Here is a 51,834-nt window from a genome sequence, read left to right as displayed (position 1 = left end):
CCTCAGCGGGGCTTGGTGACTAAGCGCTTGCTTAGCCGCGGGAGGGTCGGGCATGCTGTCCGCGTGACCCCGCCCCCGCCATCGAGCGCCTCGAGGGCGTCGGGCGCATCGGCCGGGACGGGCACCCAGACGGCCGAGCGGCTGCTCCTTGCCGCGGCGGGAGCGTTCGCGGACAACGGGTTCCACGCCACGACCACCCGTGACATCGCCTCGCGGGCGGGGCTCTCCCCGGCCGGGGTCTATGTCCACTTCGCCTCGAAGGAGGACCTCCTCCACGCGCTGAGCCGCGACGGCCACGGGACGGCACTGGCCCTCGTGCGGTCTGCAGCCAATGCGCCCGGCAGCCCCGGCGAGCGACTCGCCGCGGTCATGGGATCGTTCGCGATCTGGCACGCGGAGCATCACCAGGTGGCCCGGGTCGTCCAGTACGAGTTCCCCCACCTCACCCCGGAGCACCGCGACGAGGTGCTCGCCCTGCGCAAGGAGATCGACGCCATCGTCCGCGACCTCCTGCACGAGGGCGTGGAGGCGGGTGAGTTCGTCGTGGACGACGTGCACGACACCGCCCTCGCACTGATGTCGCTCTGCATCGACGTCGCCCGCTGGTACTCCCCCGCGATCAGCCGCACGCCGGGCCAGATCGGTGGGACGTATGCCGCGCTCGGCCTGCGCCTCGTCGGGCACACCGGCTCGGCCGCACCCGTCCGCGCGTCCGACTGATCACGCCAGCCGGAGCGGGACCGCACGTCAGTCCGGCTGGTCGAGACCCAGGGCGACGACTGCCACCCGCCCCTCGTGCCACCGGAGGTCCAGCCGGGTCGTCGCGTCCACCCGGCTGAAACCCTCGAGCCAGACCGAGCTGGCGTGGATACCCCAGGCGATCCGGACGAAGTCGCCTGGCACCACGCCTCGGGCGAGGACGATCGTGCCGTCGGCGAAACAGACTCGCGCGGCGGAGGTGCCGGGGGCCTCGCGGATCGCCCGCACCGGGACCCGACGATCCACCAGCCGCTGGAGCCGGGAGGCGAGCAGGATGCCGAGCTCACGCGAGTGCGACTCGAGGACCCGGTCGAAGACCGCGTCCAGGTCGTCGACGTCGGCGGACCCCGCGAGGAGGTCGTCGGCTGGGACCACGGGGAGGGTCGGCTTCTTCCCCGACCTCTTGAGCGGGGGGGCCTTCACAGCCGCTGCCGGTAGGTCGACGAGCTTGCCACCGGCCGGTCCGATCGCCCCGCCGCGACGGCGCCATCGGATGGCGCCCAGACCTCCGATGAGGAGGGCGACCACGATCAGAGCGGTTGCCACCCCGTCAGTGTGCGGCACGCGATGGCCATTTGCCACGGCCCCAACGGTCGGAGCCGGGTCAGGAGGTCAACGTCACACGTGTCAGTCGCGAGTGAGCCGCCGGTGGGTGACCCGGTGCGGACGGGTCGACTCGATGCCCAGCCGCTCGACCTTGTTCTCCTCGTAGGCCTCGTAGTTCCCCTCGAACCAGTACCACTCGGCAGGTTTCTCCTCGGTGCCCTCGTAGGCGAGGATGTGCGTCGCCACCCGGTCGAGGAACCACCGGTCGTGGCTGATGACCACGGCGCAGCCCGAGAAGTCCAGCAAGGCGTTCTCGAGCGACCCGAGCGTCTCGACGTCGAGGTCGTTCGTCGGCTCGTCGAGGAGCAGGAGGTTGCCGCCCTGCTTGAGGGTGAGCGCGAGGTTGAGCCGGTTGCGCTCCCCTCCCGACAGGACCCCGGTCGGCTTCTGCTGGTCGGGGCCCTTGAAGCCGAACTGCGAGACGTAGGCCCGGGACGGGATCTCGACGTGGCCGACCTTCATGTAGTCGAGCCCGTCGGACACGACCTCCCAGAGGTTCTTCTTGGGGTCGAGACCCTCGCGGCCCTGGTCCACGTAGGAGATCGAGACGGTCTCGCCGATCTTGACCGTGCCCGAGTCCGGCTCCTCGAGGCCCACGATGGTCTTGAACAGCGTGGTCTTGCCGACCCCGTTGGGGCCGATGACACCGACGATGCCGTTGCGGGGCAGCGAGAACGACAGGCCCTCGATGAGGACCCGGTCGCCGAAGCCCTTCTTGAGGTCCTTGACCTCGATGACGGTCGAGCCGAGGCGCGGGCCCGGTGGGATCGCGAGCTCCTCGAAGTCGAGCTTGCGGGTCCGGTCGGCCTCGGCCGCCATCTCCTCGTAGCGGGCGAGGCGCGCCTTCGACTTGACCTGGCGCCCCTTGGCGTTCGAGCGCACCCACTCCAGCTCGTCCTTCAACCGCTTCTGGAGCTTCTGGTCCTTGCGGCCCTGCACCTGCAGGCGCTCGGCCTTCTTCTCGAGGTAGGTCGAGTAGTTGCCCTCGTAGGGGTAGAGGCGACCGCGGTCGACCTCGGCGATCCACTGGGCGACGTTGTCGAGGAAGTACCGGTCGTGGGTGACGGCGAGGACGGCGCCGGCATATCCCGCGAGGTGCTGCTCGAGCCACTGGACGGACTCGGCATCGAGGTGGTTGGTGGGCTCGTCGAGCAGCAGCAGGTCGGGCTTCTGCAGCAACAGCTTGCACAGGGCGACGCGTCGCCGCTCACCCCCGGACAGGACGGTCACGTCGGCATCGCCCGGCGGGCAGCGCAGTGCGTCCATGGCCTGCTCGAGCTGGGCGTCGAGGTCCCAGGCGTCGGCGTGGTCGATGTCCTCCTGCAGCGTGCCCATCTCGGCGAGCAGCGCGTCGTAGTCGGCGTCCGCCTCCCCCATCTCGACGGCGATCTGGTTGTAGCGGTCGAGCTTGGCCTTGATCTCGCCGGCGCCCTCCTCGACGTTGCCGAGGACCGTCTTCTCCTCGTTGAGCGGAGGCTCCTGGAGCAGGATGCCCACGCTGGCGCCGGCCGCGAGCCGCGCCTCGCCGTTGGAGGGGTAGTCGAGCCCGGCCATGATCCTGAGGATCGTCGACTTGCCCGCACCGTTGGGACCGACGACACCGATCTTGGCGCCGGGGTAGAACGACATCGACACGTCGTCGAGGATGACCTTCTCGTTGTGCGCCTTGCGCGCCTTGGTCATGACGTAGATGAACTCGGGCATGGGGGAAGGATATCCGCGCCCACGGGCGCCGACCCAATCGCGCCGACGCGGCGCCTGTGACACGGTGACCCGCATGACGATGCAGATCATCGGGGCCGGCCTACCCCGCACGGGGACGGCATCGCTCCAGGTCGCGCTGGAGCTCCTGCTCGACGCTCCGTGCTACCACATGCTCGAGGTGTTCGAGCGCCCCGCCGACGTGGCCGTCTGGATCAGGGCGCTGCAGGGTGACCTGCCCGACTGGGACGACTTCCTCGGCGAGTATGCCGCGGGCGTCGACGTGCCGCTGTCCGCCCTCTGGCGCGAGCTGGCGGCCGCCTACCCCACGGCCCCCGTCCTCCTGTCCCGTCGGGAGAGTGCCGAGGTCTGGTATCGCAGCATGGACAGGACCGTCCTCGAGCAGACCCGCCGGATGCAGCGAGGCGAGGGACGGACCCCTCCTACCGCCCCACCGGAGCTGCCCCACATGTTCCAGCTGATGGGCCGAGGGGTCTTCACGGACGTCGACGACCCCGGACAGATGATGCTCGCCTACGAGCAGCGCCTCTCCGACGTCCGCCGCGAGATCCCGGCGGACCGGCTCCTCGAGTGGCAGCCCGGCGACGGTTGGGAGCCGCTCTGCCGGGCCCTCGGCAAGCCGGTGCCCGACCTGCCGTTTCCGCACGAGAACACCACCGCCGTCTTCCGGGCCCGGGCCGCCGGCCCCCCGCCTCACCCCGTCGTCACGACATAGGGGTCGGTGTCGGCATCCTCGACGGTCCGGTCGAAACCGCCCCCGACCTCGAGACCGTCCAGCTCCCGCAGGTCCTGCGGCTCGTCCCGGTCGCGCTCCTCCTCGCTCATGGCCGCCTGGATGTTGGGGTCGGCGAGCCGGTCGGTGACGTCGTACTGGGACCGCTCGGGCCGGCTGAAGAGGCTCTGCCCGCGGGTGAGGTCGTGCCCGACGCCATGGGCGTCGACCTCCACGGACGTCATGTTCTTCCCGTCGGCCGCGACATACTGGTTGACCCGGAGCCGCCCGTAGACCACGACCGGGTCGCCCTTGTGCAGGCTCGCCATGATGTTGCCGCCGAGGGCGTTGAACCCCACGACGTTGACGAAGTTGGTGCTGCCGTCGACGAACCGGCGCTGCTCGGAGTCCCACCGCCGCACCGTCGAGGCCACCCGGAAGGACGCGAACGGCTTCCCTGCCTTGGTCGAACGCCCCTGCGGGTCGCCCACCACGTTGCCCATGATCGTCACGAAGCTCTCGTTCATCGTCCCCAACTCCTCCACGTGTCGCCGGTCCCCCGGCTCCCGTCGGGTCGACGGGTCAGGGCACCAGCCTCGCCACGACGGGCCGGGAGCGATAGGCCCCGCTCGAGGCCTGTGGATCGTGGGACGACGGGGACAGGGGGTGTGGACAACCGGGCCGGTCAGCCCGGAGACCGCCTCAGGCCCGAACCGCCTGCTCCAGGCTCGTCCGGACGTCCCGGTGCCGCTCGAGCACCGCGCGGACGGGAGCGACGAGCCGCTCGTCGGCGACGACGCCGATCGCCTCGTCCAGGCGACCGGCGATGAGGTTCCGTCGACGGACCGCCCCGCGCCTCGTCGCGGCGCGCGACAACGCGGCCAGCCCGACCCCGAGCAGGAGCCCGGCAACGAGCAGGAGGAAGGGAACAGCGAACGGACCCAGGGAAGGGGTGTCGACCCGCGGCAGCTGCAACCACCCGAGGACCCCGAGGACGACGAGCCAGACCAGCCCGAGGACGGCCGCCACCCCGAGCGCCCACTGCAGCACCCCCAGGACCGGCCACCACCTCGGGCTGCGCGCGCGCAGCGAGGTGCCGACCACCGCCCGGTCGAGAGCCTGGTCGAGCCGGTCCTCCTCGGGCTCCGCCACGTCGGCGACAGCGAGCGCCCAGGGGACCGGCAGCCCGGCGGAGGCCCGGTCGGTCAGCTCGCGCGTCGCCAGGCGCACCGCCGACCGGGCCGCCGGCGACGGAGCCGGGATCGACGAGCGGCCGAGGACCGCCCGCACGTCGGAGACGTCGACCTCGGTCAGCACCGAGCTCTTGTCGAGCCGCAACCGGCCGAGGGGGTCGGGCTTGATCTTGCGTCCCCATCTCGTGAAGATCCAGCCGGTGCGCGCGAGGGACTCGCGGCGGTAGTCGTCCTCGACGGCCTGGAGGACGACGGGCACTCCGGCCGCCCGGGCGAGCGCCGCCTCGAGCCGGCCGTCTGCGGCGGGGTCGAGCAGGGGCTCGGTGTCCGCGACCCCCTCGCGCAGCTTGCGGGCCGCGGCGGTGAGGTCGGCCGACAGCCGCTGCCGGCCGGCGGCGTGGCCCGCCACCGCGTTGGCCAACCGTTGCCGGAGCACCGGCAGCCCGGCGCCGCTGCGGGCCGACGTCGCCAGCACCTGCGCGATCGGCACCCCGTCGTCCTCGAGCAGCCTGCGCAGGTCCGCGAGGCACGCGGCGACCCCGTCGTCGTCCAGGAGGTCGACCTGGTTGAGGACCGCGAGCATCACGCCCTCGTAGCCGGCCAGCTTGCGGACGTAGTGGTCGTGCAGCGTGGCGTCGGCATACTTCTGCGGGTCGGTGACCCACACGAAGACGTCGCAGAGACCGAGCACCCGCTCGGCCTCGGCCCGGTGACGGTCCACGCGGGAGTCGACGTCGGGCAGGTCGAGGAGCACCAGACCGTCGAGCGCGCCCACGACCGCCTCGTCACCTGACGCACCCGCCACCACGTGCCGCTGGCTCACCTCCAGCCAGTCGAGGAGCCCGCCCGCGGGGTCGGGCCCCCACACGGCGGCGCTGGGTGTCGCGGTCGTGGGACGGCGGGCGCCGATGGTCGCGAGGTCGGCCCCGGCGAGCGCGTTGAAGAGCGACGACTTGCCGCTGCCCGTGGCCCCCGCGAGCGCGACCACGGTGTGGTCACCCGAGAGGGCGACCCGGGCGCCGGTCTTGGCGACGATCTCGCGCGCTGCGGTCGCCGCCCGGACGTCGAGCTGGGGTCCACCGAGGTCGAGTGCGGTGGCCAGCGCGTGCGACTGCGCGACCACGGCCTCGTAGGTGGGCGCCACGATCCGTTTCGCGCCCATCCGCAACGGGCTCATCGCGCCGCTCGGACCGCGAGCGCGGCGGAGGCGAGGAGTCGACCCTGCTCGCGCCGGATCTCCACCGAGGCGACCGCGGCCTCGTAGCGCCGCTGCTCCACGGCATACAGCTCGAGGACCCGCTCGACGAGTGCCGTCCGTGCCTTGACCGCGAGGGTGCGCACCGCCTGGTCACCGAAGATCGCCTCGAGGAGCTTCTGGCCGAGCACCGCCGTGCCACCGGCGATGCCGGCCTCGGCGCCGGTGAGGCCACCCGTCGAGGCGAGGGTCACGAGGATCAGGACGGTGCCCACCGCGTTGACGCCGTACGCCGCGACGCGGGCGGTGGTGCGCCGGTCCCGACCCTCGGTGCGCACCAGGGTGAGCACGTCCTCCTGCCAGTCGCCGACGAGGGTCGCGACCTCGGCGGCGAACCCGCTGGAGGACGTGGTCAGATCGGGGTGCCGCTCGAGCAGCGACGCACCGCCCACGAGCCCGCGCCACGCGCGCGCGGTCGTCGAGACGGCGCCCTGGCCCTCCGCGCGCACGAGTTCGGCCACCCCGCTCTGGAGTGCCTCGCCGAGGTGGACCGACGGTGTCGGGTCGCCCTTGACCATCGCGACGAGCCGGTCGCGAAGGCGTGCGACCGTCGACTCGACCTGCCGGAAGAACTCCCCGGTGCCGACGAACTCCTGCCACCGAGCGAGCACCTCGCCGCGCAGCAGGGTCCCGTCGCTCATGCCCTTGGCGACGCCCTCGGCGGCCTGCGTGAACGCGTCGTCGGCCGCCCCGAGCAGGGCCGCCGTCGCGCTGAGCTGGCCGCGGGAGGCCTGGGCGAGGACCTGGGTGCGGTCGTCGAGCGAGTCGAGCGCACCACCCAGCGTCTGCCGGACCACGGACGACCGCGCGCGCTGGTCCCGGGCGAGGGCCGTCAACCACGACCGCAGCCTGACGAACTGACCCTCGGGCAGCAGGCCGTCCCGGTCGAGGGTGCACTCCGCGACCGTGAAGATCGGGGTCGTGAGCAGGCCCTCCTCGCGGAGCATCTCGGTGAGGTGGTCCCGGATCTCGTCGGTCGCCTGTGGGGGCACCCGGTCGAGGATGACGGCCACCGAGGTGCCGCGCTCGGCGGCCTGGCGCAGCAGGGCCCACGGGACGGCATCGGCATACCGAGCGGCCGTCGTGACGAAGATCCACAGGTCGGCGGCCGAGAGCAGCTGGCGGGAGAGCTCGCGGTTCTCCTCGACGACGGAGTCGATGTCGGGAGCGTCCAGCAGGGCCAGGCCGGGCCGGAGGGTCTCGGACGGGACGAGCCGCACGGAGTGCGAGGTGCCCTGGCTCGAGGCGGTGGACGCCCCGCTGATGCGCGTGAGCCCGGGCAGCACCCGGGCGCCGCTGAACCAGTGGCCGTCCTCCGGCGAGTGGACCAGCACGGGCGAGCGCGTCGTGGGTCGCAGGACCCCGGGCTGCGTGACGGTCCTGCCGACGAGCGAGTTGACGAGCGTCGACTTGCCGGCTCCCGTCGAGCCGCCGACGACCGCGAGCAGCGGGGCATCGATCGACTCGAGGCGCGGGATGACGTAGTCGTCGAGCTGCCGCAGGAGCTCGCCGCGGGTGACCCGGGCGTCGGCTGCCTCGGGCAGTGGCACCGGGAAGGCCGATGCAGAGACCTGCTCGCGCAGCACCCGGACGACCGGGAGCAGCGTGTCGCCCTCCGTCGTCGCGATCGTCGTCTCCCTCACCTGCGCATTGTCCCCACAGCTGGGGGTCGGGCTCAACACGCGCCCCGGCGCGTCGGTGGATCGGCTTGGGCGGCAAGGCTGATCCGCATTCGTCCCGGTTCGTCCCGTGCCATTCGTCATGGGGCCTCGCGGGCCTCCCGTGATCCACTGATGGACCGGGGCGGACACCACACAAAAGGTGCGGATCGCCCCTCTTCCAGGAGGTCAGATTGAAGCGAAGCACTAGGCGCGCGGCCGTTGTCGCTGCCGCCGCACTCACCGCCACCCTCGCCGCCAGCCTGTCCGGCGCGGGGTCGGTCTCCCCGTCCGCAGCGCCTGCGGTCGCGCGGTCGGGGGCCCGTCCGGCCGTGTCGGCCAACCCGCCCCACCTCGTCACGGAGCGGGCTCCGGTCAGCGCCAAGGCCGCCGGGGCGCTGTTCGGCTGCCAGGTCCCGGGCGCCTCGGTCGTCTGCTACGGACCGCAGCAGATCCGCAAGGCCTACGGCATCGACACGCTCATCAACGCGGGGTACGGCGGCCAGGGCAAGACGGTCGTCATCGTCGACGCCTACCAGAGCCCGACGATCGTCGCTGACCTCGCGGCCTTCGACCAGGTCTTCGGCCTCCCGGACCCGAACCTCCAGATCGTGGCTCCGGACGGCCTCACCCCGTTCGACCCGGCCGACGCCAACATGGCCGGCTGGGCGCAGGAGATCAGCCTCGACGTCCAGTGGGCCCACGCGACCGCCCCGGGCGCGAAGATCGTCCTCGCGCTGGCCAAGTCCAACAACGACAGCGACCTGCAGAGCGCCCTCTCCTACGTCGTCGACCACCGGCTCGGTGACGTCGTGAGCCAGAGCTTCGGCGAGGCGGAGAAGTGCTACGGCAAGAACGCTGACGGCACGACCCAGCCGGGCACCACCCTGGCCGCGCAGCACCGGATCTTCGCCCGGGCCGCGGCGCAGGGGATGACGGTCTTCGCGAGCGCCGGCGACAGCGGCTCGACCGAGCTCAGCTGCGACGGCACCCACAGCATCCTCTCCGCGTCCACCCCCGCGAGCGACCCGCTCGTCACGAGCGTCGGCGGCACGCAGCTCTTCGCCAACCCGACGACCGGGACCTACCAACGTGAGGTGGTCTGGAACGAGGAGAAGACCTTCGGCGCCCGTGCCGTCGGTGGTGGTGGCTTCAGCTCGGTGTATGCCGTGCCCGCCTTCCAGAAGTCCCTCGGCTCGCTGCCGAGCCGCGGCGTCCCCGACGTCTCCTACAACGCGGCGATCAACGGCGGCGTGCTCGTCGCCTACAGCGCGACGGCCCCGGCCGGCTCGTTCTACCTCTTCGGGGGGACGAGCTCCGGCTCGCCGCAGTGGGCGGGCATCACCGCCGACATCGCCCAGCTCAACCAGGGCTCGCTCGGCGACATCAACCCCGCGCTCTACCAGATCGCCCGGAAGACCCCCGGGGCCTTCCACGACATCACCAAGGGGCAGAACGGCTCCGGCGGGATCGGCGGCTTCACCGCCGGCACCGGGTGGGACGCCGCGTCCGGACTGGGCACGCCGCAGGTGGGCGCGCTCGCGCTCGCCCTGGCGGGAGCCCGCTGACCGGGTCCCGCTGAGCGGCCTGGCCAGCCTGCAGCCAGGGTGAGCGGCCGACCCCCCTCGGGTCGGCCGCTGCGGCCGGTCCCGTCCTTCGCGGGCGGGGCCGGCTATCGCCGTGCCCGGCACCCGGCGGACGGGAGTCGTCGTGGCCGGTTCCTCGCCCGCGCGAGTGGGTCGGGCGGGTCGGGCGGTCGGGCGGTCGCCCTAGACTTGCGCGGCGGCGCTGGCCGCCATGCCCTCGTAGCACAACGGATAGTGCAGCGGCCTTCTAATCCGCAGGTTGCAGGTTCGAGTCCTGCCGAGGGCACGAGCGGGGCGGGCGATCCACGGTCCCGGGCCTGATCGGCCAGCGCCTGCCCCTCGACCCAGCAGCGCGAGGAGGCCCTCAGGCCCGCACGCCTGGCCCGTATGCCGCGGTGCCGAGGAAGCCCGCCCGGTGGGCGACGACGGCGTCGAGGAGCTCCCGCTCGCGGGCCGCGACCTCGGGCTCGGCCACCCCGCGGGTCATCCGCGAGCGCAGCAGGGCGAGGTCGGCGGCGGCGTCCTGGAAGCTGCGCATCGAGGACAGGGCGCCGGGCCCCCCGCTCTGCTTCGCCCAGGCACGGGCCTGCCGTCGCGCCGACAACGACCCGAGCATCGCGACCTCCTGGTGGTTCAGCCACCCGGCGTCGGCGTACTGGCTGAGGTAGGTGCGGATGGTCCGCCCCTCGCGGACCCGGAGCCAGATCAACAGGCCGAGGAAGCAGAGGAAGAGGGGCACCTGGAAGGCGAAGTAGCCGAGGAAGATGTTGCCGGTCGACGCGGTGAGGTTCCAGATGAAGTGCAGGGTGATCGCGCCCATGTAGCCTGCGAGACCGGCGAGGATCTGCGTCGTGCGGGTGCGCATCAGCGACACGGCGACGCCGAGCCCGATGCCGGTCATCGCGGTGAAGAGCGGGTGGGCGAAGGGGCCCATGACGCAGCGCAGGAAGAAGAGCTGGGTGAGGCCCGCGTTGCCGTACTCGTTGTAGATGCGTCCGAGGTAGAGGATGTTCTCGCTGAAGGCGAAGCCCGCGCCGATCATCCCGGCGTAGACGATGCCGTCGATGATGCCGTCGAACTGCTTGCGACGCAGCAGCACGATGAGCAGGATGCCGAGGCCCTTGAGCCCCTCCTCGACGATGGGGGCGCTGACGACAGCGCCGAGGGTGTCGGCGTCCTGGTTGCCGGCGAGCTGCAGGGCGATGCTGAAGAACGTGTTGATGAACAGGGCACCGACGGCCGCGCACAGGGCGCCCCAGGCGAAGCCGAAGGCCAGCAGCCGCACCGGCTCGGCCTCGTAGCGGTCGACCCAGAGATAGGTCGGGACGACGACGAGCAGGGGGATCGCCGCGAACAGCGCGACCGTGACGGTCGTCCGGAGGCCCAGCCCGCTGCCGAACTCGAAGCTCAGCACGGACCACGCCAGCAGGAACCCGACGATCATGATCCCGTAGAACGTGAGCGTGCGCTGGTTGGGGCGCTGCGTGGGGTTGGGGACGGAACTGTACTGCCCACCCCCGGCGACACCGACGGCCGCAGCGCCCTCGGTGCCCGGGCCCTGCCGCGGCGCCGGGGCGACGGTCCCCGGCGGCCCGGCATACACCTGGCCCGGACGATGTGGATCGGGCGCGCCGGTGGTGTGAGGGTCCCCTGCAGACATGGGCAGAGAATAGTCCAGATGAGGCCCTAGGGTGAGTGCGTGAGTGTGCCCACCGACCGCGCCGTCAACGACCGCATCGTCTGGATCGACTGCGAGATGACGGGGTTGTCCCTCGAGCACGACGCGCTCATCGAGGTCGCCGCCCTGATCACCGACTTCGAGCTCAACCAGCTCGACGACGGCATCGACGTCGTCATCCGTCCGCCGGCGGAGGCCCTGGAGCAGATGGACGAGTTCGTCCGCACCATGCACACGACATCGGGCCTGCTCGAGGAGCTCGACGGCGGGACGACGATGGAGGACGCGCAGGCGCAGGTGCTCGCCCACATCCGGCAGTGGGTGCCGGACCCCGGCAAGGCCCCACTGGGCGGCAACACCGTCGGCACCGACCGGGGGTTCCTCGCCCGCGACATGCCGGAGCTCGAGGCCCACCTGCACTACCGGATCGTCGACGTCAGCTCGATCAAGGAGCTGTCCCGCCGGTGGTATCCCCGGGTCTACTTCGCTGCGCCGAAGAAGTCCGGTGGGCACCGTGCTCTCGCCGACATCCGGGAGTCGATCGCCGAGCTGCGCTACTACCGTGCGGCCGTGTTCGTGCCCCAGCCCGGTCTCGACTCGGCCACCGCCAAGCGGCTCGCCGCCCAGCACGTCCTGCCACCGGGCGAGCCGTCGGCGCCGACGACCTGATCGGTCCCTTCGGTCCTCGCCGGTCACGATCGGCCGGGGAGACTCTTGGAGCTTTCTGAGCGGCTCATCCACGCGTCACAAGAAGGGCACAGGGACCGCACAACGGCGGTCGGCACTGTTGTCGGTGAAGCCCCCGCCGCCGCCGCCGTTGCCGGACGGACCCTCCTCCTTCGCTCCTGGAGCCCGCCATGACCGCACGTCACACCAACCCCGCACTGCGGGCCACCCGTCGCTGGACCGCCGGCGCCCTGCTGACCGCCACCATCGCGGTCGGCGGACTGGGCCTGCACCTCGCCGACTCGTATGCCGCGACGTCCAGCACGACCGTCGCGTCCAGCGCCGCGACCACGGCGTCGACCCCGACGGCCACGAGCACGACGACCGCGACCACCCCCACCACCTCGAGCAGCTCGACCTCGACCAGCTCGGGGTTCACCAGCACCGGGTCGGTCACCACCTCGAGCGCTGCCGCCGGCGCGACGACGACGTCGGCGTCGTGACACCGTGAACGAGCTGCTCTGGTTCGTCTCGCGCGCCACGGGAGTCGCGAGCATCACCCTGTTGACCGCCGTCCTCGTGCTCGGTCTGGTCACCGCCTCCCGGCGCCCGCCGCAGGGCATCCGGTCCGCGGTCGTGATGGGCCTCCACCGCTCCCTCGCGCTGGGCTCGGTCGCCTTCCTCCTCGTCCACATCGCCACGGCCATCGGCGAGACCTACGTCTCGATCGACCTCGTGTCGGCCGTCGTGCCGTTCACCTCGGGCTACGAGCGGGCCTGGGTCGGCCTCGGGACCGTGGCGATCGACCTCGTCGTCGCCGTCGTCGCGACGTCGCTGCTGCGCCACCGCCTGCCCGAGCGCGTCTGGCGGGCGGTCCACCTCCTCGCCTTCGCCTTCTGGCCCATCGCCCTCGTCCACGGGATCGCCCTGGGCACCACCGACGAGACGCTCCTGCGGGCCATCACCATCCTCTGCGGCGTCGTCGGCGTCGCTGCCATCGGCTGGCGCCTCTTCGCCACGAGCCCCGACGCCGAGCGTCGCGAGGCCGTCCTCGTCCAGGAGTGGTCATGACCGTCACGTCCACCCGCGCCGATAGGTCGACGACCCCCAGCAGCGCCGGCCCCCTCGCCGACCTCCTCGAGAGCGCCGGCCTCACCGGTCGCGGCGGTGCCGCGTTCAGCACCGCGACCAAGCTCCGCAGCGCCCTCGCCCACGACGCCGACGTCATCGTCAACGCCTGCGACGGCGAGGTGGGCGCGGCCAAGGACGCCTGGGTCGTCGAGCACCACCTCGACGAGCTGCGTCGAGGGGCCGAGCTGCTCGGCCGCCGCGTGACGGTCGCCGCCCACCGCGGCACCCCCACCGCGCGCCGGATCACCGCCGCCGGGCTCGCGCTGCTCGAGGTCCCCCACCGCTACGTGTCCTCCGAGGAGAGCTCGCTCGTCTCGCTGGCCCACGGCGGCCTCGCCCGCCCGCTCACCAAGAGCGTCCCGATCTCGTTGGGCAGCAAGGACGCTCGCGGTCGGCGGATGCGACCCACCCTCGTCCTCAATGCCGAGACCGTGTGGCGGGTCGCCCAGATCGAGGCCCTCGGGCCGGACTGGTTCCGGTCCCAGGGCACCCTGGACGAGCCCGGGCCCCGGCTCGTCGCCGTCAGCGGCGCCGTCGCCCGACCCGGCGTCGTCCAGACCTCCGCCGGTGTGTCGTTCGGGGACCTCGTCGCGGCCGCCGGAGGCTTCTCGGGCCGGCCGACGGCCTTCGGCATCGGCGGCCTCGGCGGCGGGTGGCTGACCGCGGCCGAGGCCCGTGGGGCGACCTGGTCGGGCGGCGACCTCGCAGCATACGGGCTGCGGGTCGGGCCGGGCATCGTCTCCGTCCTCGACGACACGCGGTGCCCGCTCGCCCACGTCGCGAGGACCCTCACGTATGCCGCGGGCGAGTCCGCCGGCCAGTGCGGCCCCTGCATGTTCGGCGTCCCCGCGGTCGCCGAGGACATGGGGCGTCTCGCCGCCGGCACCGCCGACCGCGCGACCCTCCAGCGCCTGCGGGGACGGATCGGTCTGCTGCCGGGCCGGGGAGCGTGCCGCTTCCCGGACGGCGTGGCGGGGTATGCCGCGAGCGCCCTGCGCGCCTTCGCCCCCGAGGTCGCCGCCCACCTCGCCGGCCGGTGCGACGTCGAGGGGAGGGGCCGACGTGTCCGCTGACCGCAGCCCGGCCGGCTCACGGGTCGGTCGAGGCGTCCCCACGACCACCACCCGCCCGATCGTCGTCGACCGCGTCGCCTGCACCGGCCGGGGCATCTGCGCCAGCATCCTGACCGAGCAGGTGAGCCTCGACGAATGGGGCTACCCGGTCGTGCGCACGCCTCAGGTCGACCCCGAGCTGGGCGAGATCGCCGTCCGGCTGTGCCCGGCCCGCGCCCTCAGCCTGGGGGTGCCGTCGTGACGAGCGACATCGCCACGGCGTCGATCTCGGCCTTGACCTCGGCGAGGTTCCGTGCCATCGGGTGCGACCACGAGATCCTCACGACCGTCGCGGGGTCGTCCGCCGAGGCGGTGCGGATCGTGCGTGAGCTCCTGGACGAGCTCGACCTCGTGGCCAGCCGTTTTCGGGCCGACTCGCAGGTCTCCCGGATCGCCGAAGCCGCCACGCACGCTCGGGTGGTGACCACCATCGGTCCCCTCCTCACGAGCTGCCTCGTCGCGGCGCTGCACGCGGCCCGGATCACCGACGGCCTCGTCGACCCCACCGTCGGGCGGTCCGTCGCCGCCTCGGGCTACGACGCGGACCTCGACGTCGTCCGCGCCCGGGCCGGCTACGCGCCGGACGAGCCCGCCTTCGTCCCGTCCCACGGACCCGGTCACCGCGTGACGTGGCGCGACGTCCACCTCGAGGCACGTGATGAGGCCGGTGGGCGGCTCGAGGTCCCGGCGGGCACGCTCCTGGACCTGGGCGCGACGGCCAAGGCGCACGCGGCCGACCTCCTGGCCACACGACTGGCCGCAGCCCTGCCCGGCGGCTTCCTCGTCAACCTCGGCGGCGACATCGCGGTCGGGGGCGACCTCCCGGACGGGGGCTGGGAGATCGGTGTCGAGGCGGCAGAGGGCTCCACGCTGCAGGTCATCGTCAGCACGGGCCAGGCCGTCACCACCTCGTCGACCCGGGTCCGCACCTGGCGCCGCGACGGGGAGGAGCGTCACCACATCGTCGACCCCCGCACCGGCAGGACCGCTCCGGTGACCTGGGCCCAGGTGACCTGTGTCGGTGCCACCTGCCTCGAGGCCAACGCCGCGAGCACCGCCGCGATCGTCCTCGGTGCGGACGCCCCGGCGTGGCTGACGGCACACGGCATACCGGCCAGGCTCGATGGGCTGGACGGGTCGGTGGTCCTGACCTCTGGCTGGCCCGCACCGGCTCCCCACGCCGGCTGATGGCCGGGCCACCCGGCCAGGACATCGGGACGATCTGCGCCTCGAGGACGGCCGGTGGACGAGCCGTGGCCTGCAGGGATGTCCCTGCAGGCCACCGTGGGGTGAGTGACGGGACTTGAACCCGCGACCTATGCGACCACAACGCAGCGCTCTACCAGCTGAGCTACACCCACCATGTCGCCGTGAGCACGCGGTGCGCGTTCTCGGCGGCGCCCATCGTACCTGTTTCCGGTGGGTGCTCACGACCGCGTTTCCGCCACCGGACGGGCGCCGCCCACGCTGCGGCGCAGCTGCGGTGACGCTCGGGCGCGCGCCCGCTGGGCATCATGGGGGACAATCTCTGTATGTACCTCGGGAAGGAGCGCCGCAACCGGTTCGTCGCGCTCGGGCTGGCCGCCGTGCTCCTCGCCGGCGTCGTCCTCGCCCTCCTCGCGACCGTAGCCGCCGCCGCGCCGGTCGTCAGGCCGCCGGACAGGCCAGCAGCCGTAACGGATTTCGTGAGCGGAGTCGCGCTGTAGTAGCCTCGATCCTCGTTGCGCCGCTAGCTCAATGGCAGAGCAAGTGACTCTTAATCACTGGGTTCGGGGTTCGAATCCCTGGCGGCGCACTCCTCCTCGAACGGCGGTCCTCGCGGGCCGCCGTTCGGCGTCTGCCGGCCCGGTCGTGGTCAGGGGGAGAGCCCGGTCGTGGTCAGAGGTAGAGCCCGGTCTTGTCGTCCTCGACTCGCGTAGCCGCGACCGCGTGGAGGTCGCGCTCGCGAAGCAGGAGGTAGTCCTGTGCGCAGCTCGACCTCGAAGCGGTCCTCCGGGTCGAAGAGCACGCGGTCGCCGATCTGCACCTGACGGACCGTGCCGCCCGTCGCGACGACCTGCGCCCAGGCCAGGCGCTTGCCGACCGAAGCGGTCGCGGGGATGAGGATGCCGCCACCGGAGCGCCGGTCGCCACCCTCGCGCTCGAGCGAGACGAGCACCCGGTCGTGCAGCATCCGGATCGGGAGCCGAGACCCGTCCCCGCTGACGCTGGTGGCCTCAGCCACGACGGCGGCGAAGCAGCCCGATCAACACCACCACGGCGACGAGAGCCCCCACCACGCTGGCGATCCGCTCGACGCGCAGCGTCCCGTACTGCGTGTGGGTCGCGTCGATGAAGGCCAGGCGGGCGTTCTCTCCCTGCCGCCGGGCGATCTCCTTGGGCTGGGCCCGGGTGACCAGCTCGTCGACGGTCGTCGCGAGCCGGGCGCGGGTCACGGCGATCTCCGCCTCGAGCTGCGCCACGGTCGGCTTGGGCGTCGACGGCACCACGTCCTTGCTGCGGTCTGACGAGTCGCTCATCGGGTCTTCTCCCTTGCTGCTTGCTCGACGGTCACAGACCGAGGTCCTTGCGGAGCTTGGCGACGTGTCCGGTCGCCTTCACGTTGTAGCGGGCGTCCGCGATCTTGCCCTGCTCGTCCACGACGAAGGTCGAGCGGATGACGCCCTCGACGGTCTTGCCGTAGAGCTTCTTCTCGCCGAACGCGCCGTAGGCTCCGAGCACGGAGCGGTCGGGGTCGGACAGCAGGGTGATGGTGAGGCCGTCGCGCTCGCGGAACTTTGCCAGCTTCTCCGGCGTGTCGGGGCTGATGCCGAGCACGTCGTAGCCGGAGGCGTGCAGGGCATCCATCGAGTCGCTGAAGTCGCACGCCTGCGTGGTGCAGCCGGGCGTCATGGCGGCCGGGTAGAAGTAGACGATGACCTGTCTGCCCCGGTGGTCCGCCAGCGACACCTGCTCGCCCTTGTCGTTGGTGAGGACGAATGCGGGGGCGGTGTCGCCCGACTCGAGCCTGACACTCACGTGCGCTCCTGCCTACTGGTGCCGACGGGTTCGGTATGCCGCGGGCCCACCTGCGCGGCCCGGGCCACCAACCTAGCCGACGCGGCATACGGGACGACGCAGCCATCCACAGCCCTCGGTGCGGAAGGCGGGACTCGAACCCGCACGCCGAAGCACAGGATCCTAAATCCTGCGTGTCTACCAGTTCCACCACTCCCGCAACGGCACGGAGTCTACCGACGGGAGGTCAGGCGACCCGGACGGTGATCGTGTGGTAGCCCTGCGCGCCGTTGGGGTCGGGCGGGGCGGGGTCGGAGATCTGGACCGCGCCCGAGGGGTCCGTGGCCCGGACCGTGATCGTGTGGGAGCCCGTGGTCGCCTCCCAGGTCAAGACCCACTGGCGCCAGGAGTCGATGGTCGGCTCGGCTGCGAGCGTGGCCACCTGCCAGGCGCCGTTGTCGATCTGGACCTCGACCTTGTCGATCCCGCGGTGCTGCGCCCACGCGACTCCGGCCACTGCCGTCGTGCCGGCCTTGATCTGGGTTCCGTCGGTCGGGACGTCGACGCGGGAGGAGGTCTTCACCGGCCCCAGGGCCGACCAGCCGCGGGGGGTCCAGTAGCCCTGGTCGACGGCGAACCGGGTGACCTTGAGCTCGGTGACCCACTTGGTCGCCGAGACGTAGCCGTAGAGACCTGGCACGACCAGCCGCACCGGGAAGCCGTGCTCGAAGGGCAGCGGCTCACCGTTCATCGCGACGGCGAGGAGCGCGTCACGGTCGTCGGTCATCGCCGTGAGGGGCGTACCGGCCGTGAAGCCGTCGGAGCTCCTCGACAGCACCATGTCGGCGCCGGCCTTGGGCCGAGCCATCGCCAGCAGCTCGCGGACCGGCCAGCCGGTCCACAGGGCGTTGCCGATGAGGTTGCCCCCGACCTCGTTGGAGACGCAGGTCAGCGTCACGAGCTTCTGCATGAGCGGCTTGCTCAGGAGGGTCGCCCAGTCGAGGGTGATCTCCTGCTCGACCTCTCCGACGACCTTCAGCTTCCACGTCGTGGCGTCGAGGTGCGGGACGACGAAGGCGGTGTCGATGCGGTAGAAGGCGTCGTTCTTGACGACGTAGGGCGAGATGCCCGCCACGTCGAGCTGGGCCCCCGCGGTGGAGGGCGCCGGGCCCGTCGGCTTCGGCAGCTGGGTCGCCGCACGCGACGCCGTGGCCTGCCCGGCACCGGAGTCGAAGCGAGTGCCGAAGAACCCGACCACGAGCGCCCCTGCCCCGGCGATCACCCGGCGACGGCTGAGGCCGTCGCCCCCACGATCACGGGCCTGGTCCACGGTCTGCAGGAGCTTGATGCCGGCGAGGGCGCCGAGGGCCGTCGGGAGGATGTCGAGGGCGCCCGCGTTGGGCCGGCTGACCACGGCCAGCGCCCCGATGGCGCCGATGAGGGCGAGCCCGACGAGGGCGGAGGTGAGGCTGCGCCGGGCCAGGAGACCGATGCCCGCACACAGGAGGACGAGGACGACCCCCATCCCGGTGAGCAGGGCGGTCTTGTCGTTGGTGCCGAAGGTCGAGATGGCGAAGGTCTTCAGCCACGCCGGTGTCCGGTCGATGAACGCCCCACCGATCGCCGCGATCGGCGCCGGCGTCCCCGTGCTGATCCCGAGGAACGACATCGCCCCGCCGAGGAACGTGGCGACGGCGATGGCGAGTCCCCCCGCGAGCAGCCCGTCGAGCGCGGCCAGCGGCCACGCGCGTCCGGACGCGCCCGACGGACCGGTCGGGCCCGCGGGTGCGGGCGGGACCGGCTCTCCCGAGGAAGCGGCCGGGTCGCGCAGGGGGGACGTCGAGGTGGTCATGGTGTGAGTGCTCTCCTCAGGATCGGGATCATCGTGCGGAACGCCGTGCCACGGTGCGAGATCACGTTCTTCTCGACGTCGGTGTATTCCGCGAAGGTCCGGGTGTCGCCGACGTCGGAGTCGGGCCGGAAGATGGGGTCGTAGCCAAAACCGTTACTGCCACGGGGTTCTCGCACGAGGCGCCCGGTGACGCGCCCCTCGGTCGCCTCGGTCGTGCCGTCCGGCATCGCGAGGACGGCGGCGCAGACGAAAGCCGCGCCCAGGTGCTCCTCGGGCACGTCGGCGACCTGCTCGAGGAGCAGGGCGACGTTGGCCCGGTCACGATCGGCACGGGACAGGCCCGCTCCGCCGAAGGACCCGGACCACCGGGCGCTGAAGACCCCGGGCGACCCGCCGAGGACGTCGACCGCGAGCCCCGAGTCGTCGGCGACGGACGGCAGGCCGGTGGCCTGCGCGAGGGCGACCGCCTTGAGCCGGGCGTTGCCCTCGAAGGTCACCTCGGTCTCGGCCACGTCGGGGGCGCCGGGCACGTCGCCGGCACCGACGACGTCGAGCGACAGCTCACCGACGAGGTCTCCGAGGATCTGGCGCAGCTCGTGGACCTTGTGGTCGTTGCGGGTCGCCAGCACGAGGCGGGTCATGTGCGTTGCCGCGCCGGTGCGGCCAGCGCCGCCTGCTGGGTGACGGTGAGGTCGGCGCAGCCCTTGGTCGCGAGGTCCAGCAGCAGCCCGAGCAGCTCCCGGTCGAAGGGCTCGGTCTCGGCGGTGCCCTGGACCTCGACGAAACGTCCGTCCCCGGTCATCACGACGTTCATGTCGGTGTCCGCCGTCGAGTCCTCGGGGTAGTCGAGGTCGAGCACCGGCCGGCCCTTGACGACGCCGACGCTGATCGCGGCGACGGAGCCGGTGAGGGGCTGGGCCTTGGCACTGATGAGCTTCTTGGCGCGCGCGTCCTCGATCGCGTCGACCAGAGCGACGTAGGCGCCGGTGATGGCTGCCGTGCGGGTGCCGCCATCGGCCTGCAGCACGTCGCAGTCGAGGACGATCGTGTTCTCGCCCAACGCTTTCATGTCGATGACGGCGCGCAGGCTGCGGCCCACGAGACGGGAGATCTCGTGGGTGCGGCCGCCGATCTTGCCCTTGACCGACTCGCGGTCCGAGCGGGTGTTGGTCGAGCGCGGGAGCATCGCGTACTCCGCCGTCACCCATCCGGAGCCCTTGCCCTTGAGCCAGCGCGGCACGCCCTCGGTGAAGGACGCGGCGCAGAGCACGCGGGTGCGGCCGAACTCGACCAGCACGCTGCCCTCGGCGTGGTCGAGCCAGTTGCGGGTGATGCGGACGTCGCGGGTCTGGTCGGGGGCGCGGCCGTCGTGGCGGGGGGACAGGTCGGTCGGGTGGTAGCGCTGTTCACTCATGACCGGAAGGCTAACCACCAACCAAGGCTAGGTCGGCGCACGGTGTTGGAGGCACCGAAAGCGCTTAGGGATCGCTTACGGCAGTGCGCCTTCGCGGGCGGCTCCGGTGCCGGCCACGACCCGGTCCAGCACGGTCTCGATGGACTCCGCCGGGCGGCCGAGCACCCGCTCGAGGGTGGGGTCCGTGGCCGCGAACTCACCGCGACGGGACGCGAGGTAGATGCCGAGCATCATCGCGGCCGCCCCCTCGGGCATGCCGTTCGCGACCAGACCCCGGGTGTAGTCCTCGTCGTCGACCACGGTCCGACGGACGGTGCGGCCGGTGAGGTCGGTAAGGATCCGGGCCACGGCGTCGAGGTCGTATGCCGCGGCGGCGGTCAGCGGCGGGGTGCTGCCGTCGAACCCGTTGGACGTCAGGTCGCCGGCCAGCACGGCGGCAGCCACGGCGGCGAGGTCGGCGTGGGTCGTCCAGGACACCGGACCATCGGCCGGAGCTCTGATCTCCCCCGTGGCGAGCGCAGGTCCGAGGAGGAAGGGGACGGTGCTGGCGTAGAAGCCGTTGTGCAGGGAGGTGAACGGCATACCGAGCCCGGCGAGATGCGCCTCGGTGGCGGCGTGGTCGCGCATCGGCGCGAAGAGGGAGTCGGGTCCGGCGCCCTGGTGGCTGGTGTAGAGCACCCGGCCGGCGCCGGCTGCTCGGGCGGCATCCAGCGCTGCGGTGTGCTGGGTGACGGCATCGCCGGCGTGGGTGTCGGACGAGACGACGAGGACCTGGCTGGCGCCCTCGAACGCGTGGGCGAGCGTGGCCGGGTCGGTGAAGTCGCCGTGGCGGACGCGCACGCCGAGGGCGGCGAGGTCGGCGGCCCTGTCGACGTCGCGGACGCTGACACCGACCTGCTCGGGCGGCAGGCGCTCGATCAGTTGGCGGACGATCTGTGAGCCGAGCTGACCGGTGGCTCCGGTGACGACGATCATGAGGTGTCCTTGCGGTTTCCAATGGAACGATGACTACGTTAGCACAGGAAACTCACCTGCTAACAGTAGTGCGTTAGCATCGATACATGGACACCATCGACGCGGCGCCCGACGCCTCCAGGACCCGGACCAGGGACGCGATCGTCGAGGTCGCCGCCGGGCTGCTGGACTCCGGGGGCGTCGCCGCGGTGACGACCCGCGCGGTGGCCACCGCGGCCGGGGTGCAGGCGCCGACCATCTACCGGCTGTTCGGGGACAAGGACGGACTGCTCGACGCCGTCGCCGAGCACGTCTTCGTGGCCTACATCCGCACGAAGGCGCTCGGTGCGGAGACCGGCGACCCGGTCGCCGACCTCGACGCCGGCTGGGCCACCCACATCGGCTTCGGCCTCGCCAACCCGGCGCTCTTCGTGCTCATGTCCGACCCCGACCGCGGGACGCGGCTCGTGGCCGGCGTGGGAGGGGGCGAGGACATCCTCCGGAACCGCGTGCACCAGGTCGCCCTCGCCGGGCGGCTCGCGGTCACCGAACGGCGGGCCGTCGAGATGATCCGGGCGGCCGGCACCGGTGTCGTCCACACGCTGCTGACCATCCCGCCTGCCGATCGCGATCTCGACCTGGTCGAGGCGGTCTACGGCGCGGTCAAGCGCGTCATCATCGCGGACGCGGCCCCCGTCCCCCTGATCCACGCACGGACTGCCGCCATCGCCCTCCGCGCGAACCTGGCGGACATCACCGTCCTGAGCCCCGCCGAGCACGCTCTGATGGTCGACTGGCTGGACCGCATCGCCGTAGGCTGAGCCCAGCGGCCCTCTCCCACAACGAACCTGGCCGTCCTACAGGTCGTAGGTCGCCCCGGGGGTGGCCAGCTCGACCTCGGTGGGCCAGTGCTGCTCGGCCTGGGAGCGGCATACCTCGGGGTCGTTCCAGGCGGGGATGTGGGTCAGCATGAGACGGCGGACTCCCCCGGCCCGCAACGCCGTTCGCGCGCACGACGCCCCGCTCATGTGGATGCCCGGCGCGTCGTCGCGACCCTCGACGAAGGCGGCGTCGGCGAGCACGAGATCGGCGCCCGTCATCAGGGGGGTGAGCGCATCGCACTCGTCGGTGTCGCCGGTGTAGGCCAGGACGACGCCGTCGGCCTCGACCCGCACGCCGTAGGCCTCGATGGGGTGGTTAACGGCGAAGGGGGTGATCGTGAACGGACCGACGGTGAGCGGTGTCCGGTCGACGAGGTCGCGGTAGTCGAACTCGCTGTCCATGGCGTGCTGGTCGTCGAGCCCGTAGGCCTCACTCATCCGCTTGCCGCTGCCGGTCGGACCGTAGACCGGGAGCGGGCGCGAGGGTCCCTCGGGGTGGTAGCGCTGGACGACGTAGAGCCCGCAGAGGTCGATGCAGTGGTCGGGGTGCAGGTGGCTGAGGACGATCGCGTCGAGGTCGCGTGGGTCGATGTGCTGCTGCAGGGTGCCGAGGGCGCCGGCGCCGATGTCGAGCGCGAGGTTCCACGTACGCCCCTCGTGCTCGGCCCGGACGAGGTAGCAGGACGCGGGCGACGTCGGCCCGGCGAAGGAGCCGGAGCACCCGACGATGGTCAGCCTCATACCGCTCTCCTCACGTCACACCGGCCAGGTTGCCGAACACCGTGCCGACCTCGGGTCCGAGGAATCGCCTGGCCAGGCGCCGGAACTCGATGGGATCACCGGTCGTGGAGAACGCCACTGTGGGCGGTCCGAGCGCGTCGTCGCGCAACGCGTCCGTGTCGGCGAGGACACGGAACACGTCCTTGGCGGTCTCCTCGGCCGATGACACCAGGGTGACGTCCTCACCCATGACGTAGGAGATGACGCCGGTGAGCAGCGGGTAGTGCGTGCAGCCGAGGACGAGGGTGTCGACCCCCGCGCCGACGACGGGCGCGAGGTATTCGCGGGCGACGTCGAGCAGCTCCTTGCCCCCCGTCACCCCCGCTTCGACGAACTCCACGAAGCGCGGACAGGCCACGCTCGTCACCTCGATCTGGGGGGCGGCGGCGAACGCGTCGACGTAGGCCCCCGAGTGGTGGGTGCCGACGGTCGAGATGACGCCGACCCGGTCGTTGCGGGTTGCGGCGGCGGCGCGACGCACGGCCGGGCGGATGACCTCGACGACGGGGACGTCGTAGCGCTCCCGCGCGTCGTGGAGGACCGCCGCGCTCGCGGTGTTGCAGGCGATCACGAGGATCTTCACGCCGTGGGCGACGAGCCGGTCCAGGCACTCGAGAGCGAACTGGCGGGTCTCGGCGATGGGCCGCGGGCCGTAGGGGGCACGGGCGGTGTCGCCGTAGTAGACGAGCGACTCCTGGGGCAGCTGGTCGAGCACCGACCGGGCCACGGTGAGTCCACCGAAGCCGGAGTCGAAGATCCCGATGGGTGCGTCCGCCACCACCCAAGAATAGGGACGGTCCGGCGAACGGCCCGCACCTGCGACACGTCGGCTCGGTCACATGCATGCCGGGGTATGCCGCGCGTCACGGTCGCCCGGCGTGGGGTCACCGTCCCCCCGTACTCGGCACGACCTCCTCGAGGAACTCCCGGTGGAAGCGCACCTCGTCGGTGTCACCGGTGTGCGGGGCGTGGAACTGAACGGCATACGCCGCCGTCTCCCCCAGCCACCACTCGAGGTCGAACAGCTCCACCCGGTCGGCGTCGAGGTCGAGGCTGCCGCCCATCGCGACGTAGGCCGACAGGGGCTCGGCGCCGTCGGCGTCCCGCAGGACCGCGCGCAGGTCGCGCTCGCGGGGCGCGACCCGCAGGCTCTCCCAGTCGACGAGCAGCGGTCCGGCCTCGCCCCAGAGGACGTTGGCCGTGTGCGGCTGGCCGTGGGTGGGCACCCAGTCGCCCCGGTGCCGGACCGCGGCAGCGGCCAGCACGTCGTATCGCCTGAGGAGACTGCGTAACTCTGGAGCGTTGTCCTGCAGAGCGATTCGGACGGACTCGCCGAAGGGTCCGCTCGTCCACCGTGGTCCGTCGACGGTCTCGAGCACGCGTTCGAGGTCGGCCCGCGAGGGTGGGCCGGGCTCCCAGCTGCGGATCCGTGCGGGTGGCGGCGCGGCGTGCAACGCCCCCAGAGCACGGGCCACGAGGGCGCGCTGCGCGTCGTCGGCGTAGTCGCCCGGCCCCCACTCCCCCTCGACGTAGGGGGTCACGGTCAGCAGCCACCGCCCGTCCACCACGCCGACGCCCCCACCGCCCACATTCTCGCCCGCTCCACCACCCCCCACATTCTCGCCCGCTCCACCACCGCCCACATTTTCGCCCGCTCCCCCACCCCCGGGCGCCACGGTCGGGACGACCGTGACCAGGCCGTCGCCGGCGAGTGCGCGGGCCGCGGCATACGTGTCCTGGAGCTCGTCGAGTCGCCCGGGGGCGCTGACGTCGTCGGCCGTCACGAACCACCGCGGCAGGTGCCGGCCACTGACGACCCAGTGCTGGGCGCCGGCGCCGCGCGGGACGAAGCCGCAGTGGCGCGCCTTGGCGTCCCAGTGCTCGGCGACGATCGCGAGCACCTCGGCTGAGGTCAGGTCCTCCGGCTCGACGAGCACGCTCCCAGCGTAAGGAGTGGGGCCACGAGACGGTGGGCCATCGGTCCGCGAGTCGGCGCCCCGTCCGCCTGCTTCCCTCATGCTGAGAAAGGTCGGCCCGGGGTGTCGGATCGGGTGCGGGACGTTCGTTGCAGGGGTGAGAGCCGGGGGTCACCCGGCCCAGGAACCAGAGGAGTCAGAGATGACGCAGTACCTGATGTCGGTCTACGGGCCTGCTGAGCGCACGGAGTTCGGCAACTACCCCTCCCAGGAGGCGATGGACGAGGCGATGGCCGACACCAGCGCCTTCAACGTGCGCCTGCAGGAGGAGGGCTACTGGGTCTTCGCCAACGGCCTGGGACAGGCCACGACCGCGACCGTCGTCGACGGGCAGGGCCGTGAGCCGGTGCTCACCGACGGGCCCTACCTGGAGTCGAAGGAGCACATCGGCGGCTTCTGGATCATCGAGGCCCCCGACCTCGACGTGGCGCTGAAGCTGGCCGCCGAGGGGTCGAGGGCCTGCCGGGGCAAGGTCGAGGTGCGGGCCTTCGCGGGCGCGTGACGGGCGTCGCGGACACGATCAGCCGGGTCCACCGCGAGGAGTGGGCCCGGGTGGTCGCCGGCCTGACCCGGCGCTTCGGCGACCTGGACCTCGCGGAGGAGATGGCCGCCGAGGCGTTCGCGGTGGCCGTCGAGCGCTGGGCGACCGATGGCACACCCCCCAATCCCGGAGGCTGGATCACCACCACCGCCAACCGGCGCGCCATCGACCGGCTGCGCCGCGAGTCCCGGCGTGACGACAAGCAGAAGGAGGCGCGGATGCTCTACGACGACAGGCCGTCCGAGCCCGCCGGCGTGATCGACGACGACCGGCTCCGGCTGGTCTTCACCTGCTGCCACCCGGCGCTGGCGATGGAGGCCCGGATCGCGTTGACGCTGCGGATGGTCGGCGGGCTGACGGTGCCCGAGATCGCCCGCGCCTTCCTCGTGCCGGAGAGCACCGTCGGCCAGCGGATCACCCGCGCGAAGGGCAAGATCAGGACGGCGAACATCTCCTACCGGGTCCCGTCGTCCGAGGACCTCCCCGCCCGCGCCTCCGGCGTCCTGGCGGTCCTCTACCTCGTCTTCAACGAGGGCTACCTCACCTCGAACCCCGAGAAGGAGGCCGTCCGCAGCGACCTCACGCTCGAGGCGATCCGGTTGACCCGGCTCATCCAGGCGCTCCTGCCGTCCGATGGTGAGGTCGTCGGCCTACTGGCGCTGATGCTCCTCACCGAGGCCCGCCGGGCGGCACGGGCCTCCGCAGCGGGTGAGCTGGTCACGCTCGGTGAACAGGATCGTGGCGCCTGGGATACCGGGCTCATCGCCGAGGGGCACGCGCTCGTCCGTTCCCGTCTCGTCGCCGTCTCCGCGGGCCATGGCCGCGCCGGCCGCTACCAGATCCTGGCCGCCATCAACGCTGTTCACACCTCCGCGAGGGACGTCCGCGACACCGACTGGTCCCAGGTCGTCACCCTCTACGACCAGCTCTCCGCCATCGACCCGTCGCCCGTCGTCGCGCTCAACCGGGCCGTCGCGATCGCCGAGCTCGACGGGCCCGAGGTGGCGCTCGCGCTGGTCGCGCCGCTGGACCTCGACTCGTATCATGCCTATCACGCCACCCGCGCCGACCTGCTCAGGCGGCTCGGCCGCTCGGCGGAGGCCCACGCGGCATACACCTCGGCCATCGAGCTGGCCGGCAACACCGCCGAGGTCGCCTACCTCACCCGTCGGCGCGACCAGCTGGGCGCTCCGTGACCGAGGGGGACGACGCGTAGCGCCGGCCCACAGCGGGGTGTGGTCAGCACTCCCCGTCAGCGGCCGTGGCGCGTGGCGCGGTGCCGGGCCAGCACGTCGAGGCCGAAGTCGGCCTCGGGGTCGCGCCAGACGGAGTGCGCGTGGTTCGCGCCGCGCTGGGTGTTGTCCCACTCGATCAGCAGCCGGGGGCCCTGGAGCCGGTAGTAGTGCGGCAGCCCGGGTGCGGTGGGGCCGGCCCAGGCGAAGTGGACGTCGTCGAGCGCGGCGTCGTCGTAGTCCGCGAGGGGCGACGCGCTGTCCGGGACGCGGCCGAAGTAGGTGCCGAGGAGGACGAGCAGGAGCTCGCGCTGCGAGCGGTCGAGGTCGCGGCCGGGGAGGCCCTTGGGGACGGTGGTGTACTCGACGGTGCGGTGGTCCTCGGGGGTGTAGCCCGCCGCCTCGTCGATGGCATCGCTCATCGCCTGCAGCTTGGCCTGCTCGCTATCGTCCGCCAGCCGCGCGCCCCGGAAGATGCCGGCGAGCGGGATGACCTGGTCGCCCTCGGAGACGGTGGTGCGGTTGGCGGTGACGAAGTCGGAGGGCGCCTTGCCCAGCAGGATCGCCCGTCCGGCGAGGTCGGGGGCGAGCGAGCGGACGAGCTCGCGACCCAGGTCCTCCACCCGAGCGAGCGGGCGATTGACGGCGCCGCCGAGCAGCGGGGCTGACGCGGGGTCCGCGCCCATGAAGCACGGGGTCGTGGCCACCAGCTGGCCGTCGACCACGAGGTTGTTCAGCGAGAGGTGGTGGCCGCCGAACCGCCATCCCCAGGGGGCGTCGCCGCCCGGTTCGCCGAAGACGCGCAGGTAGAAGAGCCCGGGGTCGCGGCCGCGCTCTCGATCGAAACGGGTCACGAACCCCTCGGCGCGATCGAGCACGTTGTCCAGCCCCATCGTGGCGACGACCGTGACGTAGCCGGCCATGGACAGCCCGGTCGCCACCAGCCTCATCGCCGCACGCTGCTGCGCCGGTCGCTGCTGGTGCACCGTCAGGCCCCCGTGATCGGTGGGTGTGTAGAACCACCGCCGGCGCTCGGCGTCGAGCCGCTCGTCGTCGGCCGGCGCCGCGTCGTGGGCCACCGACCGCTGCTCCGGGGTCAGCGATCCCAGCCAGGCGCGTGCGGCCTCGGCCATCTCGAGCGCCGTCTGGTCGCGCGGGTCCATATGACTTAGCATGGCCCAGACCCCTCGACCGCGTCCACATGACGTCCACAGAAGCCCACACACGTCCAGGAGGACCCCGTGAGCACCCCCACCGACGAGAACCGCGAGCTGCTGACCGTGGTGGCCTACATGCGCGCCGCAGAGGGCAAGACCGAGGAGCTCCGGGCCGCGCTCGAGGCGCTGATCGAGCCGACCAGCCGGGAGGAGGGTTACGTCAACTACGACCTCCATCAGGGCGTCGAGGACCCCAGCTTCTTCACCTTCTACGAGAACTGGCTGTCCGGGGAGCACCTCGACGCCCACCTCGCGACGCCCCACCTGGTCGAGTTCGCGGACAGGGCAGGCGACCTCCTCGACGCGAGCGGCCTCACTGTCAACCGGGTGCGCCGCATCGCCTGAGAGTGAACGCCGAGCCGAGGTTGTCACGACAACACGACAACACGGCGACCGTCCGGTCCGTATGCCCTGTGCCCACGGGCAGGCTCCAACGACTCATGTCAGTCGCTGACATCTGTGTCACACTGCTTATGTCAGTCGCTGACATCAAGCCTCGACGAGAGTCGGGCGGTAGGGAGTTCTGCAGATGCGCATATTCGTCACTGGGGCGTCCGGGTGGATCGGCACGCCAGCCGTGGACCAGCTGTTGAGGAGTGGCCACGACGTCGTCGCCCTGGCCCGCTCCGAAGCCTCCGCGGCGGCTCTCCGGGCCGAAGGAGTGTCCGTCCGTCGGGGCGAGCTGGACGATCTCGACAGCCTTCGATCCGGCGCGGAGGACTCGGACGCCGTCGTCCACCTCGCCAACAAGCACGACTTCGCCCGGCCGGCCGTCTCCAACGCGGCCGAGCGGGCCGCCGTCGAGACGTTCGGCGAGGCACTCGCAGGATCCGACCGACCCTTCGTCCTGGCCTCGGGTGTCCTCGGGTCGTTCGGCCGGCCGTCGACCGAGCACGACCCGTCGCCCTTCCACGGACCGGATGCGCCGCGAGGAGGGGCCGAGAACCGCGCCCTCGACTTCCTCGCCCGCGGCGTCAAGGTCGTGATCGTGCGCTTCGCGCCCTCGGTCCACGGGGACGGCGACTACGGGCTTGTCCCGATGCTGGTGGAGCTCGCCCGCACGAAGGGTCTCTCCGGATACGTCGGTGACGGCTCCGGTCGTTGGCCGGCCGTGCACCGCCTCGATGCCGGCCGGGTGGTCGCCCTCGGGGTGGACGGTGCGGAGGCCGGGCAGGTGCTGCATGCGATCGCGGAGGAGGGCGTGCCCACGCGCAGCATCGCCGAGGCGATCGGTCGGGGGCTGGGCGTGCCGGTCGGGCCGATCGCCCCGGCCGACGCGATGGCGCACTTCGGCTGGCTGGGCGGGCTCTTCGGACTGGATGTCGTCTCCTCGAGCGCCCTGACGCAGAAGGCGCTGGGCTGGACGCCGAGCGGACCGACCCTTCTCGACGACCTCTCGGGTCCGGCCTACTTCCGCCTGTAGGCGTCCTGTTCCCGGGCGCCCGAGCGGATGCTGACAACGCCCGGCGCGCCTGACTCGGTGACATGTCCTGACTTTCGCGCTAGTGTCATTAATATGAAACGGCAGTACACGATGTCGGCCCGGGCCGACGCGGCCCGGCGGACGGGTGAGCGCATCCTGACCACGGCCTTCGACCGCTTCGAGGTGGCGTTGTTCGACGAGGTCACGCTCGACCAGATCGCCGCGGATGCCGGGGTCACCGTGCAGACGGTGATCCGCCGCTTCGGCTCCAAGGAAGGGATCATCCGGGCGCTCACAGATGTCATGCAGGCCCAGGTCGCCGCGCAGCGGGGTGACGCTGCCGTGGGCGACGTGGCGGCTGCGGTGACGAACCTGATCGACCACTACGAAGCCGTGGGCGACCTGATGATGCACCTGCTCCGTCAGGAGAACCGCGTGCCCGCGTTCGCCGAGGTCACGGCGGGTGGCCGGACGGTCCATGCCGACTGGTGCGCCCGCGTGTTCGCGCCCTGGCTCGACGCGCGATCGGGGGTCGCCCGTCGTCGCTTGAGCGCACAGCTCGTCGCGATCTGCGACCTCTACACCTGGCACCTGCTGCGTCGTCAGCAGGGCCTGACCCGGCGCCAGACCACGCTGGCCGTGCAGGGGCTCCTGGAAGGAACGCTCTCATGAAGGTCTTCGTCTACACCGCACCCTCGCGTGGCCACCTGTTCCCCACCGTCCCGGTGCTGCTCGAGCTGCGGAGACGCGGACACGAGGTGGTCATCCGCACGATCGCCACCGAGGTGGACGCGCTGCGTGCACTGGGCTTCACGGCCGACCCCGTGGACCCGGCCATCGCCGCCGTCGAGCTGGCGGACTTCAAGGGGCACAACCCCCTGGCGTCCCTCAAGGCCGGCGTCGCCAACTTCATCGCCCGCGGTGCGCTCCAGCTGCCCGAGGTCCAGCGCGCCATCGCTGAGGAGGCGCCCGACCTGCTCCTCGTCGACGTGCTCTGCTGGGGCGCGGCGGCCGTCGCGGAGGCATCCGGCCTCCCCTGGGCGTCGATCCAGCACTCGCCCACCCCGCTGCCCGCGCCCGAGGTTCCCCCGTTCGGGCCCGGTCTGAGGCCGATGGGTGGTCTACTCGGCCGGCTACGCAACCGGTGCCTGACGCCGCTGACCCTCGGGACGTTGGAGCGGGTCGCCCTGCCCGGCGCGAACAGGCTCCGGGTCAGGGCCGGGGCGACGCCCCTGCGGGACGCCGTGGACATGTACACCCGACCTCCGCTGACGATCTACCTGACGTCCCGGGCGCTCGAGTACCCGCGCAGCACGTGGCCGGAGTCGTTCCTCTTCACCGGCCCGCTGACCTGGGAACCGGCGGCGCCGGCACCGGCCTGGCTCGACGAGCTGACCCGGCCCGTCGCGCTGGTCACCACCTCGTCCGAGTTCCAGGACGACGGGGTGCTGGTCCGTAGCGCTCTCGCCGGGCTGGCCGGGGAGGACCTCGACGTGGTCGCCACGATGCCCGCCGGCCTCGAGGAGTGCGACGTGCCGGGCAACGCCCACCTCGCCGAGTTCGTGCCGCACTCGCTGCTGCTGCCGAGAGCGGTCGTCGCGGTCACCCACGGAGGCTTCGGCGCCACCCAGAAGGCTCTCGCCGTGGGGGTCCCGGTCGTCGTCGTGCCGTTCGGCCGGGACCAGTCGGAGGTGGCCCGCCGCGCGGAGGCCAGCGGCGCCGGCGTGATGCTCTCCCCCAAGCGGCTCACGCCGGACCGGCTGCGTGCGGCCGTCCGGCAGGCGATCACCCTGAAGCCGGTCGCCTCGGTGCTGGCCGACCGGATGGCGCGCGAAGGCGGCGCGCCGCTCGCCGCCGACCGGCTGGAAGCGCTTTGCGCTCAATCGGCCGCGGCCCGATGACTCCAACCCCGCTCTCGGCGCTCGAAGGCGAAGGTGGACCAGAGTTGCTGACGACCCACGCCGTCGTCGAGTTCCTTACCGGCGCCGTCGAGAATCCCCACCGAGCAGGCACACCGTTGCGCGGCGACCTCGCCGGTATCTTCGCCGCCCGCCGAGGCACCTATCGATTGCTCTATCGGATCAACGACGTCGAGCGGGAGGTCGTGGTCCTCCGCATCGAGCACAGGCGCGACGCCTATCGCCCAGAATAGGTGCAGCTGCCGCGAAGAGGGAGGGTTACTCGCGGGGGAAGGAGACGGCCGCACTCGCGGCGAAGTGACGCACAAGTTGGCGGCCCGGGTTCGGTGGACCTTGTCCGTGGGGTCGTGGCTCCCAGGCGCACACTCAGCCAGACTGCCCCGGCCGCAACCCCACCACGCCAGAGAGTCCCGCGCCGACGCCGCAACCTCGACACGAACGACGAGCAGGCAGAGGGCTCGCCGCATTCGCGGCGCAGTGACGATGGTCCACTCTTGGCGAGAAGGGGGTCTGTATCGGTCCCTCGGCCACTCGAGGGCTCCCACCTGCAGAACGTCACGCCAGGGTTCAACGTCCCTTTCCACGTCCCTTTGGTAGCATCTCGGTCATACCGCCGGTAGTATCACGTCATGAAGTTGAGCATCAGTCTCCCGGACGAGGACGTGGCCACCCTCGACCGCTACGCCGCGGCGGTCGGCGTCACGTCACGATCCGCGGCCATTCAGCGCGCGATCCGGCAGCTGAGCGACCCTGACCTGGACGAGGCCTACGCGGCCGCGTGGCAGGAGTGGGAGACCACGGGCGAGGCCGCGGCCTGGGAGGAGACCACGTCAGACGGTCTCGCCGATGCTGCGAGGTGAGATCCGCCTGGTCAACCTCGACCCAGCCGTGGGTGCGGAGGCGAACAAGCGACGGCCTGCCGTGGTCGTCAGCAACGACCGGGCCAACACAACAGCCGCCAGGCTGGGGCGGGGAGTGGTGACGGTCGTGCCCGTCACCAGCAATGTGACAGTGGTCTACCCGTTCCAGGTGGCCCTGGCGTCGGGAGAGTCTGGTTTGAGGGTGGACTCCAAGGCGCAGGCGGAACAGGTCCGGGCGGTGTCCGTCGAGCGGGTGGGGCCAGTGCTTGGGCGTGTGCCAGCCACCCTGATGGTGGCGTTGGATGACGCCCTGCGCCTGCACCTTCACCTGTGACCACGCGCTCACCGCATCACCTGACACATCGCCGCAGGCGGTGCACTCCGCCGCGAAGTGGCCGTCGCGCGGTCTCCAGCAGACGGGCCATCCTGTCGAATCCGACCGCAGCTCCTGGTAGGCCGCCCGTCCCCGGCAAGAGCCTCGGCACCCCGGACGGGGCGCTCGCGCCCGCGACGCCTGTGCTCGTCGAGGTCGTACCCTGCCTCGGCCTCGTCCACCCACTCCCGGATCTGCTCCTCGCTCACTACCCTCATATTGCCCAACGGAACTCGGGGTTCATCCTCTACGGCTGAGTGTGGGTCGACAGGGGTGACCCACTCCGGGCGAAGTGCCGCACTTGCTCAAGAACAGAGTCGGCCACGTCGTGGGCGTGTGGCAGGCGGGTGTCGTGCTGCGACGGCTGGCAAGGAGCTCAGCCGAAGAGCCCGCGCCCCATGAGCGCTCCGGTGAGCGACTCCTGGAGCCAGGTCAGGAAGTCGTAGAACGACACGGCATACACGACCGGGTCGTCCGGGCCGAGGCCGGCGAGCCGCTCCTGGAGCTCCGTGGCGTCGTCGTCGGTGCGCAGGCCGAGGCGCTCGCCGAGGAGCAGCCGCGTGTCGGTGAGGGCGACGACCATCGCCTGCGCCTGGGGCTTGCTCAGGTCGAGCCGGTCGCCGGAGGCCGCGCGCAGGGCGCCGATCGCGGTCGCGAGGTTGATCGCCTTCCGGTCGCGCAGGTCGTGCTCGGTCAGCCGGCGGAACTCCGCAGCGATCTGGTCGTCGCCGCGGTGCGCCGTCGGCAGCAGCCGGTCGAGGGCGGGGTCACGGTCTTCGGGCCCGTCCGGCGTCTCCGACTCCTGGTCCGCCGCCGCGAGCGACACCCCGAGCCCGGCGACGAGGTCCTCGAAGACGTCGCCCGTCGACTCCCGCTCCGGCGGCGCGAGCAGGTCCCGGGTCTGCTCCATCAGGCCCGCGACGATGCCGCGCTCGTTGCCGTCCATCCGCGCGACGTAGTGGTCGCCCTTGCGCTTGAAGCCCTTGGCCACCCCTACTCGTCCTTCTCGAACGTCGCCCACAACCCGTAGCCCTGCAGGGCCTCGGCGTCGCGCTCCATCGCCTCGCGCGACCCGTTCGACACGACCGCCTTGCCCTTGACGTGCACGTCCATCATCAGCTTCTCCGACTTCTGCCGCGGGTAGCCGAAGTAGGACTCGAAGACGTAGGTGACGTAGGACATCAGGTTGACCGGGTCGTTCCACACCAGCGTGATCCAGGGGGTGTCGGGCTGCACCTGGTCGAGGGTCTCCTCGCGGGTGCTGGTCTCCTTCACGGGCGCGATCGACACGCGGTCCACAATAGGGTGTCGCTCGTGAGCCCGAGCACGCGAAGCAGCACCAGCGCGAGCAGCACGGCGCTGCTCACCGACCACTACGAGCTGACCATGCTCCAGGCCGCCCTGCGCAGCGGTGCGGCACATCGACGCTGCGTCTTCGAGGCCTTCGCCCGACGGCTGCCCGACGGTCGGCGGTACGGCGTCGTCGCGGGGACCGGCCGCGTCCTCGAGGCCCTCGCGCAGTTCCGCTTCGGCGAGGCCGAGGTCGAGGCCCTGCGTCGCACGCAGGTCGTCGACGAGGCCACCTGCGACTGGCTGGCGGCATACCGCTTCTCCGGCGACATCAGCGGGTATGCCGAGGGGGAGTGCTACTTCCCCGGCTCACCGGTGCTCGTGGTCGAGTCCACCTTTGCCGAAGGCGTGCTGCTCGAGACCCTCGTCCTCTCGATCCTCAACCACGACAGTGCGATCGCGTCGGCTGCGTCCCGGATGACCGCCGCCGCCGGCGACCGTCCCTGCATCGAGATGGGCTCCCGCCGCACCCACGAGGAGGCCGCGGTCGCGGCGGCCCGCGCGGCATACATCGCGGGGTTCTCGGCGACCAGCAACCTCGAGGCGGGCCGGCGGTACGGGGTGCCGACAGCCGGTACCGCTGCCCACGCCTTCACCCTCGTGCACGACACCGAGCGGGAGGCGTTCGAGGCGCAGGTCGACTCGCTCGGGGCGGGCACGACGCTGCTCGTCGACACCTACGACGTGCCGACCGGGGTCCGGACCGCGGTCGAGGTCGCGGGCAGCGGGCTGGGCGCGGTGCGCCTCGACTCCGGCGACCTGCTGGGCCAGGCGCGCGAGGTCCGCGTCCAGCTCGACGCGCTGGGGGCGAGCAGCACCCGGATCATCGTCACCTCGGACCTCGACGAGTACGCCATCGCCGCCCTTGCGGCCGCCCCCGTCGACGGCTACGGGGTGGGCACCCAGCTCGTCACCGGGTCCGGGGCGCCGACGGCAAGCATGGTCTACAAGCTCGTCGCCCGCACGGACGACGAGGGCGTGCTCCAGCCGGTCGAGAAGAAGAGCAAGGACAAGGTCTCGGTGGGCGGCCGCAAGTGGGCGATGCGCCGCCGCAACGCCGCCGGTGTCGCCATGGCCGAGGTCATCGGCATCGGCGAGTGGCCGACCGACGACGGCGACGACCGACCGCTGATGGTCGACCTCGTGCGCGCCGGGGTCGTCGTCGGCGGCGACCGCTATGGCCTGCGCGAGGCGCGGGCGCGGCATACGGCCTCGCGCTCGGAGCTTCCCCGCACCGCACGGCAGCTGCAGCGCGGCGAGGTCGCGATCCCCACGCTCTTCACCCACGAGGGCTGAGCCGAGAGATTTCGCGAAAGCTGGGCACGAGCTGTCGATCCGGGCGGATGCTGTTCGTCGTCGTGAGTGTCAGAGCCCACCAACCCAAGGAGACCTCCCATGGCTCAGTACCTGGTCCTCATCTACGAGAACGAAAACGACTACGCGAACGCCGACCCGAAGGTCTACGGCGAGGTGATGAAGGCGCACGACAGGTTCTCCGAGCAGTGGGGGGACGCGATCGTGGGCGGGAACGCTCTCAAGGGCAGCGACACGGCCACGACCGTCCGCGGCGACGTCGTCACCGACGGCGTGTTCGTCGAGAGCAAGGAGGTCCTCGGGGGCTACTACCTCATCGAGGCCGCCGACCTCGACCGGGCCCTGGAGATCGGGAAGTCCTGTCCGGCCCGCTTCGGCGGGGTCGAGGTCCGACCGGTCATGACCTACTGACCGCAAGGCGGACGACAGCCAGGCCGGTGAGCGCTCCGCGATGACGTCGCTCGAGGAGGTCCGGCAGGCGCTGGACGACGCGCACCGCCGCGAGTGGGCCATCGTGCTCTCCGCGACGGTGCGGGTCGCCGGCGACCTCGACCTCGGGGAGGAGTGTGCCCAGGACGCCTACGTCCGTGCGCTCGAGGTCTGGACGCGCGACGGCATCCCCCGCAACCCCGCCGCCTGGCTGACCACGACCGCCCGCCACCTCGCCCTCGATCGCCATCGACGGGCGTCCGTGCTGCGCGCCAAGGTCCCCCTGCTCGTCGAGTCCGCCCGCTCGTCACCCCCGGCCGACGAGGTGCTCATGGCCACCGAGGACATCCCCGACGACCGGCTGCGGCTGGTCTTCACGTGCTGCCACCCGGCGCTCGCGCGCGAGGCCCAGGTCGCCCTCACCCTGCGACTCGTCTGCGGGTTGACGACGGCCGAGATCGCCCACGCCTTCCTGGTCAGCGAGGCGACGATGGCGGCCCGGGTCACGCGCGCCAAGAAGAAGATCACCGCGGCGCGGATCCCCTATCGCGAGCCTGCCGGCCACGAGCTCGCCGAACGGCTCGACGCCGTCCTCACCGTGCTCCACCTCGTGCTCACCACCGGTCACACGGCGCCGACCGGCGCATCATTGAGCCGCGGCGACCTGGTGGACCGGGCCCTCGACCTCACGCGGACGCTCCTCGAGCTGATGCCCGACGAGGGCGAGCTGCGGGCCCTGCTCGCGATCGGGGTCTTCGCGGAGGCCCGGGCCGCGACGCGCGTCGCGGCGGACGGTTCCTTCGTCCCGCTCGAGGACCAGGACCGGCGCGAGTGGGACCGTGGGCTGATCGACGAGGGCGACCGGCTCGTCCGGGCGGCGTTGCGGGGCGGGCGTCCCGGACGCTTCGCGCTGCAGGCCGCCATCGCGTCCCTGCACACCGGCGCCCCGACCTTCGCCGCCATCGACTGGGGGGAGGTGGTCGGGCTCTACGACCTGCTCGGCCGCGCGTGGCCGACCCCGGTGGTCGCGCTCAACCGGGCCATCGCGGTCGGGTTCCGCGACGGGTTCGAGGTGGGCCTCCGCGAGCTCGACCGTCTCGACTCCGAGGCACCTGCGCTGGTGAGGTACCACTACCTCCCGGCCGCGCGGGCCGACCTCCTGCGACGGCTCGGGCGGGCGGACGAGGCGGCCGCGGCGTACCGCACGGCTTGGGGTCTCGTCGACAACGAGACCGAGCGCGCGTTCCTGCGCGGCCGGCTCGACGAGGTGAGCCCCTCCTGCCCCGGCTCCGGTCCTGCACGGGGCTAGGTGGGGGGGCTGCAGCTGCCGCCGCCGCGCCCGCCGGCCAGCCGTGGCCGTGGCTAGCCTGAGGTCATGACCGCTGAGACCCGCCGGGCGCTCGTCCTCGTCGACCTCCAGAACGACTTCTGCGAAGGCGGCTCGCTCGCCGTCGCCGGCGGCGCCGGCGTGGCCGCGCGGATCAGTGACCACGTGGCCGCGCACGCGGGCGACTACGCGGCCGTCGTGGCCACGGCCGACTGGCACCACGACCCAGGGAAGCACTTCTCGGAGCGGCCCGACTTCGTCGACTCCTGGCCGGTGCACTGCCGGATCGGCACGACGGGCGCCGACTTCCACCCGGCGGCTGCGGGCGCGATCGCCGCCGCCGAGGCGGTCTTCCGCAAGGGTCGGGAGGCCGCGGCATACAGCGGCTTCGAGGGGTATGCCGCGAAGTCGGGCCAGCAGGTCGGTCTCGCAGCGTGGTTGCGCGAGAGGGGAATCGACGCCGTGGACGTCGTCGGTATCGCCACGGACCACTGCGTGCGCGCGACGGCGATCGACGCGGCGGCCGAGGGCCTCGCCACCCGGGTGCTGCTCGACCTCACCGCCGGGGTCGGTCGCGACACCACCGACCGGGCGCTGACCCAGCTCGCGGAGGCCGGCGTCGAGCTCGACGGCACTCCGGTCGTCCGATCGTGAGAGGTGACCGATCAGGAGCGAGGAGAAGGTCCCCTCCACGTGTTGGAGGGGTGGTGGCCGGTCAGGGGGTGATGGTGATCGGGACGCCACCGGAGACGAGCCTCCAGCTCGTTGCGGAGAACGTGCTCGGGTCGACCGTGCCGTGGCGCGTGACCCACTCGATGATCAGCTGGCGGATCTCCACCTGCGCGTCGTAGACGACCGGGGCGGTGGTCACACCGGGGAAGCCGCCGCCACCGCTCTGGCGGTAGCTGTTGACGGCGATCGTGAACCGGTCATCCGCCGCAACCGGCGACCCGGCATACGCGAGGTCGGTGATCCGTGAGCCGACCGGCTCGGCGATATCGATGTCGTAGGTGAGCGGTGCATCGAGGCCGCTCAGGACGTCGTCGTTGTAGTCCGGCGTGCCGTTCGGCGCGGTCGGGGTCACGGCGTTGGTGAGATCGGGCGGCGCGAACGGGCCGGTGCCGCTGACCTGCCGGAAGTAGGCGGCCGAGAACTCGAGGTAGGCCAGGACCTGCGCCCCGGTGAACGTGATCCCGACCAGGGTGTTGTCGTAGAGGTAGAGGCCGGCGACGTCGCGGACCGTGACGTCGCCCCGGGGGATCGCCGCGGCCCTGTTGAAGGGCGCCACGATCGACAGGACGGGGGTATCGGCCTCGGGCGACCCGGCGAGGGCCGCCTTGACCGCGCGGGCCTGGACGTGGCCGATGAAGCCCATCGCCGCCGTGTCCTCGTAGCGCGAGGTCGCCGCCGACATCGCCTGGCTCGAGGAGCCGACCACGCCGTTGACGTAGGCGAGCACCTTCTGGTGCGCCGGGCGGATGAGCGCGGCCACCTCGACGTCCTCGGGCGCGGTGTTGGAGTTGAGGGTGGTGGCCTGGGAGGAGGTGACCTGCCAGCGTCCGTCGTCCTTCTCGAGGTCGAGGTCCATGACGCTGACCCGCGTCCCTCGGCAGGCAGGCTCACTGAGCAGGACCGTCTTCTTCGTGATCCTGTTGACCACTCGGCGCTGCGGGATCTCGACGTGGGCATGGCCGACGAGGATCGCGTCGATATCCGGAACCTCCTGCGCGAGCAGGCTGCTCGCGTTCTCGGGTGAGGGCAGCGCGGTGCCGTAGGAGGACGAGGTGTCGGCGCCCGAGTGGCACGAGACGATGACGACGTCGGCCCCGGCCTCCCTGAGGCGCGGCACGAACACCGTGGCCTGCTCGACGATCCCGGGAAATCTCACTGTCCCCTCGACGTGGGCCCTGTCCCAGATCGCGACACCCGGCGTCACCAGTCCGAGGATCCCGACCCTGACCGGCGAGCAACCGGGGACCTGAACGGTCTTGATCACCCACGGCGGGAAGATCGGCGTGCCGGTCTCCCAGTCGACGGCGTTGGCAGCCAGCAGCGGGTGCTCGCACTGCTGCTCGAAGGTGCGCAGCAGGTCGAGCCCGTAGTCGAACTCGTGGTTGCCGAGCGCCGCGGCGTCGTAGCCGATCGCGTTCATCGCGGTCGCCATGGGATGCACGACCGCGCCGCCGATCGGCTCGACCCGGGCGTAGTAGTAGGCCAGCGGCGTGCCCTGGATGGTGTCGCCGGCATCGATGGTGAGGCAGTGGTCGGCGCCCCGCTCGGCTCGGATCGCCTTGATGAGGGTCGCCACCTTGGCCACCCCGATGTCGTTGTGGACGGCGTCGTCGTACTCCACGCCCCGGTAGTAGTCCCAGTTGAAGACGTTTCCGTGGAGGTCCGTCGTGCCCAGCACCGTCAGTCGGAACCGCTCGCCGCCTCCGACGGTCGCCACCGTGAGCCGCCGGCTGACTAGGACGTGGCGGACGGGTCGGACGTCCCCCGCGACCCCCGCGACCCCCGCGACCACGACAGCGCGTAGGTCCCGTCGTCGACGGCCCGGCCGGCCTCGCCGAGGTCGAGCGGGCGGAAGGTGTCGACCATGACCGCGAGCTCGTCGAAGTGGTCGATCCCGATCGAGCCCTCGGTCGCGCCGGGCTGGGGGCCGTGGGGGTGTCCGCCGGGGTGCACCGAGATCGAGCCCTTGCCGATGCCCGAGCCCTTGCGCGCCTCGTAGTCGCCGTCGACGTAGAACATGATCTCGTCGCTGTCGACGTTGGAGTGGTAGTAGGGCACCGGGATCGCGAGCGGGTGGTAGTCGACCTTGCGGGGGACGAAGTTGCAGATGACGAAGCTGCCGCCCTCGAAGACCTGGTGGACCGGCGGCGGCTGGTGCACCCGGCCGGTGATCGGCTCGAAGTCGCGGACGTTGAAGACGTAGGGATAGAGGCAGCCGTCCCAGCCGACGACGTCGAGCGGGTGGAACGGCAGCGTGTGCACCGTCCCCACGACTCCCGACGGCCCGGTGCCCCGGTGCTTGATGAAGACCTCGGTCTCCTCCCCTGCCGACGCGCCGACGTCCTCCGCGAGCAGCGGGCCCGCGGGCAGCCTGAGGTCACGCTCGCAGTAGGGCGCGTGCTCGAGCAGCTGGCCGTAGGTGCTGAGATACCGCTTCGGCGGGGCGATGTGGCTGTTGGCCTCGATGCAGTAGGTGCGGAGAGGGTCCTTCGGCGACCGCTTCGGGAGCCACCGGTGGGTCGTCGCCCGGGGGATGACGACGTAGTCGCCCGCGGCCACGTCGAAGGCCCCGAACACCGTCTCGACCCGGGCGCGGCCGCGCTCGACGTAGACGCACTCGTCACCGATCCCGTTGCGGTACCACGGGCTCGGGCGTGCCGACACGGCATACGAGATGCGCACGTCGCCGTTGCCGAGCACCAGCCGGCGGCCGGTGACGACGTCGGTCCGGCGGACGGCGGCTGCGTCGAAGAGGTCGTGCAGGCGCAGGTGCCGCGGTTGGAGAGGGTGGTTCGGCGTCGTGGCCAGGTCGGGCAGCGACCACTCGCGGACCGCGGACAGCGTCGAGGGGATGCTGCGGTGGTAAAGCAGCGACGAGTCGGACGAGAAGCCCTCCTCGCCCATCAGCTCCTCGTAGTAGAGCTCGCCCTGCTGGCCACGACCGGCCGGGCGTCGGTGCTGCGTATGCCGTTTCGGTGGCACCGAGCCCACTCGCTGGTAGTGCGCCATGGGTCTGAGCTCCTTTGTCCCGACGGTGTGGCCGACTGTGCAGTACCGTGACGCGCTGTGCAGTACCGTGACGCGCGTGCCAGACACGACGTGGCTCGACGTCCCCGATGACCATCCCTTCGGCCTTCACACCCTCCCATACGGCATCGTCTCGACGACCGCGAACCCCGAGCGCCGGGTGGGTGTGCGGATCGGGGACCTCGTCCTCGACGCTGGTGCTGCGGCCGAGCAGGCGGGGATGGAATCCGGTGCCTGCTGGCTCACGCCGAGCCTCAACGCCTTCCTCGCCCTGGGGCCGCACGCGTGGGCGAGTGGCCGCGACTGGCTCGTCCTGGTGCTCACCGACCCGTCCTATCGCGACGCCATCGCGCCACACCTCATCCCGCTCGCCGACACCGTGCTCCACCTGCCGATCGAGGTCGCCGACTACGTCGACTTCTATGCCTCCGAGCACCATGCGCGCAACGTCGGCCGGATCTTCCGCCCCGACTCGCCTGGTCTGCCGCCGAGCTGGATGCACCTGCCGATCGGTTACCACGGCCGCGCCGGAACCGTCGTCGTCAGCGGCACGGACGTCGTGCGCCCGCACGGTCAGCGCAGGGGATCCGTGGGTGCGCCACCGGAATTCGGCCCCAGCACCCGCCTCGACATCGAGGCCGAGCTGGGCTTCGTCGTCGGCGGGGCGACGACCCGGGGCACCCGGGTGGACCTCGACGCGGCACCCGACCACCTGTTCGGCGTGGTGCTGCTGAACGACTGGAGCGCCCGTGACATCCAGGCCTTCGAGTCCGTGCCGCTGGGGCCGTTCCTCGGCAAGTCCTTCGCCACGAGCATCTCCGCCTGGGTCACCCCGATGGCGGCCTTCGAGGGCGCCAGGGTGAGCGTGCCCGGCCAGGCGGACCCCCTCCCGCTGCCCTACCTGCGGGGCGAGCAGGTGGCGCGGGGCCTCGACCTCCACCTCGAGGTGCGGGTCAACGAGACCGTCGTGTCGACTCCGCACGCCCGGGAGCTCCATTGGTCGCCCGAGCAGATGCTGGCCCATCTCACGGTGAACGGCGCGAGCCTGCGTGACGGCGACCTCCTCGGCTCCGGGACGATAAGCGGACCGGAAAAGGGCTCTCGCGGCTCGCTGCTCGAGCTGAGCTGGGGCGGGACGGAGCCGATCACCCTGGACGACGGGACGACGCGCGACTTCCTCGAGGACGGTGACGTCGTGACCATGACCGCCTGGGCTCCGGGGCCGGACGCCAGCCGCATCGGGGTGGCAGAGGTCGTCGGGCGCGTGGTCCCGGCCGTCTGACCGCCACTCGAGTCCGCACCGCAGCCGGACCAAACCCGCGTCAGCGACCCCCAGGGTCTTTCAGGACGACGTTGGTCCCGGCAAGCTTGTCGTGCAGCGCCTGCCGGTTCTCGTCCCACAGCGGCCAGAGGAGGTCGAGCAGCGAGACGACGCCGGTGACGTAGCTGAGGACCGGCACGCTGGCCAGGACGGGGATGATGAGGCGCTTGAGGACCACGGAGACAGAGGGGTGACCCGGCCGGTCCCGAAGGCGGACCCGGATCCCGAGTGCCATCTTGCCGGGGGTCGCGCCCTTCCGAGTCAGGAACAGGACCTGGTAGAAGACCACGACCACGATGCTGACCAGGGTGTAGGGCCAGAGGTAACTGATGACCGCGCCGGTGACGCTTGCCGTGCCGGGCACGATGACCGGACCCCCGTTCGCCGACGACTGCATGATGCTGTCGATGTAGGTGGAGTACCACCGGAGGAACTGGATGAGCCAGTACGACCCGAGGATCGCCGACATGACCCCCGTGATCACCGCATCGAGCAGGTAGGCACCGAGGCGCTGTCCCCAGCTCGCGAGCGGGACGCCGTCGGGAGTCGTCTTGACCCCGGCTCCGAGGTAGCCCTGGTAGGGCGGCTGCTGCCCGTACGGAGGCTGCTGCCCGTAGGCCGGTGGCTGCCCGTAGGCCGGTGGCTGCCCCTGGGCCGGCGGCTTGGTGAGGGACGGCGGCTGCTGCTGACCGGTCTGGGGAGCCGTGACGACAGGACCCGTGGCCCCCCTCGGCACCTGCTGGGCGTGCCCGATGGTCGACTGGGCCGCCGTGGGCGACGTCTTCGGCGCCCGGTTCTCGGTCCAGATGACCCCGTCGAAATATCGCAGGTGCGTGGGGTCGTGGGGGTCGTCGTACCACCCGGGGCGCTGGCTCATGCCTCGAGCATAAGTGGCCGCCCCCGAAGGACCCGCCGTTGCGACCCGATGCCCCCGCCCATGGACGACCGGGCCCCGGAGTGCCGAACGGACCAACCGGTCGTATCGTGCTGCGGATGAGCGAAAAACCGCCCCGTACCGGTGCCCTGCGCATCAAGCCCGTCGAGGACATCCTCGCCCAGCAGGCCGACGACGCGGACTTCGCGCAGGAGCACGGCACGCTCCGCAAGAACCTCGGCGCCAAGGACCTCATGGGGTTCGGCGTCGGCATCGTCATCGGCACCGGCATCTTCACGCTGACGGGCATCGAGGCCAAGAACCACGCCGGGCCCGGCATCGTGCTCTCCTTCGTCGTCGCCGGGGTGGTGAGCCTGCTCGCGGCCCTCTGCTACGCCGAGATGGCGTCCACCGTCCCCACGGCCGGCAGCGCCTACACCTACGCCTACGCGACGATCGGCGAGGTCTTCGCGTGGATCATCGGGTGGGACCTCATCCTCGAGTTCGCCCTGGGAGCAGCGGTGGTCGCTCGCGGGTGGTCCGGATACCTCGCCAACCTCTTCGACCTCCCACCGGCGTTGTTCACCGAGAAGGCCCCGGTCAACATCGGCGCGATCCTGATCACGGTGGTCCTCGGCACCGTCGCCCTCGTGGGGGTCAAGGAGTCGGCACGGGTCACCAACGTGCTCGTCGTCATCAAGGTCGTCGTCTGCATCTTCGTCATCGTCCTCGGCGCCTTCTTCGTCAGGGGCGCCAACCTCACCCCCTTCATCCCGGCGTCGCGGCCCGTGGAGGGGGGCACCAGCGGACTCACGCAACCGCTGAGCCAGGCGCTCTTCGGCATCCAGCCGACCGCGTTCGGGTTTGCCGGCGTCCTCACCGCGGCGGCGGTGGTCTTCTTCGCCTACACCGGCTTCGAGGCGGTGGCCAACATGGGCGAGGAGACCCGCAACCCCAAGAAGGACCTGCCGATCGGCCTCCTCGGCACCCTGGCCCTCTGCACGGTGCTCTACGTCGGGGTCAGCTTCGTCGTGACGGGGATGCAGAGGTACAGCCAGATCAACGAGAGCTCGCCGATCGCCAGCGCCTTCGACAGCGTCGGTATGGGGTGGGCGAGCGCCCTCATCTCGATCGCGGCGGTCTGCGGCCTGACCTCGGTCATCCTCGTGGACATCATCGCGATGGGCCGGATCGGTTTCGCGATGGGCCGTGACCACCTCCTGCCGCCCAGCGTGGCGGCGATCCACCCGAAGTGGGGCACGCCCTGGAAGATCACCCTCGGCACCATCGTCCTCGTGGCGATCCTCGGGGGCCTGGTCCCCCTGAAGACCCTCGCCGACATGGTGAGCATCGGCACGCTCTTCGCCTTCGTCGTGGTCTCCCTCGCCGTGCCGATCATGCGTCGCACCCGGCCAGAGATGGAGCGACCGTTCACGGTCCCCTTCTCACCGGTGGTCCCGGTCCTGTCGGCGCTCGCCTGCGTCTACCTCATGACCAACCTCAGCCTGGAGACCTGGCTGCGCTTCGTCGTCTGGATGGCGATCGGTTTCGTCATCTACTTCGGCTACGGAAAGCGGAACGCCCGGCTCGGGCAGAAGAAGGGCGCGAGCACCCGCTGAGATCAGCGACGCTGGCCGTATGCCGGTCGGTCCCCGCGAGGGGGACGGGCCGGCATACGGACGTCAGAGGTTGCCGCGACGGTCCTGCTCACGTTCGATCGCCTCGAAGAGGGCCTTGAAGTTGCCCTTGCCGAACCCCAGCGAGCCGTGCCGCTCGATGAGCTCGAAGAACACCGTCGGCCGGTCGCCGAGCGGCTTCGTGAAGATCTGGAGGAGGTAGCCGTCCTCGTCGCGGTCGACGAGGATGCCGCGGCTCCGCAGCTGCTCGATCGGCACCCTGACCTCACCGATCCGACGGCGCAGCTCGGCGTCCTCGTAGTAGGAGTCCGGGGTGTCGAGGAACTCGACCCCGTTGTCCCGCAACGCATCCACAGAGCCGAGGATGTCGTTCGTCGCCATCGCGAGGTGCTGCGCGCCGGGGCCGCGGTAGAACTCGAGGTATTCGTCGATCTGGCTCTTCCGCTTCGCGATCGCCGGCTCGTTGAGCGGGAACTTCACCCGGTGGTTGCCGTTCGCGACGACCTTGGACATCAGCGCCGAGTAGTCGGTCGCGATGTCGTCGCCGATGAACTCGGCCATGTTCACGAAGCCCATGACCGTGTTGTAAAAGCCCACCCAGTCGTCCATCCGGCCGAGCTCGACATTGCCGACGATGTGGTCGAGGGCCTGGAACAGCCGCTTCGGCTGCCCCGCGCGCCGCACGATCTGGCTGGTCCGGGCGACATAGCCCGGGAGGTAAGGACCGGCGTACGCCGCGGTGGCGCCCGGGCCGCCCGTGACGCGCTGGACGAGCGTGTGCCGGGTCTCACCGTAGGTCGCGATGGCGGCGATGCGCACGGTGCCGTCCGCGTCCGTCAGGTCCTCCGGCTCCCGCAGCACGGTCGCGCCGGCGCGCCTGGCCTGCGCGATGCAGCGGTCGACGTCGGGCACCTCCAGGGCGATGTCGACCACCCCGTCACCGTGCCGGGCGTGGTGGGCGACGAGGGGGCTCTCGGGGTCGACCGCGCCGTTGACGACGAACCGGATGGACCCGGATACCAAGACGTAGGAGTGGTGGTCGCGGTTGCCGGTCTCCGGCCCGCTGTAGGCCACGAGCTCCATGCCCCAGGCCGACTGGTAGTAGTGCGCGGTCTGGGTGGCATTGCCGACGACGAAGACGATGGCGTCCCAGCCGGTGACGGGGAAGACGTCGCGCGCCTCGTCGTAGTCGACGAGCCCGACGAGCTGCTTGAGCTGGTCGACGTCCAGCTGCGCCTGGCGCTCCTGGTCGGTCAGCAGGGTCGCGGCGGCGCGGGTAGTGGTCGGCATCGTGTCGGTCATCTGCTGAGGGTGGCCCAGGTGTTGCGGCTGGTCAACCGGCCCGCGGATGTCTGGTCAGAGTGCACACACTGTTGCCCTGAACCCCCTCCGTGTCGGACACTGTGTCCATGTCGTCATCGGAGAGGGCCATCGACGCCCTCGACGTGCGCATCCTCCAGCTGTTCACCGAGGCGCCCGACGTCGGCGTGCTCGGGGCGTCCCGGCGGCTCGGCGTCGCCCGCGGCACCGTCCAGGCCCGGCTCGAGCGGCTCATCACCCGGGGGGTCATCAGCTCCTTCGCGCCGCGCATCGACCCTGCGGCGCTGGGCTATCCCGTGACCGCCTTCTGCACCCTCGAGATCCGCCAGGGTCGGGGGCACGCCCCCGTCGTCGAGCACCTGTCGGCGATCCCGGAGGTGCTCGAGGCCCACACCATCACCGGCACGGGTGACCTGCTCGTCCGGGTGGTGGCACGCGACAACCCCGACCTGCAGCGCGTCATCGACCTCGTCGTCGACGACACGCACGTGATCAGGGCAGCGACCGCGATCTCCCTCGCCACCCGGATCGAGCTCCGATCGCTCCCCCTCGTCCTCGCTGCGGACCGGACCTCCTGACACCACCCACCCCCGGACCGGTCTCACCGCCGGTGGTCGCATCCCGGCGCCGCGAGGCACGAACGTTTGTCGGGTCACCCCGACAAAGGGGCGCTTCGCGTGAGAACCGTTCCCCCGCGGACCGTCCCTTTATCGGGTCCCCCGATAAAGGGACAGGGGTCAGCGCCGACCGACGAGCCAGAGCCGGATCTTCTCGATCCGGGCAGCGACCTGCTCGGTGTTCGCGGCCTCGAGCGTCGGTCCGCCGCAGGTCTTGCGCAGGTCGCTGTGCACCATGGCGTGGGGCGCCGACTTCTTGCGCGCGTATGCCGCGACGAGCGCGTTGAGCTCCTTGCGCTGCGCCGCGAGCGCCCGATGGGCGGCCACCGGCGCGGCCGCGGCCGGGTTGCGCGACGACTGCTTCGACTGGTGCGCCCGCAGCAGCGTGGTCACCTGGTCGGGTTCGAGCAGCCCCGGCAGGCCGAGGTAGTCCTGCTCCTCGTCCGAGCCGATGCTCGCGTGCAGGCCGAACTGCTGGGAGTCGAAGAGCACGTGGTCGAAGTGGGCGTCCGACTCCAGCGCCTCGAACTCCTGCTCGTTCACACCGGCCTCGTCACGCGGCCGCTCGGCCTCCACGAGCATCCCCTCCTCCTCGGCCCAGATCGAGGCGACGTCGGTCAGCCCGGTGCGGTCCAAGGCGTGGTCGCGCTGCTCCTCCAGCCGCGCGGCGTGGTCGAGCACGACCGGCACGGACGGCAGGAACACCGAGGCCGTCTCGCCACGTCGCCGGGCGCGGACGAACCGGCCGACCGCCTGCGCGAAGTAGAGCGGGGTGGAGGTCGAGGTGGCGTAGACCCCCACGGCGAGCCGGGGCACGTCGACTCCCTCGGAGACCATCCGGACCGCCACCATCCACCGCGAGGTGCTCGCGCCGAACTCCTCGATCCGCCGGGACGAGCCCGCGTCGTCGGACAGCACCACGGTGGGCTTCTCCCCCGTCAGGTCGGCGAGGATCGCGGCATACGCGCGGGCCTGGGTCTGGTTGGAGGCGATCACGAGGCCGCCGGCGTCCTCGACGTGGCGCCGGACCTCGGTCAGCCGCTTGTCCGCCGCCGTCAGCACGGACGGGATCCACTCGCCCTTGGGGTCGAGGGCGGTCCGCCAGGCCTGCGCCGTGAGGTCCTTGGTGAGCGGCTCGCCGAGGGTGGCCGAGACCTCGTCGCCGGCCCGGGTGCGCCAGCGCATGCTGCCGCCGTAGGCGAGGAAGAGGACCGGGCGCACGACCCCGTCGCGCAGCGCCTCGGCGTAGCCGTAGGTGTAGTCGGCCGCCGACGTGAGGATGCCGGCGGAGTCCATCTCGTAGCGGACGAACGGGATCGGCGAGGTGTCGGACCGGAACGGCGTGCCGGTGAGGGACAGTCGCCGCGTGGCCCCGTCGAACGCCTCGCGGATGGCGTCGCCCCACGACCTGCTGTCGCCGCCGTGGTGGATCTCGTCGAGCACCACGAGCGTGCGGGTGGCCGCGGTGAGCTGCCGGTGCAGCCCCGGGCGGGCGGCGACCTGCGCGTAGGTGAGGGCGACGCCCTGGTAGTCGTCGCTGTGCCGGCCCGCCGTGTTGGAGAACTTCGGGTCGAGGGACAACCCGACCCGGGCGGCGGCGTCGGCCCACTGGGTCTTGAGGTGCTCGGTCGGGGCGACGACGGTCAGCCGGTCGACGATGCCGCGACGGAGGAGCTCGGTCGCGAGCCGGAGGGCATAGGTGGTCTTCCCGGCGCCGGGCGTGGCCACGGCCAGGAAGTCGCGTGGCTCATCACGCAGGTATGCCGCGAGCGCCGCTTCCTGCCACGCACGCAGCTTCTCGGCCGTCCCCCAGGCCGCCCGTCCCGGGAAGGCTGGAGGGAGGTGGGAGGCGGCCGACGTGCTCATAGGAGTGCGACTCTAACCCGTCCTGATGGCCTGCCGAGACGGCGACACGGCGCGCGGATGGCGTTGTCCCACAACGCGACCAGTCGATCGACCCCGTTTGGCGGCGCGCCTCCAGGAGGTCTACTCTTCGCCGTCGCCCGGCGGCCGCATACCGGCGTGGATCTCCTTGCAGGTCGGGCAGACGGGGAACTTCTGCGGGTCGCGACCGGGCACCCAGACCTTGCCGCAGAGCGCGACGACCGGGTCCCCGGACAGCGCGCTCTCGAGGATCTTCTCCTTGCGCACGTAGTGGCTGAAGCGCTCGTGGTCGCCCGGCTCGGTGAGCTCCTCCTCGACCTGCTCGCGCTCGAGGACGGTCGTCCGGGTCCGCGGCCCGCTCGGCTCGAGCTGGGGGACGGCGAACGGGTCCTCGGGCATCTGCGTGCTCATGGCCCCAGTCTATGCCGCGTGCCCACCGCAGCAGGAGCCGAGCCGCAACGTCCGCGCGGACGCGACACCGGTGTCCCCTCCGTGCGGACGCAAGCGGGGGCGGACGCAAGCGGCGGGTCAGGCGTCGCGGCGCCACCACCACCGGCGGCGGACCGGCTGCGGCGGGGCGGCCAGCGCCGCTGCGGCGGCTCGCTCGGCCGCAGCCTGCTCCCGCAGCGCCCGCCAGCCCTCGAGGACCTCGTCGATGTCGACCGTCCGCGCCAGGAGCGGCGGCAGCGCGCCGAACGCCGGCCGGAGCCGGTCCGCCCGGACCCGCAGGTTGAAGTCGTCGAGGATCTCGCGCGCCTCCGCCTCCGTCCGGACGTCGGCCAGGCTCTCGGGGAACCCGGCGGCCTCCTTGCGCAGCGCCAACGGACCCGGCAGGGCCCCGGTCATGTCGAGGTTCTCGCGACGGACCAGGTCGCGGACCCACCAGTCCGGGTCGTTCGGGTCACCGAGGTTGGTCAGCGGCTTCCCGTGCCCCGGCAGGTTGTCGAACTCGCCCCGCTCCTGGGCCTTGCGGATCTGCTTGTCGACCCAGGACTCGTTGTAGGGCTGGGGCATCGCTCCTCCTGTTCGCTGCCTCCCGGTTCGGGGGGCTGGGCGGGCGCCGGGTCAGTTCATCGACGGGTCGTCGGGATATCTGGCGACGAGCTTGAGGTCGTCGTCCTGCCGGCGGAGGACGCGCTCCCACAGCCCTTCGGGCTCTCCGGAGAAGGCGTCTCGGGCCTCGTGGTCGACGACGTACCAGTCACCGCGGCGGACCTCGTCCTCGAGCTGCTCTGGTGACCACCCGGCATACCCGGCGAAGACGCGCATGCCGGCGATCTCCGGGGCGACCAGGCTCGGCGGGGCGTCGAGGTCCACGAGACCGAGCCCCCCGAAGAGGTGCCGCACGCCCATCGGCTCGGGATCGTCACCGGGGACGGTGACCAGCCCGATCGCCGAGTCGAGCTCGACGGGACCTCCGCGGAAGACCGTCTGGGGGACGGTGGCGACGGACTTCCAGCCGGGCAGGACCGCGTCGATGTCGGCCTCGAGCGGCTGGTTGAGGATGACACCCTGCGCGCCGCCCTCGTTGTGGTGCAGCAGCAGGATGACCGCACGGCGGAAGGTGCCCACGTCGATCTGCGGGGTGGCGACGAGCAGCCGCCCCGCGAGGAACTCCGAGTCGGACGCCACGGCTCCAGTGTCCCATCCCGGGACACCGGAGCCGTCGGTCGGTGCTGCTGCTCAGCGAGCCGCAGGTCAGCGGGAGGAGCGGTGCTCCGGACGGCCTTCGCGGCGCCCGTCGCCCGAGCCGCGGCTGGGTCCACCGTGGTGCGGCCGGAAGCCGCCCTTGGCACCGGACCGCGGACCGCGGGACCCACCGAAGCTCTTCTTCGGCGGCCCCTCGAGCAGACGACGGAAGGACTCCTCCGGCACTGGTATGCCGCTCGGCGGGGTCGCGCCCGTGGCCGCGAGGACCGCGTCACCGGGGACGGCCTTGGTCGGCACCGCGTCGACGCCGGCCTCGAGCAGCTGGCGCTCCATGCCCTTGCGCTGGTGCGGCAGGGCGAGGGTGACGACGGTGCCCCGGTCGCCGGCGCGGGCCGTGCGACCCGAGCGGTGGAGGTAATCCTTGTGGTCGGCCGGCGGGTCGACCTGCAGGACGACCGAGACGTCGTCGACGTGGATGCCGCGAGCGGCGACGTCGGTGGCGACGAGCACGGGGAGCGTCCCGTCACGGAAGGCCCCGAGCACGCGGTTGCGCGCACCCTGGTTCAGCCCGCCGTGCAGCGCGGCCGCCATGACGCCCTGCTCGCGCAGCTGCAGCGCGACGCGGTCGGCGCCCAGCTTGGTGCGCATGAAGACGAGGGTGCGGCCCTCGCGGTTGGCGACCTCGGCGGTGATGACCTTCTTGTGCATCGGGTCGATGAGGAGCACGTGGTGCTCCATCGTCGTGACCGAGGCCTTGGCGTCGTCCGTCGAGTGCGTAACCGGGTCGGTGAGGTAGCGCTGGACGATGGTGTCGATGCCGCGGTCGAGCGTGGCCGAGAAGAGCAGCCGCTGGCCGCCCTCCGGAATGCCGTCGAGGATCGCCCCGATCTCCTGCAGGAACCCCATCTCGGCCATGTGGTCGGCCTCGTCGAGGATGATGACACGGATGTCCCGCAGCTCGACCGCGCCGCGCTCGATGAGGTCGTTCAGCCGACCGGGGGTGGCGATGAGGAGGTCGACGCCGCGGTTGAGGGCGTTGATCTGGGTGGTGTAGCTGAGGCCGCCGGCGACGAGCTTGTGCGTGAGGCCCATGACGTGGACGAGCGGCTCGAGCGCGTCGGAGACCTGCATGGCCAGCTCGCGGGTCGGCACGAGGACGAGCGCACGGGGCCGACGGGGCGCCGAACGAGGGGCCTCCGCGAGCAGCCGGGTGAGGGTCGGCAGGCCGTAGGCCAAGGTCTTTCCGGAGCCGGTCTGGCCCCGGCCGAGGACGTCACGGCCCGCGAGGGCGTCCGGGATCGTCGCGGTCTGGATCGGGAACGGCGTCGTGATGCCGTCGCGGGCGAGCCGCTCGACGAGCCGCTCGGGCAGCCCGAGGGCGGTGAAACCGTTGTCGGCAGCGACCTCGACCGGGCTGTCGCTGATGGCGTGACGCGAGGACTTGGTCCAGGAGTCGGCTTCCATCCGCTCGGCTTCGGCCTCCTGGCCGCGCTCCTGACCACCGCGGTCGTCGCGCTCCCAGCGGGTGTTGCTCGGCTCACGGGTGACGCGCTTGTCGCGGGGCGCCCAGTCGCGGTTGGGCTCGTGGCGCGGCCTCGTCGAGGTCTGCTCGTCACGGCGCGGGCGGTCGTATGCCGCGCGGTCGGTGCTGGGGCGGCGGTCGGTGCTGCTGCCGCGATCGTCGCGCCGGACGTATGCCGGGCGGTCGGTCCGGTCCGTGGTCGGACGACTCGAGGAACGGTCGTCACGCGGAGCCCACTCACGACGCGGAGCGCCCGTGGTCGGACGAGTCGACGAACGGTCGTCACGCGGAGCCAGTCACGACGCGGAGCGCCCGTGGTCGGACGACTCGACG

Annotated in this window: 54 protein-coding genes, 4 tRNA genes and 1 pseudogene; 29 read left to right on the top strand and 30 right to left on the bottom strand. The window is 71.7% G+C overall.

From position 1 onward, the window contains the following. Nucleotides 1-63: 63 nt before the first annotated feature. The gene (locus Q0R63_RS19225) at nt 64-720 is read left to right on the top strand and encodes a TetR/AcrR family transcriptional regulator (protein WP_295700953.1); all 657 of its coding nucleotides are present in this window, start codon (nt 64-66) and stop codon (nt 718-720) included. Nucleotides 721-747: 27 nt separating this feature from the next. Here the strand turns inward: Q0R63_RS19225 and Q0R63_RS19220 are convergent, their stop codons facing one another. Together Q0R63_RS19220 and ettA are read right to left on the bottom strand one after the other, a co-directional pair. Continuing rightward, on the bottom strand, nt 748-1,305 hold the full coding sequence (locus tag Q0R63_RS19220; RefSeq protein WP_295700950.1) for a hypothetical protein: 558 nt from the start codon (nt 1,303-1,305) through the stop codon (nt 748-750). A gap of 81 nt (nt 1,306-1,386) precedes the next feature. Further along, nucleotides 1,387-3,069 (bottom strand): energy-dependent translational throttle protein EttA, encoded by a 1,683-nt coding sequence (gene ettA / locus Q0R63_RS19215; RefSeq protein WP_295700948.1) that lies wholly within the window; start codon nt 3,067-3,069, stop codon nt 1,387-1,389. Between the two features lie 73 nt (nt 3,070-3,142). Here ettA and Q0R63_RS19210 point away from each other — a divergent pair, with 73 nt between their 5' ends. Then, nucleotides 3,143-3,802, top strand: coding sequence for a sulfotransferase family protein (locus Q0R63_RS19210; protein ID WP_295700945.1), 660 nt, complete (start codon nt 3,143-3,145; stop codon nt 3,800-3,802). Here the strand turns inward: Q0R63_RS19210 and Q0R63_RS19205 are convergent. From Q0R63_RS19205 to Q0R63_RS19195, 3 genes are all read right to left on the bottom strand, one after another. Next, nucleotides 3,781-4,326 (bottom strand): single-stranded DNA-binding protein, encoded by a 546-nt coding sequence (locus tag Q0R63_RS19205; protein ID WP_295700943.1) that lies wholly within the window; start codon nt 4,324-4,326, stop codon nt 3,781-3,783. The genes Q0R63_RS19210 and Q0R63_RS19205 overlap by 22 nt on opposite strands. 175 nt (nt 4,327-4,501) lie before the next feature. Beyond that, nucleotides 4,502-6,169, bottom strand: a complete 1,668-nt coding sequence (locus Q0R63_RS19200) for a GTPase (RefSeq protein ID WP_295700941.1) — start codon at nt 6,167-6,169, stop codon at nt 4,502-4,504. Then, nucleotides 6,166-7,890, bottom strand: a complete 1,725-nt coding sequence (locus tag Q0R63_RS19195; RefSeq protein WP_295700939.1) for a dynamin family protein — start codon at nt 7,888-7,890, stop codon at nt 6,166-6,168. The genes Q0R63_RS19200 and Q0R63_RS19195 overlap by 4 nt, the downstream gene beginning before the upstream one ends. Before the next feature lie 209 nt (nt 7,891-8,099). Here Q0R63_RS19195 and Q0R63_RS19190 point away from each other — a divergent pair, with 209 nt between their 5' ends. Beyond that, nucleotides 8,100-9,473, top strand: a complete 1,374-nt coding sequence (locus tag Q0R63_RS19190; protein ID WP_295700937.1) for a S53 family peptidase — start codon at nt 8,100-8,102, stop codon at nt 9,471-9,473. A gap of 231 nt (nt 9,474-9,704) precedes the next feature. Then, nucleotides 9,705-9,777, top strand: a tRNA-Arg gene (locus Q0R63_RS19185). 78 nt (nt 9,778-9,855) lie between these two features. Here Q0R63_RS19185 and Q0R63_RS19180 read toward each other — a convergent pair. Then, on the bottom strand, nt 9,856-11,151 hold the full coding sequence (locus tag Q0R63_RS19180) for a PrsW family intramembrane metalloprotease (protein WP_295700935.1): 1,296 nt from the start codon (nt 11,149-11,151) through the stop codon (nt 9,856-9,858). Between the two features lie 39 nt (nt 11,152-11,190). On the opposite strand from Q0R63_RS19180, the gene orn reads away from it, so the two are divergent. The 6 genes from orn (at nt 11,191) to Q0R63_RS19150 (ending at nt 15,266) form a co-directional block, all read left to right on the top strand. Further along, nucleotides 11,191-11,838, top strand: coding sequence for an oligoribonuclease (gene orn, locus Q0R63_RS19175; protein WP_295700933.1), 648 nt, complete (start codon nt 11,191-11,193; stop codon nt 11,836-11,838). 188 nt (nt 11,839-12,026) lie between these two features. Then, complete coding sequence (locus Q0R63_RS19170) at nt 12,027-12,338, top strand: hypothetical protein (RefSeq protein WP_295700931.1); 312 nt, start codon at nt 12,027-12,029, stop codon at nt 12,336-12,338. A 4-nt stretch (nt 12,339-12,342) separates the two neighbouring features. Beyond that, nucleotides 12,343-12,906 (top strand): ferric reductase-like transmembrane domain-containing protein, encoded by a 564-nt coding sequence (locus Q0R63_RS19165; RefSeq protein ID WP_295700929.1) that lies wholly within the window; start codon nt 12,343-12,345, stop codon nt 12,904-12,906. Beyond that, a complete protein-coding gene (locus Q0R63_RS19160) occupies nt 12,903-14,039 on the top strand; it encodes an NADH-ubiquinone oxidoreductase-F iron-sulfur binding region domain-containing protein (protein ID WP_295700927.1) in 1,137 nt (378 codons plus the stop codon). Before Q0R63_RS19165 ends, Q0R63_RS19160 begins: the two co-directional genes overlap by 4 nt. Continuing rightward, nucleotides 14,029-14,280, top strand: coding sequence for a ferredoxin (locus Q0R63_RS19155; RefSeq protein WP_295700925.1), 252 nt, complete (start codon nt 14,029-14,031; stop codon nt 14,278-14,280). Before Q0R63_RS19160 ends, Q0R63_RS19155 begins: the two co-directional genes overlap by 11 nt. Beyond that, nucleotides 14,277-15,266, top strand: a complete 990-nt coding sequence (locus tag Q0R63_RS19150) for an FAD:protein FMN transferase (protein ID WP_295700923.1) — start codon at nt 14,277-14,279, stop codon at nt 15,264-15,266. The genes Q0R63_RS19155 and Q0R63_RS19150 overlap by 4 nt, the downstream gene beginning before the upstream one ends. 97 nt (nt 15,267-15,363) lie before the next feature. On the opposite strand, the gene Q0R63_RS19145 is transcribed toward Q0R63_RS19150, so the two are convergent. Continuing rightward, a tRNA-His gene (locus tag Q0R63_RS19145) sits at nt 15,364-15,439 on the bottom strand. Between the two features lie 171 nt (nt 15,440-15,610). Here Q0R63_RS19145 and Q0R63_RS19140 point away from each other — a divergent pair. Together Q0R63_RS19140 and Q0R63_RS19135 are read left to right on the top strand one after the other, a co-directional pair. Further along, nucleotides 15,611-15,784: a hypothetical protein gene (locus Q0R63_RS19140; RefSeq protein ID WP_295700921.1), complete on the top strand. Its 174-nt coding sequence runs from the start codon at nt 15,611-15,613 to the stop codon at nt 15,782-15,784. Nucleotides 15,785-15,801: 17 nt separating this feature from the next. Then, nucleotides 15,802-15,873: transfer RNA gene (locus Q0R63_RS19135), tRNA-Lys, on the top strand. Between the two features lie 83 nt (nt 15,874-15,956). On the opposite strand, the pseudogene Q0R63_RS19130 reads toward Q0R63_RS19135, so the two are convergent. The 8 genes and pseudogenes from Q0R63_RS19130 to Q0R63_RS19095 all read right to left on the bottom strand — a co-directional run bounded on the left by Q0R63_RS19130 (nt 15,957) and on the right by Q0R63_RS19095 (nt 21,316). Then, a pseudogene (locus Q0R63_RS19130) lies at nt 15,957-16,251 on the bottom strand (co-chaperone GroES). Nucleotides 16,252-16,294: 43 nt separating this feature from the next. After that, nucleotides 16,295-16,597, bottom strand: coding sequence for a DUF3618 domain-containing protein (locus tag Q0R63_RS19125; protein WP_295700919.1), 303 nt, complete (start codon nt 16,595-16,597; stop codon nt 16,295-16,297). Between the two features lie 31 nt (nt 16,598-16,628). Beyond that, nucleotides 16,629-17,096: a thioredoxin-dependent thiol peroxidase gene (gene bcp / locus Q0R63_RS19120; protein WP_295700917.1), complete on the bottom strand. Its 468-nt coding sequence runs from the start codon at nt 17,094-17,096 to the stop codon at nt 16,629-16,631. A gap of 119 nt (nt 17,097-17,215) precedes the next feature. Next, nucleotides 17,216-17,295: transfer RNA gene (locus Q0R63_RS19115), tRNA-Leu, on the bottom strand. A gap of 27 nt (nt 17,296-17,322) precedes the next feature. Continuing rightward, nucleotides 17,323-18,927, bottom strand: coding sequence for a molybdopterin-dependent oxidoreductase (locus Q0R63_RS19110; protein WP_295700915.1), 1,605 nt, complete (start codon nt 18,925-18,927; stop codon nt 17,323-17,325). After that, the gene (rdgB, locus tag Q0R63_RS19105; protein WP_295700913.1) at nt 18,924-19,568 is read right to left on the bottom strand and encodes an RdgB/HAM1 family non-canonical purine NTP pyrophosphatase; all 645 of its coding nucleotides are present in this window, start codon (nt 19,566-19,568) and stop codon (nt 18,924-18,926) included. The genes Q0R63_RS19110 and rdgB overlap by 4 nt, the downstream gene beginning before the upstream one ends. Then, entirely contained in the window at nt 19,565-20,341 is a 777-nt protein-coding gene (gene rph, locus Q0R63_RS19100) for a ribonuclease PH (RefSeq protein WP_295700911.1), read from the bottom strand. The genes rdgB and rph overlap by 4 nt, the downstream gene beginning before the upstream one ends. A gap of 75 nt (nt 20,342-20,416) precedes the next feature. Further along, nucleotides 20,417-21,316 (bottom strand): NAD(P)H-binding protein, encoded by a 900-nt coding sequence (locus Q0R63_RS19095; RefSeq protein ID WP_295700909.1) that lies wholly within the window; start codon nt 21,314-21,316, stop codon nt 20,417-20,419. Between the two features lie 86 nt (nt 21,317-21,402). Between Q0R63_RS19095 and Q0R63_RS19090 the strand changes: the two genes are divergently transcribed. Next, the gene (locus tag Q0R63_RS19090) at nt 21,403-22,116 is read left to right on the top strand and encodes a TetR/AcrR family transcriptional regulator (RefSeq protein ID WP_295700907.1); all 714 of its coding nucleotides are present in this window, start codon (nt 21,403-21,405) and stop codon (nt 22,114-22,116) included. Nucleotides 22,117-22,152: 36 nt separating this feature from the next. Here the strand turns inward: Q0R63_RS19090 and Q0R63_RS19085 are convergent, their stop codons facing one another. From Q0R63_RS19085 to Q0R63_RS19075, 3 genes are all read right to left on the bottom strand, one after another. After that, nucleotides 22,153-22,917, bottom strand: coding sequence for an MBL fold metallo-hydrolase (locus Q0R63_RS19085; protein ID WP_295700905.1), 765 nt, complete (start codon nt 22,915-22,917; stop codon nt 22,153-22,155). A gap of 10 nt (nt 22,918-22,927) precedes the next feature. After that, a complete protein-coding gene (gene murI, locus Q0R63_RS19080; RefSeq protein ID WP_295700903.1) occupies nt 22,928-23,734 on the bottom strand; it encodes a glutamate racemase in 807 nt (268 codons plus the stop codon). 106 nt (nt 23,735-23,840) lie between these two features. Then, a complete protein-coding gene (locus Q0R63_RS19075; RefSeq protein WP_295700901.1) occupies nt 23,841-24,893 on the bottom strand; it encodes a phosphotransferase in 1,053 nt (350 codons plus the stop codon). A gap of 256 nt (nt 24,894-25,149) precedes the next feature. Between Q0R63_RS19075 and Q0R63_RS19070 the strand changes: the two genes are divergently transcribed. Together Q0R63_RS19070 and Q0R63_RS19065 are read left to right on the top strand one after the other, a co-directional pair. Then, the gene (locus Q0R63_RS19070; RefSeq protein ID WP_366521175.1) at nt 25,150-25,434 is read left to right on the top strand and encodes a YciI family protein; all 285 of its coding nucleotides are present in this window, start codon (nt 25,150-25,152) and stop codon (nt 25,432-25,434) included. Further along, a complete protein-coding gene (locus Q0R63_RS19065; protein ID WP_295700898.1) occupies nt 25,431-26,669 on the top strand; it encodes a DUF6596 domain-containing protein in 1,239 nt (412 codons plus the stop codon). Before Q0R63_RS19070 ends, Q0R63_RS19065 begins: the two co-directional genes overlap by 4 nt. Before the next feature lie 56 nt (nt 26,670-26,725). Here Q0R63_RS19065 and Q0R63_RS19060 read toward each other — a convergent pair whose 3' ends face one another. Next, nucleotides 26,726-27,868: a DUF3500 domain-containing protein gene (locus Q0R63_RS19060; protein ID WP_295700896.1), complete on the bottom strand. Its 1,143-nt coding sequence runs from the start codon at nt 27,866-27,868 to the stop codon at nt 26,726-26,728. Between the two features lie 78 nt (nt 27,869-27,946). Between Q0R63_RS19060 and Q0R63_RS19055 the strand changes: the two genes are divergently transcribed. From Q0R63_RS19055 to Q0R63_RS19025, 7 genes are all read left to right on the top strand, one after another. Beyond that, nucleotides 27,947-28,267 (top strand): putative quinol monooxygenase, encoded by a 321-nt coding sequence (locus Q0R63_RS19055; RefSeq protein WP_295700894.1) that lies wholly within the window; start codon nt 27,947-27,949, stop codon nt 28,265-28,267. A gap of 184 nt (nt 28,268-28,451) precedes the next feature. Continuing rightward, entirely contained in the window at nt 28,452-29,345 is an 894-nt protein-coding gene (locus Q0R63_RS19050; RefSeq protein ID WP_295700892.1) for an SDR family oxidoreductase, read from the top strand. A gap of 93 nt (nt 29,346-29,438) precedes the next feature. After that, nucleotides 29,439-30,017: a TetR/AcrR family transcriptional regulator gene (locus Q0R63_RS19045; RefSeq protein WP_295700890.1), complete on the top strand. Its 579-nt coding sequence runs from the start codon at nt 29,439-29,441 to the stop codon at nt 30,015-30,017. Next, a complete protein-coding gene (locus Q0R63_RS19040) occupies nt 30,014-31,246 on the top strand; it encodes a nucleotide disphospho-sugar-binding domain-containing protein (RefSeq protein ID WP_295700888.1) in 1,233 nt (410 codons plus the stop codon). Before Q0R63_RS19045 ends, Q0R63_RS19040 begins: the two co-directional genes overlap by 4 nt. Nucleotides 31,247-31,290: 44 nt before the next feature. Then, nucleotides 31,291-31,497, top strand: a complete 207-nt coding sequence (locus tag Q0R63_RS19035; protein ID WP_295700886.1) for a type II toxin-antitoxin system RelE/ParE family toxin — start codon at nt 31,291-31,293, stop codon at nt 31,495-31,497. Nucleotides 31,498-31,893: 396 nt separating this feature from the next. Next, nucleotides 31,894-32,124: a ribbon-helix-helix domain-containing protein gene (locus Q0R63_RS19030; RefSeq protein WP_295700884.1), complete on the top strand. Its 231-nt coding sequence runs from the start codon at nt 31,894-31,896 to the stop codon at nt 32,122-32,124. Further along, on the top strand, nt 32,111-32,458 hold the full coding sequence (locus tag Q0R63_RS19025; protein ID WP_295700882.1) for a type II toxin-antitoxin system PemK/MazF family toxin: 348 nt from the start codon (nt 32,111-32,113) through the stop codon (nt 32,456-32,458). The genes Q0R63_RS19030 and Q0R63_RS19025 overlap by 14 nt, the downstream gene beginning before the upstream one ends. A 415-nt stretch (nt 32,459-32,873) precedes the next feature. Here Q0R63_RS19025 and Q0R63_RS19015 read toward each other — a convergent pair whose 3' ends face one another. Together Q0R63_RS19015 and clpS are read right to left on the bottom strand one after the other, a co-directional pair. Next, on the bottom strand, nt 32,874-33,488 hold the full coding sequence (locus Q0R63_RS19015; protein ID WP_295700879.1) for a DUF2017 domain-containing protein: 615 nt from the start codon (nt 33,486-33,488) through the stop codon (nt 32,874-32,876). 2 nt (nt 33,489-33,490) lie between these two features. Beyond that, nucleotides 33,491-33,787, bottom strand: coding sequence for an ATP-dependent Clp protease adapter ClpS (gene clpS, locus Q0R63_RS19010; protein ID WP_295700876.1), 297 nt, complete (start codon nt 33,785-33,787; stop codon nt 33,491-33,493). Between the two features lie 24 nt (nt 33,788-33,811). On the opposite strand from clpS, the gene Q0R63_RS19005 reads away from it, so the two are divergent. The 4 genes from Q0R63_RS19005 to Q0R63_RS18990 all read left to right on the top strand — a co-directional run bounded on the left by Q0R63_RS19005 (nt 33,812) and on the right by Q0R63_RS18990 (nt 37,571). Further along, complete coding sequence (locus Q0R63_RS19005; RefSeq protein ID WP_295700873.1) at nt 33,812-35,143, top strand: nicotinate phosphoribosyltransferase; 1,332 nt, start codon at nt 33,812-33,814, stop codon at nt 35,141-35,143. A gap of 99 nt (nt 35,144-35,242) precedes the next feature. Further along, nucleotides 35,243-35,572, top strand: coding sequence for a YciI family protein (locus Q0R63_RS19000; RefSeq protein WP_295700870.1), 330 nt, complete (start codon nt 35,243-35,245; stop codon nt 35,570-35,572). A 40-nt stretch (nt 35,573-35,612) separates the two neighbouring features. Further along, nucleotides 35,613-36,899 (top strand): RNA polymerase sigma factor, encoded by a 1,287-nt coding sequence (locus tag Q0R63_RS18995; protein ID WP_295700867.1) that lies wholly within the window; start codon nt 35,613-35,615, stop codon nt 36,897-36,899. A gap of 66 nt (nt 36,900-36,965) precedes the next feature. Further along, nucleotides 36,966-37,571, top strand: coding sequence for an isochorismatase family protein (locus Q0R63_RS18990; RefSeq protein WP_295700865.1), 606 nt, complete (start codon nt 36,966-36,968; stop codon nt 37,569-37,571). 61 nt (nt 37,572-37,632) lie between these two features. Here Q0R63_RS18990 and Q0R63_RS18985 read toward each other — a convergent pair whose 3' ends face one another. Both Q0R63_RS18985 and Q0R63_RS18980 read right to left on the bottom strand, forming a co-directional pair. Next, on the bottom strand, nt 37,633-39,366 hold the full coding sequence (locus Q0R63_RS18985; protein WP_295700862.1) for a 5'-nucleotidase C-terminal domain-containing protein: 1,734 nt from the start codon (nt 39,364-39,366) through the stop codon (nt 37,633-37,635). A 17-nt stretch (nt 39,367-39,383) separates the two neighbouring features. Beyond that, nucleotides 39,384-40,658: a homogentisate 1,2-dioxygenase domain-containing protein gene (locus Q0R63_RS18980; RefSeq protein ID WP_295700860.1), complete on the bottom strand. Its 1,275-nt coding sequence runs from the start codon at nt 40,656-40,658 to the stop codon at nt 39,384-39,386. Between the two features lie 76 nt (nt 40,659-40,734). Here Q0R63_RS18980 and fahA point away from each other — a divergent pair, with 76 nt between their 5' ends. Next, nucleotides 40,735-41,958 (top strand): fumarylacetoacetase, encoded by a 1,224-nt coding sequence (gene fahA, locus Q0R63_RS18975; RefSeq protein WP_295700857.1) that lies wholly within the window; start codon nt 40,735-40,737, stop codon nt 41,956-41,958. A gap of 40 nt (nt 41,959-41,998) precedes the next feature. On the opposite strand, the gene Q0R63_RS18970 is transcribed toward fahA, so the two are convergent. Further along, the gene (locus tag Q0R63_RS18970) at nt 41,999-42,874 is read right to left on the bottom strand and encodes an RDD family protein (RefSeq protein WP_295700854.1); all 876 of its coding nucleotides are present in this window, start codon (nt 42,872-42,874) and stop codon (nt 41,999-42,001) included. Nucleotides 42,875-42,990: 116 nt separating this feature from the next. Between Q0R63_RS18970 and Q0R63_RS18965 the strand changes: the two genes are divergently transcribed. After that, on the top strand, nt 42,991-44,490 hold the full coding sequence (locus tag Q0R63_RS18965; RefSeq protein ID WP_295700851.1) for an amino acid permease: 1,500 nt from the start codon (nt 42,991-42,993) through the stop codon (nt 44,488-44,490). A gap of 63 nt (nt 44,491-44,553) precedes the next feature. On the opposite strand, the gene hppD is transcribed toward Q0R63_RS18965, so the two are convergent. After that, nucleotides 44,554-45,810, bottom strand: coding sequence for a 4-hydroxyphenylpyruvate dioxygenase (gene hppD, locus Q0R63_RS18960; RefSeq protein ID WP_295700849.1), 1,257 nt, complete (start codon nt 45,808-45,810; stop codon nt 44,554-44,556). 107 nt (nt 45,811-45,917) lie between these two features. Here hppD and Q0R63_RS18955 point away from each other — a divergent pair, with 107 nt between their 5' ends. After that, entirely contained in the window at nt 45,918-46,406 is a 489-nt protein-coding gene (locus tag Q0R63_RS18955; protein WP_295700845.1) for an Lrp/AsnC family transcriptional regulator, read from the top strand. 159 nt (nt 46,407-46,565) lie between these two features. Here Q0R63_RS18955 and Q0R63_RS18950 read toward each other — a convergent pair whose 3' ends face one another. The 5 genes from Q0R63_RS18950 to Q0R63_RS18930 all read right to left on the bottom strand — a co-directional run bounded on the left by Q0R63_RS18950 (nt 46,566) and on the right by Q0R63_RS18930 (nt 51,443). Continuing rightward, nucleotides 46,566-48,311 (bottom strand): DEAD/DEAH box helicase, encoded by a 1,746-nt coding sequence (locus Q0R63_RS18950; protein ID WP_295700842.1) that lies wholly within the window; start codon nt 48,309-48,311, stop codon nt 46,566-46,568. Between the two features lie 120 nt (nt 48,312-48,431). Beyond that, a complete protein-coding gene (locus Q0R63_RS18945; protein ID WP_295700839.1) occupies nt 48,432-48,740 on the bottom strand; it encodes a DUF3039 domain-containing protein in 309 nt (102 codons plus the stop codon). Nucleotides 48,741-48,857: 117 nt separating this feature from the next. Beyond that, nucleotides 48,858-49,343, bottom strand: coding sequence for a DUF1992 domain-containing protein (locus Q0R63_RS18940; protein WP_295700837.1), 486 nt, complete (start codon nt 49,341-49,343; stop codon nt 48,858-48,860). 51 nt (nt 49,344-49,394) lie between these two features. Next, a complete protein-coding gene (locus Q0R63_RS18935) occupies nt 49,395-49,961 on the bottom strand; it encodes a YqgE/AlgH family protein (protein WP_295700834.1) in 567 nt (188 codons plus the stop codon). 66 nt (nt 49,962-50,027) lie between these two features. Further along, the gene (locus Q0R63_RS18930; protein WP_366521174.1) at nt 50,028-51,443 is read right to left on the bottom strand and encodes a DEAD/DEAH box helicase; all 1,416 of its coding nucleotides are present in this window, start codon (nt 51,441-51,443) and stop codon (nt 50,028-50,030) included. Nucleotides 51,444-51,834: the final 391 nt, after the last annotated feature.

The sequence above is a fragment of the Lapillicoccus sp. genome, assembly GCF_025353065.1.
In the GTDB taxonomy this organism is placed as follows: domain Bacteria; phylum Actinomycetota; class Actinomycetes; order Actinomycetales; family Dermatophilaceae; genus Lapillicoccus.
This window is presented reverse-complemented; position numbering and strand designations above follow the sequence as displayed.

What these genes read in the sequence shown, in the direction of transcription:
- ettA (WP_295700948.1), bottom strand. Translation starts at nt 3,069, where the DNA reads ATGCCCGAGTTCATCTACGTCATGACCAAGGCGCGCAAGGCGCACAAC.
- Q0R63_RS19210 (WP_295700945.1), top strand. Translation starts at nt 3,143, where the DNA reads ATGACGATGCAGATCATCGGGGCCGGCCTACCCCGCACGGGGACGGCA.
- Q0R63_RS19205 (WP_295700943.1), bottom strand. Translation starts at nt 4,326, where the DNA reads ATGAACGAGAGCTTCGTGACGATCATGGGCAACGTGGTGGGCGACCCG.
- Q0R63_RS19200 (WP_295700941.1), bottom strand. Translation starts at nt 6,169, where the DNA reads ATGAGCCCGTTGCGGATGGGCGCGAAACGGATCGTGGCGCCCACCTAC.
- Q0R63_RS19180 (WP_295700935.1), bottom strand. Translation starts at nt 11,151, where the DNA reads ATGTCTGCAGGGGACCCTCACACCACCGGCGCGCCCGATCCACATCGT.
- Q0R63_RS19170 (WP_295700931.1), top strand. Translation starts at nt 12,027, where the DNA reads ATGACCGCACGTCACACCAACCCCGCACTGCGGGCCACCCGTCGCTGG.
- Q0R63_RS19160 (WP_295700927.1), top strand. Translation starts at nt 12,903, where the DNA reads ATGACCGTCACGTCCACCCGCGCCGATAGGTCGACGACCCCCAGCAGC.
- Q0R63_RS19140 (WP_295700921.1), top strand. Translation starts at nt 15,611, where the DNA reads ATGTACCTCGGGAAGGAGCGCCGCAACCGGTTCGTCGCGCTCGGGCTG.
- Q0R63_RS19125 (WP_295700919.1), bottom strand. Translation starts at nt 16,597, where the DNA reads ATGAGCGACTCGTCAGACCGCAGCAAGGACGTGGTGCCGTCGACGCCC.
- Q0R63_RS19110 (WP_295700915.1), bottom strand. Translation starts at nt 18,927, where the DNA reads ATGACCACCTCGACGTCCCCCCTGCGCGACCCGGCCGCTTCCTCGGGA.
- rdgB (WP_295700913.1), bottom strand. Translation starts at nt 19,568, where the DNA reads ATGACCCGCCTCGTGCTGGCGACCCGCAACGACCACAAGGTCCACGAG.
- rph (WP_295700911.1), bottom strand. Translation starts at nt 20,341, where the DNA reads ATGAGTGAACAGCGCTACCACCCGACCGACCTGTCCCCCCGCCACGAC.
- Q0R63_RS19095 (WP_295700909.1), bottom strand. Translation starts at nt 21,316, where the DNA reads ATGATCGTCGTCACCGGAGCCACCGGTCAGCTCGGCTCACAGATCGTC.
- Q0R63_RS19090 (WP_295700907.1), top strand. Translation starts at nt 21,403, where the DNA reads ATGGACACCATCGACGCGGCGCCCGACGCCTCCAGGACCCGGACCAGG.
- Q0R63_RS19085 (WP_295700905.1), bottom strand. Translation starts at nt 22,917, where the DNA reads ATGAGGCTGACCATCGTCGGGTGCTCCGGCTCCTTCGCCGGGCCGACG.
- Q0R63_RS19070 (WP_366521175.1), top strand. Translation starts at nt 25,150, where the DNA reads ATGGACGAGGCGATGGCCGACACCAGCGCCTTCAACGTGCGCCTGCAG.
- Q0R63_RS19060 (WP_295700896.1), bottom strand. Translation starts at nt 27,868, where the DNA reads ATGGACCCGCGCGACCAGACGGCGCTCGAGATGGCCGAGGCCGCACGC.
- Q0R63_RS19050 (WP_295700892.1), top strand. Translation starts at nt 28,452, where the DNA reads ATGCGCATATTCGTCACTGGGGCGTCCGGGTGGATCGGCACGCCAGCC.
- Q0R63_RS19045 (WP_295700890.1), top strand. Translation starts at nt 29,439, where the DNA reads ATGAAACGGCAGTACACGATGTCGGCCCGGGCCGACGCGGCCCGGCGG.
- Q0R63_RS19040 (WP_295700888.1), top strand. Translation starts at nt 30,014, where the DNA reads ATGAAGGTCTTCGTCTACACCGCACCCTCGCGTGGCCACCTGTTCCCC.
- Q0R63_RS19030 (WP_295700884.1), top strand. Translation starts at nt 31,894, where the DNA reads ATGAAGTTGAGCATCAGTCTCCCGGACGAGGACGTGGCCACCCTCGAC.
- Q0R63_RS19025 (WP_295700882.1), top strand. Translation starts at nt 32,111, where the DNA reads ATGCTGCGAGGTGAGATCCGCCTGGTCAACCTCGACCCAGCCGTGGGT.
- Q0R63_RS19000 (WP_295700870.1), top strand. Translation starts at nt 35,243, where the DNA reads ATGGCTCAGTACCTGGTCCTCATCTACGAGAACGAAAACGACTACGCG.
- Q0R63_RS18995 (WP_295700867.1), top strand. Translation starts at nt 35,613, where the DNA reads ATGACGTCGCTCGAGGAGGTCCGGCAGGCGCTGGACGACGCGCACCGC.
- Q0R63_RS18990 (WP_295700865.1), top strand. Translation starts at nt 36,966, where the DNA reads ATGACCGCTGAGACCCGCCGGGCGCTCGTCCTCGTCGACCTCCAGAAC.
- Q0R63_RS18980 (WP_295700860.1), bottom strand. Translation starts at nt 40,658, where the DNA reads ATGGCGCACTACCAGCGAGTGGGCTCGGTGCCACCGAAACGGCATACG.
- Q0R63_RS18970 (WP_295700854.1), bottom strand. Translation starts at nt 42,874, where the DNA reads ATGAGCCAGCGCCCCGGGTGGTACGACGACCCCCACGACCCCACGCAC.
- Q0R63_RS18965 (WP_295700851.1), top strand. Translation starts at nt 42,991, where the DNA reads ATGAGCGAAAAACCGCCCCGTACCGGTGCCCTGCGCATCAAGCCCGTC.
- hppD (WP_295700849.1), bottom strand. Translation starts at nt 45,810, where the DNA reads ATGACCGACACGATGCCGACCACTACCCGCGCCGCCGCGACCCTGCTG.
- Q0R63_RS18955 (WP_295700845.1), top strand. Translation starts at nt 45,918, where the DNA reads ATGTCGTCATCGGAGAGGGCCATCGACGCCCTCGACGTGCGCATCCTC.
- Q0R63_RS18950 (WP_295700842.1), bottom strand. Translation starts at nt 48,311, where the DNA reads ATGAGCACGTCGGCCGCCTCCCACCTCCCTCCAGCCTTCCCGGGACGG.
- Q0R63_RS18945 (WP_295700839.1), bottom strand. Translation starts at nt 48,740, where the DNA reads ATGAGCACGCAGATGCCCGAGGACCCGTTCGCCGTCCCCCAGCTCGAG.
- Q0R63_RS18940 (WP_295700837.1), bottom strand. Translation starts at nt 49,343, where the DNA reads ATGCCCCAGCCCTACAACGAGTCCTGGGTCGACAAGCAGATCCGCAAG.
- Q0R63_RS18930 (WP_366521174.1), bottom strand. Translation starts at nt 51,443, where the DNA reads ATGGAAGCCGACTCCTGGACCAAGTCCTCGCGTCACGCCATCAGCGAC.